The 57671-nt window shown below is 51.3% G+C and carries 59 protein-coding genes (2 of these 59 running past the window's edge); 24 read left to right on the top strand and 35 right to left on the bottom strand.

What is annotated here, in order from left to right:
* From rluB to B2R29_RS05685, 7 genes are all read right to left on the bottom strand, one after another.
* A protein-coding gene (gene rluB / locus B2R29_RS05655) for a 23S rRNA pseudouridine(2605) synthase RluB (protein WP_068439579.1) crosses the window boundary here: on the bottom strand, positions 1-164 show its 5' end (the start). The gene continues 670 nt to the left of window position 1, outside the view; the window shows 164 of its 834 coding nt (coding positions 1-164); it begins with the start codon at positions 162-164; its stop codon lies beyond the left edge, outside the window.
* Entirely contained in the window at positions 157-1050 is an 894-nt protein-coding gene (gene scpB, locus B2R29_RS05660) for an SMC-Scp complex subunit ScpB (protein WP_301180165.1), read from the bottom strand. Before scpB ends, rluB begins: the two co-directional genes overlap by 8 nt.
* Positions 1031-1873 (bottom strand): segregation and condensation protein A, encoded by an 843-nt coding sequence (locus tag B2R29_RS05665; RefSeq protein ID WP_301180166.1) that lies wholly within the window; start codon positions 1871-1873, stop codon positions 1031-1033. Before B2R29_RS05665 ends, scpB begins: the two co-directional genes overlap by 20 nt.
* Positions 1874-1880: 7 nt before the next feature.
* Positions 1881-3098, bottom strand: a complete 1218-nt coding sequence (locus B2R29_RS05670; protein ID WP_301180167.1) for a tryptophan--tRNA ligase — start codon at positions 3096-3098, stop codon at positions 1881-1883.
* 91 nt (positions 3099-3189) lie between these two features.
* Positions 3190-4206, bottom strand: a complete 1017-nt coding sequence (locus B2R29_RS05675) for a tryptophan--tRNA ligase (protein WP_068439571.1) — start codon at positions 4204-4206, stop codon at positions 3190-3192.
* A 98-nt stretch (positions 4207-4304) separates the two neighbouring features.
* Positions 4305-4928 carry an L-threonylcarbamoyladenylate synthase gene (locus B2R29_RS05680; RefSeq protein ID WP_301180168.1) on the bottom strand — a complete coding sequence of 208 codons (624 nt, stop codon included), beginning with the start codon at positions 4926-4928 and terminating at the stop codon, positions 4305-4307.
* A 38-nt stretch (positions 4929-4966) separates the two neighbouring features.
* Positions 4967-5803: a PHP domain-containing protein gene (locus B2R29_RS05685; protein WP_301180169.1), complete on the bottom strand. Its 837-nt coding sequence runs from the start codon at positions 5801-5803 to the stop codon at positions 4967-4969.
* 164 nt (positions 5804-5967) lie between these two features.
* Between B2R29_RS05685 and B2R29_RS05690 the strand changes: the two genes are divergently transcribed.
* The 3 genes from B2R29_RS05690 to B2R29_RS05700 are packed head-to-tail and all read left to right on the top strand — an operon-like array spanning position 5968 to position 7611.
* Positions 5968-6267 (top strand): YciI family protein, encoded by a 300-nt coding sequence (locus B2R29_RS05690; RefSeq protein WP_301180170.1) that lies wholly within the window; start codon positions 5968-5970, stop codon positions 6265-6267.
* A gap of 52 nt (positions 6268-6319) precedes the next feature.
* On the top strand, positions 6320-6982 hold the full coding sequence (locus B2R29_RS05695; RefSeq protein ID WP_301180171.1) for a TIGR04211 family SH3 domain-containing protein: 663 nt from the start codon (positions 6320-6322) through the stop codon (positions 6980-6982).
* A 32-nt stretch (positions 6983-7014) separates the two neighbouring features.
* Positions 7015-7611 carry a peptidylprolyl isomerase gene (locus B2R29_RS05700; RefSeq protein WP_414716603.1) on the top strand — a complete coding sequence of 199 codons (597 nt, stop codon included), beginning with the start codon at positions 7015-7017 and terminating at the stop codon, positions 7609-7611.
* A 45-nt stretch (positions 7612-7656) separates the two neighbouring features.
* Here the strand turns inward: B2R29_RS05700 and B2R29_RS05705 are convergent, their stop codons facing one another.
* On the bottom strand, positions 7657-8538 hold the full coding sequence (locus B2R29_RS05705; protein ID WP_301180172.1) for an AEC family transporter: 882 nt from the start codon (positions 8536-8538) through the stop codon (positions 7657-7659).
* Between the two features lie 70 nt (positions 8539-8608).
* Here B2R29_RS05705 and mnmC point away from each other — a divergent pair, with 70 nt between their 5' ends.
* Complete coding sequence (mnmC, locus tag B2R29_RS05710) at positions 8609-10600, top strand: bifunctional tRNA (5-methylaminomethyl-2-thiouridine)(34)-methyltransferase MnmD/FAD-dependent 5-carboxymethylaminomethyl-2-thiouridine(34) oxidoreductase MnmC (protein ID WP_301180173.1); 1992 nt, start codon at positions 8609-8611, stop codon at positions 10598-10600.
* 10 nt (positions 10601-10610) lie between these two features.
* Here the strand turns inward: mnmC and B2R29_RS05715 are convergent, their stop codons facing one another.
* The 14 genes from B2R29_RS05715 to B2R29_RS05780 all read right to left on the bottom strand — a co-directional run bounded on the left by B2R29_RS05715 (position 10611) and on the right by B2R29_RS05780 (position 23440).
* Positions 10611-10886 (bottom strand): YheU family protein, encoded by a 276-nt coding sequence (locus B2R29_RS05715; protein WP_301180174.1) that lies wholly within the window; start codon positions 10884-10886, stop codon positions 10611-10613.
* The gene (locus tag B2R29_RS05720; protein WP_301180175.1) at positions 10876-11319 is read right to left on the bottom strand and encodes a hypothetical protein; all 444 of its coding nucleotides are present in this window, start codon (positions 11317-11319) and stop codon (positions 10876-10878) included. Before B2R29_RS05720 ends, B2R29_RS05715 begins: the two co-directional genes overlap by 11 nt.
* A 98-nt stretch (positions 11320-11417) precedes the next feature.
* The gene (gene phaC, locus B2R29_RS05725) at positions 11418-13229 is read right to left on the bottom strand and encodes a class I poly(R)-hydroxyalkanoic acid synthase (protein ID WP_301180176.1); all 1812 of its coding nucleotides are present in this window, start codon (positions 13227-13229) and stop codon (positions 11418-11420) included.
* 102 nt (positions 13230-13331) lie between these two features.
* On the bottom strand, positions 13332-13724 hold the full coding sequence (locus B2R29_RS05730; RefSeq protein ID WP_068436212.1) for a phasin family protein: 393 nt from the start codon (positions 13722-13724) through the stop codon (positions 13332-13334).
* Positions 13725-13910: 186 nt separating this feature from the next.
* Positions 13911-14153: a DUF6489 family protein gene (locus tag B2R29_RS05735; RefSeq protein ID WP_301180177.1), complete on the bottom strand. Its 243-nt coding sequence runs from the start codon at positions 14151-14153 to the stop codon at positions 13911-13913.
* Positions 14154-14172: 19 nt separating this feature from the next.
* Positions 14173-15354 (bottom strand): MFS transporter, encoded by a 1182-nt coding sequence (locus tag B2R29_RS05740; RefSeq protein ID WP_301180178.1) that lies wholly within the window; start codon positions 15352-15354, stop codon positions 14173-14175.
* Positions 15355-15421: 67 nt separating this feature from the next.
* Positions 15422-16522 (bottom strand): chorismate synthase, encoded by a 1101-nt coding sequence (gene aroC, locus B2R29_RS05745; protein WP_301180179.1) that lies wholly within the window; start codon positions 16520-16522, stop codon positions 15422-15424.
* 19 nt (positions 16523-16541) lie between these two features.
* The gene (gene prmB, locus B2R29_RS05750; RefSeq protein WP_301180180.1) at positions 16542-17477 is read right to left on the bottom strand and encodes a 50S ribosomal protein L3 N(5)-glutamine methyltransferase; all 936 of its coding nucleotides are present in this window, start codon (positions 17475-17477) and stop codon (positions 16542-16544) included.
* Between the two features lie 39 nt (positions 17478-17516).
* Positions 17517-18449, bottom strand: a complete 933-nt coding sequence (locus B2R29_RS05755; RefSeq protein ID WP_301180181.1) for a patatin-like phospholipase family protein — start codon at positions 18447-18449, stop codon at positions 17517-17519.
* 48 nt (positions 18450-18497) lie between these two features.
* Positions 18498-19379: a DUF4892 domain-containing protein gene (locus tag B2R29_RS05760; protein WP_301180182.1), complete on the bottom strand. Its 882-nt coding sequence runs from the start codon at positions 19377-19379 to the stop codon at positions 18498-18500.
* 34 nt (positions 19380-19413) lie between these two features.
* Positions 19414-20250, bottom strand: coding sequence for a hypothetical protein (locus tag B2R29_RS05765; RefSeq protein ID WP_301180183.1), 837 nt, complete (start codon positions 20248-20250; stop codon positions 19414-19416).
* Entirely contained in the window at positions 20231-20662 is a 432-nt protein-coding gene (locus B2R29_RS05770) for a hypothetical protein (RefSeq protein ID WP_301180184.1), read from the bottom strand. The genes B2R29_RS05765 and B2R29_RS05770 overlap by 20 nt, the downstream gene beginning before the upstream one ends.
* A gap of 118 nt (positions 20663-20780) precedes the next feature.
* Positions 20781-22160, bottom strand: coding sequence for a DUF3422 family protein (locus B2R29_RS05775; protein ID WP_301180185.1), 1380 nt, complete (start codon positions 22158-22160; stop codon positions 20781-20783).
* 74 nt (positions 22161-22234) lie between these two features.
* The gene (locus tag B2R29_RS05780) at positions 22235-23440 is read right to left on the bottom strand and encodes a YihY family inner membrane protein (RefSeq protein ID WP_301180186.1); all 1206 of its coding nucleotides are present in this window, start codon (positions 23438-23440) and stop codon (positions 22235-22237) included.
* Between the two features lie 69 nt (positions 23441-23509).
* On the opposite strand from B2R29_RS05780, the gene arsC reads away from it, so the two are divergent.
* From arsC to B2R29_RS05795, 3 genes are read left to right on the top strand one after another with little or no spacing between them, the layout of a single operon-like run.
* A complete protein-coding gene (gene arsC, locus B2R29_RS05785; RefSeq protein WP_301180187.1) occupies positions 23510-23860 on the top strand; it encodes an arsenate reductase (glutaredoxin) in 351 nt (116 codons plus the stop codon).
* On the top strand, positions 23860-24465 hold the full coding sequence (gene wrbA / locus B2R29_RS05790) for an NAD(P)H:quinone oxidoreductase (RefSeq protein WP_301180188.1): 606 nt from the start codon (positions 23860-23862) through the stop codon (positions 24463-24465). Before arsC ends, wrbA begins: the two co-directional genes overlap by 1 nt.
* Complete coding sequence (locus B2R29_RS05795) at positions 24462-24821, top strand: DUF2069 domain-containing protein (protein WP_301180189.1); 360 nt, start codon at positions 24462-24464, stop codon at positions 24819-24821. Before wrbA ends, B2R29_RS05795 begins: the two co-directional genes overlap by 4 nt.
* A 39-nt stretch (positions 24822-24860) precedes the next feature.
* Here B2R29_RS05795 and B2R29_RS05800 read toward each other — a convergent pair whose 3' ends face one another.
* A complete protein-coding gene (locus B2R29_RS05800) occupies positions 24861-25091 on the bottom strand; it encodes a hypothetical protein (protein ID WP_301180190.1) in 231 nt (76 codons plus the stop codon).
* A gap of 131 nt (positions 25092-25222) precedes the next feature.
* Between B2R29_RS05800 and B2R29_RS05805 the strand changes: the two genes are divergently transcribed.
* The 3 genes from B2R29_RS05805 (at position 25223) to B2R29_RS05815 (ending at position 30772) form a co-directional block, all read left to right on the top strand.
* A complete protein-coding gene (locus B2R29_RS05805; protein ID WP_301180191.1) occupies positions 25223-27538 on the top strand; it encodes a methyl-accepting chemotaxis protein in 2316 nt (771 codons plus the stop codon).
* 156 nt (positions 27539-27694) lie between these two features.
* Positions 27695-28366, top strand: coding sequence for a glutathione S-transferase (locus B2R29_RS05810; RefSeq protein ID WP_301180192.1), 672 nt, complete (start codon positions 27695-27697; stop codon positions 28364-28366).
* 15 nt (positions 28367-28381) lie between these two features.
* Positions 28382-30772: a fatty acid cis/trans isomerase gene (locus tag B2R29_RS05815; protein ID WP_301180193.1), complete on the top strand. Its 2391-nt coding sequence runs from the start codon at positions 28382-28384 to the stop codon at positions 30770-30772.
* A gap of 116 nt (positions 30773-30888) precedes the next feature.
* On the opposite strand, the gene B2R29_RS05820 is transcribed toward B2R29_RS05815, so the two are convergent.
* Both B2R29_RS05820 and B2R29_RS05825 read right to left on the bottom strand, forming a co-directional pair.
* A complete protein-coding gene (locus tag B2R29_RS05820; RefSeq protein ID WP_076515971.1) occupies positions 30889-31047 on the bottom strand; it encodes a YqaE/Pmp3 family membrane protein in 159 nt (52 codons plus the stop codon).
* Between the two features lie 67 nt (positions 31048-31114).
* Entirely contained in the window at positions 31115-31693 is a 579-nt protein-coding gene (locus tag B2R29_RS05825; protein ID WP_301180194.1) for a glutathione peroxidase, read from the bottom strand.
* Between the two features lie 133 nt (positions 31694-31826).
* Between B2R29_RS05825 and B2R29_RS05830 the strand changes: the two genes are divergently transcribed.
* Positions 31827-32942: a nucleoid-associated protein gene (locus tag B2R29_RS05830; protein ID WP_301180195.1), complete on the top strand. Its 1116-nt coding sequence runs from the start codon at positions 31827-31829 to the stop codon at positions 32940-32942.
* A gap of 51 nt (positions 32943-32993) precedes the next feature.
* Here the strand turns inward: B2R29_RS05830 and B2R29_RS05835 are convergent, their stop codons facing one another.
* Both B2R29_RS05835 and B2R29_RS05840 read right to left on the bottom strand, forming a co-directional pair.
* Positions 32994-34037, bottom strand: coding sequence for a hypothetical protein (locus B2R29_RS05835; protein ID WP_301180196.1), 1044 nt, complete (start codon positions 34035-34037; stop codon positions 32994-32996).
* A 142-nt stretch (positions 34038-34179) separates the two neighbouring features.
* On the bottom strand, positions 34180-35448 hold the full coding sequence (locus B2R29_RS05840; RefSeq protein WP_301180197.1) for a hypothetical protein: 1269 nt from the start codon (positions 35446-35448) through the stop codon (positions 34180-34182).
* A gap of 213 nt (positions 35449-35661) precedes the next feature.
* Between B2R29_RS05840 and B2R29_RS05845 the strand changes: the two genes are divergently transcribed.
* Positions 35662-37635 carry a RecQ family ATP-dependent DNA helicase gene (locus B2R29_RS05845; protein WP_308791092.1) on the top strand — a complete coding sequence of 658 codons (1974 nt, stop codon included), beginning with the start codon at positions 35662-35664 and terminating at the stop codon, positions 37633-37635.
* A 10-nt stretch (positions 37636-37645) separates the two neighbouring features.
* Here B2R29_RS05845 and tcdA read toward each other — a convergent pair whose 3' ends face one another.
* From tcdA to B2R29_RS05860, 3 genes are all read right to left on the bottom strand, one after another.
* Positions 37646-38452, bottom strand: coding sequence for a tRNA cyclic N6-threonylcarbamoyladenosine(37) synthase TcdA (gene tcdA / locus B2R29_RS05850; protein WP_301180198.1), 807 nt, complete (start codon positions 38450-38452; stop codon positions 37646-37648).
* 117 nt (positions 38453-38569) lie between these two features.
* Positions 38570-39856 (bottom strand): GGDEF domain-containing protein, encoded by a 1287-nt coding sequence (locus tag B2R29_RS05855; protein WP_301180199.1) that lies wholly within the window; start codon positions 39854-39856, stop codon positions 38570-38572.
* Between the two features lie 141 nt (positions 39857-39997).
* Entirely contained in the window at positions 39998-40465 is a 468-nt protein-coding gene (locus tag B2R29_RS05860) for an SUF system Fe-S cluster assembly regulator (protein WP_301180200.1), read from the bottom strand.
* Between the two features lie 207 nt (positions 40466-40672).
* On the opposite strand from B2R29_RS05860, the gene sufB reads away from it, so the two are divergent.
* The 5 genes from sufB to B2R29_RS05885 all read left to right on the top strand — a co-directional run bounded on the left by sufB (position 40673) and on the right by B2R29_RS05885 (position 46018).
* On the top strand, positions 40673-42118 hold the full coding sequence (gene sufB, locus B2R29_RS05865; protein WP_301180201.1) for a Fe-S cluster assembly protein SufB: 1446 nt from the start codon (positions 40673-40675) through the stop codon (positions 42116-42118).
* A gap of 210 nt (positions 42119-42328) precedes the next feature.
* Positions 42329-43090, top strand: coding sequence for a Fe-S cluster assembly ATPase SufC (gene sufC, locus B2R29_RS05870; protein WP_301180202.1), 762 nt, complete (start codon positions 42329-42331; stop codon positions 43088-43090).
* Between the two features lies 1 nt (position 43091).
* The gene (gene sufD / locus B2R29_RS05875) at positions 43092-44420 is read left to right on the top strand and encodes a Fe-S cluster assembly protein SufD (RefSeq protein ID WP_301180203.1); all 1329 of its coding nucleotides are present in this window, start codon (positions 43092-43094) and stop codon (positions 44418-44420) included.
* Between the two features lie 2 nt (positions 44421-44422).
* Positions 44423-45646: a cysteine desulfurase gene (locus tag B2R29_RS05880; protein WP_301180204.1), complete on the top strand. Its 1224-nt coding sequence runs from the start codon at positions 44423-44425 to the stop codon at positions 45644-45646.
* A 12-nt stretch (positions 45647-45658) separates the two neighbouring features.
* The gene (locus B2R29_RS05885; RefSeq protein ID WP_301180205.1) at positions 45659-46018 is read left to right on the top strand and encodes a HesB/IscA family protein; all 360 of its coding nucleotides are present in this window, start codon (positions 45659-45661) and stop codon (positions 46016-46018) included.
* Between the two features lie 20 nt (positions 46019-46038).
* Here B2R29_RS05885 and B2R29_RS05890 read toward each other — a convergent pair whose 3' ends face one another.
* The 3 genes from B2R29_RS05890 to B2R29_RS05900 all read right to left on the bottom strand — a co-directional run bounded on the left by B2R29_RS05890 (position 46039) and on the right by B2R29_RS05900 (position 49537).
* On the bottom strand, positions 46039-46608 hold the full coding sequence (locus B2R29_RS05890) for a hypothetical protein (RefSeq protein ID WP_301180206.1): 570 nt from the start codon (positions 46606-46608) through the stop codon (positions 46039-46041).
* Positions 46609-46747: 139 nt separating this feature from the next.
* Positions 46748-48106: a hypothetical protein gene (locus tag B2R29_RS05895; protein ID WP_301180207.1), complete on the bottom strand. Its 1359-nt coding sequence runs from the start codon at positions 48104-48106 to the stop codon at positions 46748-46750.
* Entirely contained in the window at positions 48107-49537 is a 1431-nt protein-coding gene (locus tag B2R29_RS05900) for a rhomboid family intramembrane serine protease (protein WP_301180208.1), read from the bottom strand. It lies immediately after the preceding gene.
* A 182-nt stretch (positions 49538-49719) separates the two neighbouring features.
* On the opposite strand from B2R29_RS05900, the gene sufT reads away from it, so the two are divergent.
* Together sufT and B2R29_RS05910 are read left to right on the top strand one after the other, a co-directional pair.
* Positions 49720-50253 carry a putative Fe-S cluster assembly protein SufT gene (gene sufT, locus B2R29_RS05905; protein ID WP_301180209.1) on the top strand — a complete coding sequence of 178 codons (534 nt, stop codon included), beginning with the start codon at positions 49720-49722 and terminating at the stop codon, positions 50251-50253.
* A 142-nt stretch (positions 50254-50395) separates the two neighbouring features.
* Positions 50396-51655, top strand: coding sequence for an alanine racemase (locus B2R29_RS05910; protein WP_301180210.1), 1260 nt, complete (start codon positions 50396-50398; stop codon positions 51653-51655).
* Here B2R29_RS05910 and B2R29_RS05915 read toward each other — a convergent pair.
* On the bottom strand, positions 51650-53641 hold the full coding sequence (locus tag B2R29_RS05915) for a methyl-accepting chemotaxis protein (RefSeq protein ID WP_301180211.1): 1992 nt from the start codon (positions 53639-53641) through the stop codon (positions 51650-51652). The two genes, B2R29_RS05910 and B2R29_RS05915, sit on opposite strands and share 6 nt — an antisense overlap.
* 170 nt (positions 53642-53811) lie before the next feature.
* Here B2R29_RS05915 and B2R29_RS05920 point away from each other — a divergent pair, with 170 nt between their 5' ends.
* Both B2R29_RS05920 and dapD read left to right on the top strand, forming a co-directional pair.
* Complete coding sequence (locus B2R29_RS05920) at positions 53812-54174, top strand: ArsC family reductase (protein ID WP_301180212.1); 363 nt, start codon at positions 53812-53814, stop codon at positions 54172-54174.
* 31 nt (positions 54175-54205) lie between these two features.
* Positions 54206-55234 (top strand): 2,3,4,5-tetrahydropyridine-2,6-dicarboxylate N-succinyltransferase, encoded by a 1029-nt coding sequence (gene dapD / locus B2R29_RS05925; protein ID WP_301180213.1) that lies wholly within the window; start codon positions 54206-54208, stop codon positions 55232-55234.
* A gap of 98 nt (positions 55235-55332) precedes the next feature.
* On the opposite strand, the gene B2R29_RS05930 is transcribed toward dapD, so the two are convergent.
* Complete coding sequence (locus B2R29_RS05930) at positions 55333-55614, bottom strand: hypothetical protein (RefSeq protein WP_301180214.1); 282 nt, start codon at positions 55612-55614, stop codon at positions 55333-55335.
* A 25-nt stretch (positions 55615-55639) separates the two neighbouring features.
* Here B2R29_RS05930 and nth point away from each other — a divergent pair, with 25 nt between their 5' ends.
* The 3 genes from nth to B2R29_RS05945 all read left to right on the top strand — a co-directional run.
* Positions 55640-56275 (top strand): endonuclease III, encoded by a 636-nt coding sequence (gene nth, locus B2R29_RS05935; protein WP_301180215.1) that lies wholly within the window; start codon positions 55640-55642, stop codon positions 56273-56275.
* Positions 56276-56329: 54 nt separating this feature from the next.
* Positions 56330-56734 carry a lactoylglutathione lyase gene (gloA, locus tag B2R29_RS05940; RefSeq protein WP_301180216.1) on the top strand — a complete coding sequence of 135 codons (405 nt, stop codon included), beginning with the start codon at positions 56330-56332 and terminating at the stop codon, positions 56732-56734.
* Between the two features lie 112 nt (positions 56735-56846).
* Positions 56847-57671, top strand: the 5' end (the start) of a protein-coding gene (locus B2R29_RS05945) for a methyl-accepting chemotaxis protein (protein ID WP_301180217.1). 1035 nt of this gene lie beyond the right edge of the window; the window shows 825 of its 1860 coding nt (coding positions 1-825); it begins with the start codon at positions 56847-56849; the stop codon falls past the right edge of the window.

Raw genomic sequence — 57671 nt, forward strand, 5'->3', positions numbered from 1 at the left:
ACCGCACGCCCATCAACGCGGATATCATCATTACGCCCCGCTCTGTCTCCGAGCTTGGCCCGCTCACCATTCACTGTAACGCGACCATCTGCTATCCAGCGCTCGGCTTCCCGACGAGAAGCGACCCCCGTCAGTGACAGTAATTTCTGAATACGCTCATTCATTGTCAGATTCTTTTTCCTGTGCAGTAGCGTCATCATGTTCGCCACTGCGTTGTGTTTCACCATGATCTACCGCGGTTTCCTCCGCAGTAGAATGTTGTTCTTCGAGTCGCTGCAATATCTGCCCCAGATCACGGACCTTACGCGGTTCGCCTTTACCGGCCTTGCCTTCAACCGGTTCGAATACGTTGTCTTCTACTTTATCGACCAGGGCCGACGCGGCTGCCAGATCATCTTCCGTCTGACTGAGCACTTCTGCACCGCGCTCTTCGCGCTCTTCGTCACTGGTAAAATCGTAACGATCAGGCGTTGGCCGTCGCGCCTCAGCATCATCGCCTAACTCAAGTCGGCGGCTGGTGTCTTCCAGTTCGCGAATCTCCATTAAAGATGGCAGATCCTCCAGCGACTGAAGGCCAAAATAGTCTAAAAACTCTTTCGTAGTAGCATACATGGCCGGACGGCCAGGCACATCTCGGTGCCCGACAACACGAACCCAATCACGCTCCAGCAGTGTACGAATTGTCGAACTGCTGACCACCACCCCACGGACATCTTCAATGTCGCCGCGAGTAACCGGCTGACGGTACGCGATCAAGGCCAGTGTCTCAAGCAAAGCCCGCGTATATCGCTGAGGTTTCTCCTCCCACAAACGAGCAACAAATGGAGCCGCGTCGCTACGAACCTGTAAACGAAAGCCAGAAGCGACCTCTGACACCTCGATTCCACGTCCGAGAAGGTCTTTGCGCAATTCAACTATCGCATCAAGAAGCTCAGACGATGTCGGCTCCATACCCTCCGCAAACAGGGTTTTCATCCGCTCAACAGACAATGGGGCACCGGCGGCCATCATGGCTGCTTCAAGTATGTTCTTAAGCGGTGGCGTGCTCATCCGTCCCCCTCAACTTTACATGTATCACGCCGAGCACCTCATGCTGAACGAGGTCAAGTAAGCGCTCTTTGATCAGCTCCAGTATCGCCAGAAAGCTGACCACAACGCCCAGCTTACCCTCCTCCGGTGCAAACAGCTGACTGAAAGGAACAAAATGCCCCCCTTTCAGTTTTTCGAGAATATCAGCCATTCGCTCACGGGTTGAGAGCTGCTCGCGCTCAATCTCATGATGTTCAAAGCGCTCTGCCCGCCGCATAACCGCAGCCATAGCCAGCATGATTTCACGCATATCAACATCCGGGTGAATACGTTCCTGAATTCTGTCAGGGGCATCAACATCGGCAACAAAGATGTCGCGTTCAAGTCGGGGAAGCTCATCAATCTGCTCCGCCGCTGTGCGGAAGCGCTCGTATTCCTGCAGGCGACGAATCAGCTCTGCTCTCGGGTCTTCTTCCTCACCATCCTCACCCTCTGCTTTATGCCTGGGTAGCAGCATACGACTTTTTATCTCGGCCAGCATGGCCGCCATCACCATGTACTCAGCAGCCAGCTCAAGTTGCAACGCCTGCATCATATTGATGTATTGCATGTACTGCTCGACGATATCCGCGACATGCACTTCAAGGATATCGAGATTCTGCTTACGGATCAGATAGAGCAGCAGGTCCAGCGGCCCTTCAAACTGTTCGAGGATAATTTCCAGAGCGTCAGGTGGAATATACAGATCGAGTGGCAGTTGCGTCATTGGCTGCCCCTGCACGAGTGCAAACGGCATTTCGCTCTGACGGGCTTTACTCGTTTTCTCTGATCCGTTTTCTTCCATAGTGATCTCAGCGATAGGCTAAGTCCATCGCATCACGCACCTCTTCTAGCGTTGCCCGGGCAGCATCCCGCGCACGCTCTGTACCTTCAGCGATGATGCTATGCACCAGGTCAATATTCTCTTCGAAGTCCCGGCCCCGTTGTCTGATTGGTGCTTGCTGAGCAATGATCTTGTCAGCAACGCATTGTTTACATTCAATACAGCCCCAGCCAGCACTGCTGCACTTATCGTGCACTTCAATAAGTTCAGCCCCTTCGGTGTACACCTGATGAAACTGCCAGACAGCACAGGCTTCTGGCGTACCAGGGTCCGCAAGCCTTACCCGGTTAGGGTCTGTCGGCATGTTACGGAGTGCCTTCTCTACCACCTCGGGTTCTGCTCTCAGAGGAATAATATTATCGTGGGTATTCGACATTTTACGACCATCCAACCCTGGCATCTTCGCAGCCTGGTCTGCCAGCACATGCTGAGGTTCCGGAAGGATGGCAACACTGTCTCCTTCAAGATACCCAAGCAGTCGCTCTTTATCTGACAGCGTCAGCTTATTCTGCTCACGAATCAATGCCTGAGCGGTGGCCAAAGCGTCTGTGTCACCGTGACGTGTATGTGCAAGACGCAGCTCGGTATAAAGCTTTCCGGTCTTCTTGCCCAATTTCCTGATTGCCGCCTCTGCATTGGCAGCAAAATCTTCTTCTGAGCCGTACAAGTGATTAAACCGACGTGCTATTTCGCGGGCCAGTTCGACATGAGGCGTCTGATCTGCCCCCACCGGTACCAGACCAGCGCGATACGCGAGCACATCCGCACTTTGCAGCAGCGGATAACCCAGTACACCGTAGCTGGCTTTGTCCTGCTCACGATTCGACTCGATAAACTCTTTATAGGCGGGTGCCCTTTCTAACCATGCGAGCGGCGTGATCATCGACAGGAGAAGGTGCAACTCCGCCTGCTCTGGTACTCGGCTTTGGATAAACATATGACTGGCGCCTGGGTTAACACCGGCGGCCAGCCAATCAACCACCATTTCCCAGGTGCTCGATGCAATGTCTTCAGGCGAAGAGTACCCAGTCGTCAGGGCGTGCCAGTCGGCAACAAAGAAAAAGCAATCGTACTCGTGTTGCAACTTAACCCAGTTTTTCAGAACACCATGATAGTGCCCCAGATGCACAGGGCCAGTCGGGCGCATTCCAGAAACCACCCGCCTCTGCGGATCCACTGTACTCAAGCCTGCTTCCTCTCTTTGCTTCGTATAGATGTGTTTTTACGCTGACTCGACAACGATGTCACGCTCTGGCAACCATCACTGTCTATCAAGATTACTTAAGACCAGAAATACCGATGGCTTCGCGTACTTGTGCCAGCATGGGTTTGCTGACTGCACGCGCTTTCTCCGCACCCTTTTGGAGCTCAGCCTCAATGTCCGCTGGGCGCGCAAGCAAGTCTTCATAGCGCTCGCGAGCCTCGGCGATTTCTTCATTGATCAGTGCAAAGAGTTTCTTCTTAGCGTCACCCCAGCCAATTCCCTCTTCAAAAGCACGGCGCATTTCAGCCGTCTGCTCTTGAGTCGCAAATGCTTTCCAGATCTGGAACACGGCCGATGTATCCGGGTCTTTTGGCTCACCCGGCTCAAGCAGGTTGGTCTTAATCTTATTGATATGCTTTTGCAGTTTCTTCTCGGGCAGAAACAGAGGGATGGTATTGCCGTAGCTTTTACTCATCTTACGACCATCCAACCCTTGAAGAATGGCACTGTCTTCGTCCACCTGATAGTCGGGCAAAGTGAGCAATGGTTCTTTCTTGCAGTAGATATGGTTAAAACGCTGCGCCATATCACGGGCCATTTCAACGTGCTGAATCTGATCCTTACCGACAGGTACCTTATTTGAACCGAACATCAGGATATCCGCCGCCATCAGAACAGGGTAACTGAACAGCCCCATGGTAATGGCTTTATCAGCGTCCTCACCCTCTTCAACATTGGCATCAACAGCAGCTTTATATGCGTGAGCACGGTTCATGAGCCCTTTCGCACAGACGCAGTTAAGCACCCAGGTCAGTTCCGGAATCTCAGGGATGTCAGACTGACGATAGAAAACCGCATTATCGGTGTCGAGACCAAGAGCCAACCAAGTAGCGGCAATCTCTTTCGTCGACTGATGAACGGCTGCTGGGTCCTGGCACTTAATCAACGCATGGAAATCAGCCAGAAAGTAGAAGGACTCATTATTTGTATCACGGCTGGCTTCAATCGCCGGACGAATCGCACCGACATAATTACCCAGGTGGGGAGTCCCGGTGGTTGTGATACCGGTTAAAACACGCTGTTTGCTCATTGGTAGAACCCGTTACATCCGTTCAATCGTAAAGGGCGCAATGATAGCGGTTTTAACCGGTGAGTCACAGGGCTGGAAACTGAGGTGCTCTAACTCAATTACTCGGCGAATGCACTGGCATCGCCAACGCCCTGACGTGCAACCTCAGGAACGTCGCCCGTCATGTCGACGACGGTTGTTGCTTCGAAACCACAGAAGCCACCGTCAATCACGACATCAAGCTGATGCTCCAGCGTTGCGCGTATGTCGTAAGGGTCAGAAAGAGGTAATTCATCACCTGGCATAATAAGCGAACTGGTCATCAGAGGCTCTCCGATTTCTTCCAGTAACGCCATCGCAATCGCGTTGTCCGGCACGCGAATACCAATCGTCCGCTTTTTAGGATGCATTAACAGACGAGGTACATCTCGTGTGGCTGGCAGAATAAAAGTAAACGCTCCGGGCGTGTGCGATTTGAGTAATCGATACTCCGTGTTATCAACCTTAGCAAAAGTCGATAACTCAGAAAGGTCCCGGCACAGAAGAGTGAAATTATGCTTAGAACCCAACTGACGCAAGCGCATTACCCGCTCGGTCGCGGCCTTGTCACCCAAGCGACAGGCCAGCGCATAGGCACAGTCGGTTGGAATAACCGCCAGCCCGCCCTCACGGATTATATCCGCCGCTTGCTTAACAAGGCGTGCCTGAGGGTTCTCTGGGTGAATCTGAAAAAACTGGCTCAAAATAAGTCCTTCAATAGTTCAATACGACTAATTGTTGTTCATTGCCACAGAGACCAGACCGGCGTGACGTCCTTAGGGAACGCTGGCATGACACCCAGGTCGAGACCAAAACGATTAGGCCCATGAAAATCACTACCACATGAGCCCATCAGGTCCATTTCTTTAGCAAGCGTCGTCATCTGACCACGCTGATTGTTGTCCATCTGCCCGTAAGCGACCTCCAGCGCACAGCCACCAGCCTCTTTAAAGTCTGACATGCATGCACGAAGCTTAGTTCGGGTCATTTTATAAAGATGCGCATGCGCCATCACAGCCACGCCGCCACCATCAACAATCCAACGAACGACCTGATCTAGCTCAGGCCAGCTGGTCTTTACATCACCGACCTTCCCGGAGCCAAGATACTTCGTAAACGCTGCCTGCATCGACGGTACCCACCCCTGATCGACCAGGTAACGGGCAAAATGGGGACGACCCACAATATCACTGCCCGCATACTCACGAACCGAGTCCATACAGATATCCTGCTTCAGCTTTTTGCCGACTCGCTGAGCAATTAACTCACAGCGCTCATTGCGCGCCTTCAACTGAAACGCCTCGGCTTCCTTAATTGCCGCAGAATCTACATCCATATCCAGCCCGACAATATGAATAGTAGCCCCGCCCCAGACACAGGAGAGCTCGATTCCCGAAATCAGACGGAGATTCTTTTTTTCAGCCATCTCACGCCCCTGACGGAACCCTTCCAGGGTGTCATGGTCTGTGATGGCCAACGTTTGGATACCGCGATCTGACGCCCGTTCCACCAGCTCGGCTGGGCTCAGGCTGCCATCGGAAGCAGTAGTATGGCAGTGAAGGTCTATCACGGAGTTCACGATTGGACGCTCTGGGTGGCTTACGACATAATGCAGACCATTGTAAATGCACAGCCGCCACATAGCGAATAAGCGATTTTGAGCCGTATTTTCTCTTGTGAACGAGAAAACCTGTGCATACCTTCCGAACAACAGAATAAGTGATACAACGAGGAAACCGTAATATGTGGTACGCCATTATCAGTCAGGACATAGAAAACAGCTTGCCACTGCGGAAACAAGCCCGCCCAGCCCACCTTGAACGACTCGAAGCGCTGAAAAACGAAGGTCGACTCCTGATTGCAGGCCCACACCCTGCCATTGATAGTGACGACCCAGGTGAAGCTGGCTTCACTGGCAGCCTGGTCGTTGCTGAATTTGACTCACTTGATGCGGCACAGGCATGGGCAGATGCCGACCCTTACGTTGCAGCTGGCGTATACGCAAACGTCGTCGTCAAACCGTTCAAAAAAGTATTACCTTAAACAGTACCCACTGAAGCTAAGAAGACTAACAAGATCAGTGATGGAGGACTCAATGAAGTACATGATCAGCCTGCTACTCGGACTCATGCTTGCCAGCCAGGCAGCACAAGCTGTCGAAAAGCGCTATGTAACCGATAAACTGTATATCCAGCTACGCTCTGGCCCATCTAATGAGTACCGGATTCTGAAAGTCGTTCAGAGTGGCGAGCACCTTATCTACCTTGGCGAAGAAGGTGACTTCACTCATGTGAAAACGACAAAAGGCGTTGAAGGCTACGTTCGCACTCAGTACCTCGTTAACGAGCCTGTCGCCAAAGAGAACCTGATTCTTGCAAATCGTGAACTCGACAATATCAAAGCCGAACTGACTACAGCCCGGAACCAGGTTAAAGAACTGACTCAAGAACTCGAAACGGCTAAGTCTGAACGCGCAGATGCCAGCCGCTCCAGTACAGAATTAGAACGCGAGCTGGAGCGCATCCGCTCTATTTCTGAAAATGCCGTCGCACTTGACGAAAAAGCACGAAAGCTGACGCGAAAAACGCAGGAGCTGGAACTTCAGGTCAGTACACTGTCAGCGGAAAATCAGGAATTGCGTGGCGACAGAAGTCTCTCCTATCTGATCTACGGCGGCGGTCTGATTGTCGTCGGTATTATCGGTGGACTTATTCTACCGGGTCTTCGCGGCCGTCGTAGTAACAGCGGCTGGGCATAAAGCAGATACATTTAATAAAAAAGGAAAATTTCATGCGTAAGTTTCTAATGCTGGCACTCCTGGCGCTTCCTGTATTTAGCGCCAATGCAGCAGACAAAAATGCAGAAGAGAGTATCCATATCGGGCTCAATACCAGTGAAGGTTACATTGAACTGGCGCTCGACAAAGAAAAAGCTCCAATCTCTGTGGAAAACTTCGTGACCTATGTGGAAGAAGGTCACTACGACGGCACCATCTTTCACCGTGTCATCAAGAACTTCATGATACAAGGCGGTGGCTTCGATGCCTCAATGAACCGCAAGCCGACCCGTGCAGCGATCAAAAACGAGGCCAAAAATGGCCTCAAAAATAAACGCGGTACAGTAGCAATGGCTCGCACCGCAAGCGTTGACAGTGCCACAAGCCAATTCTTTATCAATGTCAAAGACAACAGCTTCCTTGACCATGGCGTTCGCGACTATGGCTACGCGGTATTTGGTGAAGTGGTCAAAGGCATGGACGTGGTCGATAAAATCGCAGAAACTCGGGTTGGGCGCCGCGACCAGCCAGCCAACGACATCGTGATTAACAGCGCTGTCGTCGTTGAAAAAGAGGCGAAAGAAGCCGCGGCGCCGTTAATTGAAAACTAAAAGTGCCAGCGAATGGTCGACCCGTGATCATTGAACCTGTCCCTGTCACAGCAAAAGTGCCAGGAGAACCGGCAGAAACGCAAACGACATAAAGGTCGATACAACAACTAACCCGGCCACTGCGCCGGGTTCTTTGTTATAGCGAACCGCAAAAAGATAGTTAAATACCGCAACCGGCATAGAACTCTGTATCAATACCACACCTCGAGCGACACCCTCGAGTTCCATAAACCAGCAAACCAGTAGCCCTGCGGACAACCCACCCAGTATGCGTATCAGGCTATATAACAATGCCTTGTTCCACCCACTCACCTTCAGGCCGTATAGCGACACCCCGAGGGTAATCAACATAAGGGGAATGGTCATACCTCCAATTAACCCAACTGCGTTATTCAGAAACTCGGGCAAGCGCGCGCCGGTTATGACCAGAATCACAGACAGTAGGATCGCATACATAATAGGCATGCGCGCAACACCGCCCAGCCCGCCAGCGTCTTTGCCTCCTGCAAGCAAAATTCCCACGGGGAAATGCGCAACAGACAGCATCATAAAAAAGGCCAGAGCCAGTGCCAGCCCCTGCTCTCCAAAAGCCAACATGCAAACGGGAAGCCCCATATTGCCGACATTAGGAAAAAGAAAGGACGGTAAATACGTACGAACACTGTCCCCCAACAGGCGCGGCACCAGGATGCCCGGAAGCGTCATCAATATCATTACCAGCACGCAAGCTAAGGCTGTCTGACCAAAGACCTGTGGATCAATATCGACCTGCCCCAATACCGACAACATCAGACAAGGCGCACCTATATTCAGCACCAGGCGGGAAACAAAATCACTGTCGTAGCCAGTGCGGGTGTGTGCCCATATTGCGCCCACTAAAGCACAGAGCACGACAGGAAAGAGTACGGTTGCTATTTCAATCATCATGACCGGGAGTATACCGCTCCTTCGTCAGCTTTATTACAATACGCACCGAGAAACCGGACGGGTGAGAAATTTGAGCATCAAAGAAACAACCACGGGTGATACCGATACGGTCCTGAAGCATCCAGACCTCACCTGGAACGAGCAAGGGCTCCCGGTGGCTGATGATTTCGACGACCCATACTTTTCAGTTGAGAACGGCTTAGAGGAAACCCGCTACGTTTTTCTGAAACAGAATGGCCTCCCGCAGCGCTGGCAGTCGCACCAGGCGCCCTTCCGCATTATTGAGACCGGCTTTGGCACCGGGCTCAATTTTCTTGCTACCTGGCAGGCATTCCAATCCACTCCTGGCAAGAATAACTGGCTGCACTTTACCAGCATCGAAAAATTCCCGTTAAGCCGTGAACAACTGCAGAAAGCACTGGCCCTGTGGCCGGAGCTTAGTGAATTATCAGAAAAGCTTATTGAAGCTTACCCCCCGGCATTAAGAGGGTTCCATACTCTCAAATGGCCGGATGAGCGGGTCTCTTTGACGCTGATTTTTGATGACGTACACCAGGCTCTCCCGGAGTTAAACGGCCCGGTAGACGCCTGGTTTCTTGATGGCTTTGCCCCAGCGAAAAACCCTGCGATGTGGTCTGACGCACTGTTTTCTGAGATTCGGCGCATTAGCAGAAACCCTCGCGCAGATCGAATACCGACGGTGGCGACCTTTACTGCAGCAGGCATAGTCAGGCGGGGTTTAAAAGGCGCCGGTTTTAACATCTCAAAAGTACCGGGCTTCGGCCGCAAACGAGAGATGCTCGCAGGTAGGTATGCAGCAACTGCTGGCCCAGAGAAAAGCCGGTTGCACAACCATCTCCCATGGCAGCTGTTCCCTGCACCACTTGAAAACGCCAGTAAGGTGATCGTTGCAGGTGCCGGTCTGGCAGGCTGCACCACCGCGCGCGCGCTGGCAGAGCGTGGTTTCCGGGTCACGCTGTGCGACCCACAAGGTATCGCCAATGGGGCCTCAGGGAATCCACAGGGCGGACTTTACATAAAGCTGGCCGCAGACGACCAGGCAACCCATTCTGATTTTTATCGTCAGGCCTACCTGCTCGCTCTCAAAGAAGTCGAGCGTATACTGGGAGCTCCAGCAGAGAACAATAAAACCTGGAATGCCTGTGGTGTACTACAGCTCGCTTACAGCGCTAAAGAAGAAGTGCGTCAGCAACGCTTTATTGAGCGGCACCAACCACCCGCTGAGTTCGTAGCGTACGATAGCGAAAAGAAGGGGCTGATCTTCCCAGCGGCCGGCTGGGTGTCTCCGGCTGATTTTTGCAGAGCCCTCGTCAATCACTCCAATATTCAGTTGATCACCACGACAATAACGAATATCACTGGCGAGCAGAATGCACTGACCATTACTACTGATTCTGGTGACCTTGATGCCTCTGCGATCGTCATAGCAACAGCTCACCAAGCGAATGAACTTGCTGGTGATAATAGCTACCTGCCAACCAAAAAAATTCGTGGGCAGCTTACCTATCTTAATGCTGATGCATTACCAACGGCTGATACCGTCCTCTGCGCGCGAAGCTACATGGCACCGCCAGTCAACGGACGCCTCGTACTCGGTGCTACCTATAACTTAAAAGATGAAGAAACAGAGCTTCGGGACTCGGATCATCAAACCAACCTGAGCCATCTCTGTGATTTTGGTTCTGAATGGGAAGCGGCTGCGAACTCCGCTGAAATTATTGGAGGGCGTGTGGGCTTTCGCTGTACAACACCAGACTATCTGCCGATGGCAGGGCCTCTGGTGAAAAAAGACGCCTTTATAGAATGCTTCCGCCCGATGACGAAAAACGCGAAGCGTATCCCTCGTGAGCCTATGCCCTGGATGAGCGGAGTCTGGTTGAATATTGGCCACGGCTCGCGAGGACTGGCGTCCTCTTCTTTATGCGCAGAGCTCATCGCCGAGCAGATGACAGGCGATGCCGTCAGTACCAGTCAAACCGTCGTCGATGCTTTGTCGCCAAACCGGTTTCTGTTGCGTGATTTAATCCGGAATAAGTTATAAATTCGAGTGTTCAAATCCCCGGCGGTAACTGATTTGCTAGCGCCAGCTGGCAGGTTTCTCCGACGGGGTCAAACAGGATCACAACCAGTCCACGACGAATCTGTTCGCGAACCTGTTCTTTTTTGTCGTCAAAGGAATAGTTGTAGTCGCCGTAATCGGTGCCCTCACGGCTGATAAACTCTTCGATGATGCCATCAAGGGCATCTGCAGACAGGCGGTCATAGGGAACGCGGATGACACCCTCTTCTGGCGCCTGTCCATCGCCAGAGTGAAAGTCAGATGGCAAATGCGCCCTCCCGCTCCCACTCACAGCTCATACGCAGTTCAGCGTCCGACGGTGTATGACCGTGCTCGGCCTGCCAATTGAAGGTGTGCTTTCCTGACAACTCAGTCTCAAGGTGCACCGTCGCGGAAACCCAATGCATCGCTTTCAGCAGGCTTTCAAACTGACGCAACCAGTTTTCCCATTCATACTCGACAGCACGGTATGAGGCGGCAAAGTGAATGATCTGAGTCTGGTAAGCGCCACTGAAAATATCATCGCCTGAAATTGAAAACATCTCTCGCTTAAGTAGGGAGAAGTCATCATCCAAACCGACAGGTAAGGTCTGGATCGCCCCCCAGTTGGTGCGGCGCTCGCGACGGGCTGCGAGATCTTCTGTGGAAGGAATATGGCGAATCACGCCGTAGACGATCGATTCCTGATCAAACTGAGACACGAGCTTCTCTCAATGCTGACTAAGGTTTTGATGATACCCAAAAGTTGCTCCGACAGAAACTGCCTGAGCAACTATGAGTGGAATCATACAAACACCATTCAACGCCCAACAACGTCTTGAATACGCATACGAACATAGCTACCGGGGGCATCTTCTATGGCCGCCAGCGGGCCGTCTCCCGGTTCCCGGGCGGGTACACGCTCTGCACCACCCTGCTCCTGAATCCACGCTTCCCAGTCCGGCCACCACGAGCCTCGATGGCTCTCAGCTCCCTGGAACCATTCATCACTGTCGTCAGGCAAAGCATCGTTAGTCCAGTAATTGTATTTGTCAGCCGCTGGCGGGTTGATAACACCTGCAATATGGCCTGAGCCACCCAGGACAAAGCGTGGTTTACCTCCCAGCACTTTGGCACCTTCATAAGAGGCCTTCCAGAGTGCAATGTGATCCTGCGAGGTCGAAAGAAAATACGTTGGAACTTTAACGGCGGACAGATCGATTTTCACGCCATCGACCTCCAGTGCATTCTTCTCTCGCAGCCGATTATTCAGGTACATATTGCGCAGATAATAGGAGTGCATCCGCGCCGGCAGGTTGGTGCTGTCTGTGTTCCAGTACAGTAAATCAAACGCTGCCGGACGCTCGCCTTTCAGGTAATTATTCACAAAGAAAGACCAGAACAAATCGTTCTCTCGCAGCGTGTTAAAGCTGAATGACATCTGGCGACCATCATAGTAGCCAAGCATGTCCATTTGCTTTTCTAGTCCTGCAATGGTCGTTTCGTTAATAAATACGCCAATTTCACCAGGCATAGAAAAGTCGATCAGTGTTGCCAGAAAAGTCGCTGACTTAATACGCTCTTTGCGCTTTTTCTTCAAGTAAGAAAGGGTTGCTGACAGCAGGGTTCCGCCAAGGCAATAGCCGATAGCGTTAACGTCTTTCTCACCGGTAATCTGCTCGATCACGTTCAACGCTTCGACCGGCCCTTCCAGCAGATAATTATCAAACCCTTTATCGCGCAATGACGGACCGGGGTTAACCCACGAGATGACAAACACCGTGTGTCCCTGACCCACCAGCCAACGAAGCAGCGAGTTATTCTCGCGCAGGTCCATGATGTAATATTTATTAATAAATGGCGGGACAACCAGAAGCGGTCGTTTGAACACTTCTTCTGTCGTTGGTGAATACTGAATCAGTTGCATCAATTCATTCTGATACACTATTTTTCCGGGCGTAGTGGCTACATTAACGCCGACCTGAAATGCTGAGGTATCCGTCATCGCAACATTCAGTGCACCATTTGCACTGGCTTCCAGATCTTCCGTTAATTGCTCGATGCCATGAGCAAGATTAGCGCCACCGGTTTCAAGTGTTTTGTTGATCACATCAGGATTGAGACCGGCGAAATTAGAAGGAGCCATCGCGTTTGTATACTGACGAATCAGATACTCGACTTTACGTCGGGCGTTATCGCTCAGGCCGTCTGTATCATCAATCATCTTTTTCAGGGTATTCCCCTGAATAAGGTAAAGCTGCTTTAGGTAATCAAAGAATGGATTGGCTTCCCATTCCGCATTTTTGAATCGTTTATCGCCTTTTTCTGGCTCAACGACGGGCTCAACCTCTTTGCCCATCAAGCGAAGCACAGTGTACTGAAATAACGCCTGCTGCTGTTTAAGCAGATCCATCTGGTCATCGATAAGTTTATCCGGGTGCTCCATCATGGCTTCACCCAGCTCTTTAAGGGCTTCTGAGAAATCGTTCAATACACACGCTGCCGGGTCTTCTGCTGAGGTCGGCTGCTTTATGAATTTTTCCCAAACTTTGCCGGTATGCTCCGCCGCCTGTATAGCCATATCATAATAATCGCTAACTGCAGCCGTCAGCTGCTCAGACACATCACTCATCGACGTTCAATCTCCATGCAATTAATAAACAACTCAGTTAGTAAGACGTCCAATCAAAAAAGGCCACCGCAAAGGGTGGCCTTATCTACTGCAGCCGCCAGATTAAGCCGCTTTGGCTTTCGACGCTGCAGTTTTAGCTGTTGTTTTCGCAGTCTCTGCCGCAGTGTTACGCATCTCTTCCATGATGCCTTCCATCTGGGTTTTGAACTCCATAGTCATGTCAGACAGTGTTTTAACGTCTTCCATGATTTTCTTGTTCATGCCAGATGCAACTTCAGCCTGAGACGACGCGAACGTACGCATTGATTCCAGGTCCTGTACATCAGCCGCAGATTTCATCTGGCTCAGTCCCATTTCAGCGTAGCTCTTAACCGCGTTGATCTGATACTCAGTCAGCTTCTCCATGTTTTCAACGAACAGACTGTTGAACTTCGACATAGGCGCGTACATCGTTTTTGCCTGTTCAGCGAATGCATTAAGAATATTCTCTTGCATGGTCTTGCTCCTTCAATGGTTGGTAAGAACAACTGTCACTTCCACATGCTGCAGAAGTAACATTACACTTGGGTGACAGCCGTACGATTAAAGTAGCAGTCACAGCGGTGATTGCACCCCTTGAACCGCACCGGAATGAGCAAAGCTTACATTGCCCGTCACTGTGTCCGAATTTATCCAATTAAGTCAGTCTTTGGACTGTCCAGCCATCATCATAGACATCAGATTCTGCTGAAAATTGGTCATTGCACTCATGCCTTTTTCCATCATTGGCTGGTAGATACTCATAGGATCGTATCCCTCTTCTCCCGCCTTCATTTTTTCCATCATTTGTTCAAACACATCTGTCTGAAATTGCTGAACGTCGGGTAAACCAAGCAGACGACGGAATTCTTCTGGCGTCATATCGAATGTGACATTCACTTTCATTTCGTGTTCCTTTTTGTGGTTATTGGCGGCTCTGTCGCTGCTCGTCAGGGGACAAACTAAGCCAGGCTACGACCGCACCGGCCACAGATGCGCCCCCTGCAAGCACAAATACCAGCGTGCCACCCAGCGGCTCCCAGAGCAAGCCACTGACCCAGGCACCAACTGCACCTCCTAAGCCAAAACTGACACTGCTGTACAATGCCTGTGCGCGACCCTGAAGATGATCAGGGAAAAGTGCCTGAACGTAACGCATGGATACGGCATGCATCACGCCAAAACTGAACGCGTGTAAGATTTGCAACAGCAGAAGCACCCAGAGAGATCCGATAAGGTATCCGGTCAACGTCCATCTAACGGCCGTCAGGGCCAGACTCAGAACAATCCACGCCCTCCAACTGAGAAGATGCATGATGCGTCCGAACTGCCAGAACAGAATGACTTCGGCAATTACCCCGACTCCCCATATCACACCGGTCAGACTGGCACTGTAGCCGGCCTCCTCCAGGTAGATACTGAAAAAGGTGTAATAAGGGCCGAAAGAAAGCTGAAGCAGGACATTAAGAAGAATAAAGCCGGCCACAGGGCCCTGAAGCAATCGTCGCCAGAACTGCTGGTCCGTCGGACTATCAGGTTTGACCGGATGGTTAACGTGTGGCATCAGCCAGGCATTACCGACGATGCAAAACATGAGTGCCCACATCACCGCAGGTAGCACTGAGATACTCAACGCCTGAAGCACCGCACCCAGCAATACGACACTGACGATAAAGCCAACCGACCCCCACATGCGCACACGACTATAACGATCAACTTGATTCGACAAAGACTGCATACAGAGCACTTCGTACTGCGGCAGCATGGCTGCCCAGAAAAAGCCGTACGCGATCATAACCGCAGCCACACCGAAGTAGCTCTGCGTCATGTAAATCAAAGAAAAGCATATCAGAGTCAGAAGCCCAGCCATTCGCACCATCTGAACCGGGCCACGGAACCGTCGGCTTTGAGCCGCCCACATATTGGGTGCAAGAATTCTCACAACACCAAACAAGGCCATGAGGCTACCGATCTCAACAGCTGTAAACGACAGGTGCTTCAGGTAAAGCCCCCAGAACGGAGCAATACACCCCAGGAGGGCGAAATACAGCGCGTAAAACAGCGCAAAGCGTGATGGAGAAACTGGCATCAGCGGACGACCAGACATGTATGATAACTGGAGTTACCAGCGGCCAGGCGCTGCCCGCTGGTATTAAGAGAGTGTAGCCCGGTGTCTATTCTGGTGCCTGGCCTGGAATGACTGGCGTGGTACATACCACATCCGCATTCTGACCACGATCACGCATCAGGTGATCAAGCAGAACAATCGCCATCATAGCTTCAGCAATCGGTGTTGCACGAATGCCCACACACGGATCGTGACGCCCCTTCGTGATTACCTCAATCGAATTACCGTCGGTATCCACTGAGCGGCCCGGCAGAGCCATGCTCGAGGTTGGCTTAAGCGCGATATGCGCAATGATATCCTGCCCCGTTGAAATTCCACCAAGTACGCCCCCTGCATGATTACTCAAGAAGCCTTCAGGTGACATTTCGTCACGGTGCTCAGTACCTTTCTGTTCGACAACGTCGAAACCGTCGCCAATTTCTACGCCCTTCACTGCGTTGATACTCATGAGTGCATGAGCGAGATCAGCATCGAGGCGATCAAAGATCGGCTCACCGAGCCCCGGCTTTACGCCTGTCGCTACGACGCTGATGCGGGCACCGATAGAGTTACACTCTTTGCGCAGCTTATCCATGTACTCTTCCATTTCTGGCACTTTGCTCGCGTCAGGACAGAAGAAAGGATTGTTGTGCACCTCATTCCAGTCAAAGGCTTCAGCCTTGATCGGGCCTAATTGTGAAAGATAGCCGCGAACTTCGATGCCCTGTCCGGCCAGAACTTTCTTGGCAATCGCGCCGGCAGCAACGCGCATCGCAGTTTCGCGTGCAGATGAACGACCACCGCCGCGATAATCACGGAAGCCATACTTCTGCGTATAGGCGTAATCGGCATGTGCAGGGCGGAAGGTTTTGGCAATGTTCGAATAGTCTTTAGAACGCTGATCTGTATTTTCGATGATCAGACCAATAGGAGTACCCGTAGTCTTGCCTTCGAACACACCAGACAGAATCTTCACCTGATCAGGCTCGCGACGCTGAGTTGTGTGACGCGAGGTTCCCGGCTTACGACGATCCAGATCGGCCTGCAGATCTTCTTCAGTCAGTGGAATACCCGGTGGGCAACCATCAACAATAGCCCCAAGGGCCAGTCCGTGACTCTCACCGAACGAGGTGACTGTGAATAATTTTCCGAAACTGTTACCAGACATAAAATTTCCGTCGCAGCGCTCAAGCGCCTGTTGTTAATTCTTCAGTTAATACATCAAGATCTGACGCTCTCAGAACACAGACGCCGTGCCCGCCATGTTCAAACTCAAGCCACTCGAAAGCCAACTGGGGGTAAGCTGCCTGCAAAGCTGGGAAGCTGTTACCGACCTCAAGGATAAATATACCGTCGTCGGTCAGGTACTCCCGGGCTTCAGCCAGCATAATTCTGACCAGATCCAGACCGTCTTCTCCTGCTGCCAAAGCCAGTTCAGGCTCATGGCGATACTCTTTCGGCAACTCAGCCATATCGTCGGCATCGACATAAGGAGGATTCGACACAATGATGTCGTAACGTCCACTCGCTGCAGAAAACAAATCCGACTGCAACGCAAAGACGCGATCGTCAACGACGTGCAGGCCAATATTTGCCTCAGCGACTTCTAAGGCCTCAAACGAAATATCGAGCAGCTCCACCTGAGCATCGCCGAACTCGTGCGCACAAGCGATGCCGATACAGCCAGAACCTGTGCAAAGATCCAGAATACGCGCAGGCTCTGCACCTTCAGGGAGCCAGGGCGAAAAACGCGCCTGGATAAGCTCGCCAATCGGCGACCGCGGCACCAGCACCCGCTCATCCACCAGATAGGGTTTGCCACAGAACCAGGCTTCGCCAGTGAGATAAGGCGTTGGTACTTTTTCGTGTATACGTTGACCGAGCAGGTCGATAACACGTTCCCGCTCGGACCGGGTCAGCTTCGAAGACCGCCAGTTGTCCGCCAGCTGCCATGGTAAGTTTAGTGCGTGCGCAACCAGATACAGCGCTTCATCCCACGGATTATCGGCGCCATGACCATGGTAAACCTCATGTTCCGCCATGCGACTGACTGCCCAGCGCACAAAATCCTGCAACGTAGACAGTTCGTTGATGGCTTCCTGAGCAAGTTGGTCGAATTTCATCAGGTCTGGCCCGTGTAAAAAGGCAATATTGTATCAGGATCAGCAGCGCCGCTCACCATAGAGACTACTATGGCCATGCTCGAAAGCATCCAGAGCGTCATTCGCAATCTGGTAACCCAGATCCACCATCTCTTGGGCACGATAGAATTCGTACATCTCGCAGCTCTCGGTGGGAATGCGGATCAACAGATCAGGTGGATATCCTGCGGTCTTAAACCGGCTAAGCGAGGACTGCATGACCTCAAACATCCGGGTGAGAGTCTCTAATTTACCGAGATTCTCATCTGCTTCTTTTCGAGCTTCGTTGGTACGTTTACCAAGCCATTCAGAAGCACGATCCATAACGGTATTAAGCCAGGCTTTCTTTTCGCTCTCTGATTCAGCGACATCACGAACGAGATTCTGAGGGGTGGGAACATCAGCATTAATATCGACCGCCATAATCAGATCCGCGTGAGCAGATACACACGGAGTAATAGGCAGAGGATTAAGCACCGCACCATCTACCAGCATCATGCCATCGGTGATGACTGGCTCAAGGATCGTAGGAATCGCCGCCGATGCGCGCATCGCCTCAACCAATGACCCACGCTGGAACCATATTTCCTTATCATGCTTCAGATCGGTCGCCACCGATGTATAGGGAATATTAAGATCTTCGATATTAATCTCGCCGAGCAACTCGCCCATCACCCCGTACACCTTCTCAAGCTTGATAGCACCACCCGATAGCAAGCTGAAATCGACCAGTTTCAAAACATCGATGTAGCCGAGACTCGTTACCCAGTCACGATATTGAGGAAGCTTGCCGGCAGCGTAGAAGCCACCAACAATGGCGCCCATTGAGCAGCCAGAAATCTTAACAATGTCATAGCCGCGCTCTTCAAGCGCCTGAATGACTCCAATGTGGGCGTAACCGCGCGCACCGCCACTGCCCAACGCGAGCGCGACGGTTTTTTTCTCGTGATTCATCGGGTTGTCTGTTCCTATCCTCAGGCAGCTGCCTGACAGTGATCTGATTTAACGGCCCGGCCAGAACGTAAACCGCACAGCCGGACGGCGGTCAGCCGAAGGAGCAGGAGTTAAGGCACCATGCGCTCGGACATCAATGCCCGGTAACGCCTTGCGCACCTGCTCGGCCAATCTTTCAGAGCATTCTAATGTGTCCTTGATATGGGCACCATCATAACAGTGCACCATTAAGTGCAGACGAGATCTAAGACCAACCGATAGTCCCTGAACCGCGTCAAAAAGTATCTGACTCTCGGTGATATTCACACCGCGGCTGTCAGCGACAAAGCCTGGCAACCACCCCGAAGTAACAGATAACGAAGCGAGCACCTCGTCTTGAGTGACCTGCCCTATTTTGAGTGGCGTCCGGGTAACCACCTGATCAATCAGAACTTTGGGCTGGCGACCACCGCGCATTGAGATATACACCATGGTCAACTTCTGAGTATCGGCATAGGGCTCAATGGTGACGAAATACGCCTGGTCCTTGTCTCTACTGACCAGACTGGAAACATCAAACACGTCGTTCGCCCAGAAATTACTGCTGCCACAATCAATGCCGATACATTCATAGAGAACTCTCTGGCCATCGGTCTGGCGTCGAAAGTACACGCGGACTTCTTCAAGACTGACACCGTCGGGCAAGTTGTAAAGGGAACGCAGGCGCTCACCAGACACACGCATCTCTCGCTCGCCAAAAGTATCCGCGCGTTGATGTTTCAGTTCTGAAAGAACCAGCCGGTAACGGGAAACGTCTTCTTCGGAACGATCAATTAATTCACTGTCGGGGAATGGTGGCGGCGCTGCCGATGCCGCGAATGGCACCAAGAAGACAATCAATACCGCCAGATGATAGAAACTAACTTGGGTGTAGCGGGCAAAGTGAAGCATAAGCAACCTGTTATCTGACACTCTGCCCAATGTATCAGAATCTCAGGCTGGCACCCAGCTGCCAATACCCGTTTTCAGCCGGGTCTGCACTGACCTCGACTCCGGTACTGTCTGTAGCTCTGATCGTACGATTTCGTAGTTGACCCACTTCGGCATTTAACCAGACGCCATTGCGCCAGCGGAACTCTGCACCGACGCCCATTCGCCAGTTGGTGTAAGAAATGGTAGTGACTTTCGCTGGCGTCAGTCCATCCACTTCTTCCTTCCAGTAGCCACCGTCCGGATAGAAACGGGCGTACGTTGAAAACTCCTGACTCCAACGCGTCTGTATATTTGATTTTGGAAAGCCCAACCACATCTCAGTATCTGATGTCAGCTTGGTAGCCAACGCCAGTAAAGGGCGTGGCTTGCGGTCGCCAAACTTACGGTCTACGAGGATACCGTACTGCCAGAAGGTTGTTCGACCAGTATAAGTTCGCCCACTGATTTCGACATTCAGATTCAGATTTTCCGTGCCAACGGCATCGAGATCAGTCATAACACCGGGCTCAGCCATCAGATGAAATTCTGTGCTGCCAGTGCGCTTCTGACGATATTTGATGGGTACCGATAACCAGATGTACTCACCTTCGGCAGCATTAGCGCCTTCCCAGCGAAACTCCGTGAGCTCCAGTGACACATCCGAAGTGAGAGATTCTGTTCCTCTGTCGGCCCGCTCTAGAGGCAGAGAGATAGCAACGGTACTGGTCGCAAACCGAGTGCCAACGCCAGTATCGGGCGCCCCTGAAATCTCCTGCCCCCATTGAAAGGTAGAGGCTTCTGCCTGAAGCACCGCCGCTGATAGCAGCAGGCTAGTCGTTATTTTTCGCATACACATTTCCGATAATCTCTTCAACACGGGCAAAACTGCAGAGTTGCCCCGAGGCTGCTTCCTGTTTACGGGCAATGTCGGTTGCTGCAAGAACATCCGCGACCAACTTAAGATCAGAAAGAGCCTGCCCGCGTATTCCAGCCTCTGCCTGGCTTTCAGTGTAGTCGGCTATAAAGTCATATGCGTCAGATTCGGCACGTCGACGGAGTATGTCGGTCGGTTTGCTCAGCCCGTTGAGCACGTCGCGTACTCCAGCCAGTGCAAACGCGCTCTCGTGATCACCCGCAAGAAGTGCATCGCGGATAAGAAGTGCAAGCACATCCGCTGAACGGCGGACGAGAGAATGAGGAGTGCCGGTTGTCGGTATCGACGCTACCGGCTTCTGTATATGTTCAGGTAACCAATTCAGCATACTGCACCCTCCACTGAAGATGTGGAGGATTCAGCAATTAACAAGCCAAAACCCAAATTCCCTTTAAAATCAGGCAAGTAAAGAAGGGAGCGGTCATTCCTTACCGCACAGTGTCAGATTACTGCCGGTTGCTCTTTCCGCCCGGAGTATCCGCTGTCCGGTTACGGCGCGTGATATGTGTACGTACACTGCGCACACCCAGCAGTACCAGAAGCAGTACGACGGGCATGGCTATTCCCTTCGCCAGGCTGACGTCAATAGGGACACCGACCGCTTTAACGCCATTGAATGCTATCTCCAACAACGACAGCAGATAGTAGCCAATTGCCACGACAGATAGCCCTTCCACCGTCTGCTGCAACCTCAGCTGTAACTGGCTACGACGGTTCATAGAGGACAGCAGGTGTTGATTCTGCTCCTGAATCGACAGATCAACTCGCGTCCTGAGAAGACTTGTGGTCCTGTGAATACGACGGGAAAGATCCTCAAGGCGGTCTCTGACAGAGTTACATGTTTTGATGCCGGGCGTGAGTCGACGCTCAAGGAATTCCTGCAAACTCTGAACACCATCCATCGGAACTTCCTGGAGTTGTTTGATCCTGTCACGAACCAGATCGTGATAGGCCACGGACGCAGAAAATCGGAAGTTTGTATCAGAGCGATGACGCTCAACCTCAGCAGCAAGATGCGACAATTCCTGTAGAAGCTCCCTCTCATCTTTCTCTTTATCGATTTCTGAAATACTCAGGTTCAGTGTCGCCAGATTATCTTCAATGCGCGAAAGCTCAGCGCCCATTTCGCGGGCGACCGGCAGAGCCAGCAGAGACATTAAGCGATAGGTTTCAAGCTCACACAGACGTTGTACCATTCGCCCAGCCTGATACGCATTAAGGTCCCGGTTCCAGGCCACTATTCGCCCAAAACCATCACTATGTAGTTTGAAAGCCGTCCAGACCTGAGCCTTGTTTTCGGCAACTTCAGAACCAGAAACCCGCTGCCCTTCAAACCAACGTTTCAGATCCACTTCGCTGGGTTCTGACTCAACCATCACCAGATTGACGGCAACCACAAGTTCGCCCGGCATGCTGGCCAACCAGTCTTTTGGGATAAACGCCAATGCATCATCCGAAAACGGCGCGGCATCTTTACTGATAAAGGTAAAGTTCGCGAACTCAAGGTGCCTCTCCCAGCGCAATTCAAAGCCACCAAAATCCTGATACAGACAACTTGAGCCAGTGCCAGGCACTGGCACACTGTAGCGCCGACACAGGTCGTTTACATGCTCAAGAATCTCTTCACGATTGTTGTCGAGCATCACGGTAAAATGAGTGACCTGACAGCCTCCATCAATAATGGGCGATGGACGGTTATGCAACTCTTCATAGAGCGAAGATCGTTGCGGATGCACGCGCAACGAGACCGCTGGAGCGCTGATCTCTGGCGTACCTGCCCCACTCGGTACTTCCTCACTCGCTACGTCCTGTATCGCATGTTTCATTCCGGTCTCCTGGTATATCTGCTCATCGTTCCACTGGCCAGGCGGCAGGCCTGATCAGGCGCTGAATAACGGCCTCAGTCAAGTAATTCACTGAGTGGTACATCAAAGCGCTCTTCGAACTCTGAGCTAAAGTCGTTTTGCCATTGGCGCAATTTCACCAGCTTTTTGGCGTCTCCGGCATTGGCCTTGCACAGCTCTTTCAATGTCTGTCCGGCAAAGAACTCAGACGTTTTAATCGTCTCTGGGGCACGAACCCATGCCCAACGGCCCTCTTCGGTGAACACCACCCAGCCTGACCGGCGGAATTCATTAAGCATATTGGTAACACGCCCGGCATCCACGTCGCCCAACTGACGGCGAATATCCAGTTCGCGGTTAAGTGTCTCGCCACTGCGTGCCTTGATAAGAATCTGGGCCAGACGCAGGCGCTCATTCACCGGAAAACGTCCTGCACCGGGACGGCGATAGTGGCTCAAGCCATAACTCAACTCAGCGCCCAACAGTAAAAGCATCCAGGATACGTAGATCCACAACAGAAACAGCGGCACAGCAGCAAACGCGCCGTAAATCAGTTTGTAAGAAGGGAACAATCCCAAAGCACCACTGAACAGGAACTTACCCAGTTCGAATGTCGAAGCTACAATGACAGCAGCAATCAACGCGTGTGGCACAGGCACCTTACAGTTGGGGACCATCAGATAAACCACAGTCACTGCGGCGATGGTCAGAATCCATGGAATAAGCCGCGCCAGAATGGTGAGCGGCCCTCCCGGAGAGCTCTCCCAGAGCGGCATCGACGCCAGAACCGACGATGTGGCCACCCCGGCACCAAACAGCAGTGGCCCCAGGCTCAATACCGCCCAGTAGCGGAAAAATGTCTGAATTTTCGAACGAGAACTTTCAACGTTCCAGATACGATTAAACTGCCCTTCGATGGTCTGCAAAAGAAAAATGCAGGTGACAAATAAGGCTGCAATACCAATCCAGGTCAACTGTCTCGCCTGCTCACTGAACTGGCGCAGGTAATCCGTAATCACTTCACTGCCTTGCGGCAAAACATAACTAAGCAGTTGCTGGTTCGCATCCTGCCCCCATTCCTGCAGCGTCGGTATTGCGCTCAGAATGGAGTAGCTGACAGTGATCACAGGCACCAGAGCGAACAGCGTTGTATAAGTCAGAGCCGCCGCCTCTTTACGACGCTCCATACTTTCGAAACGCTTCAGTGTCTGCCATAACACGCGACCCACATGGGCTGGCTCAGGGATAAAACTCGGCTTCATAGGTATCCTTAACGGGTATCCTTGTTACAATGGCGACCAAATAACTGTCTACCGGAATTCAGAAAAAGCATGAGCGATATTACCATTTATCACAATCCCCGTTGCTCCAAGTCCCGCCAGACACTGGCGCTTTTGCAGGAAAATGGCGTCGAGCCTTTGGTGGTCGAGTATCTGAAAGACACGCCCGATGCGGCGACCCTGAAAGCGGTTATTGATAAGCTCGGTATCACACCTCGTGACCTTTTGCGTACCAAAGAAGCCGAATACAAAGAACACGGCCTGAGTGATAAGAGCATTAATGACGATGCCATCATTCAAGCAATGATCGAATCTCCTAAGTTAATAGAGCGCCCGATTGTGATCAAAGGCAATCAAGCCCGTATCGGCCGTCCGCCAGAACAGGTACTGGAGATTCTCTAATGGCTACGCCTTATGTTCTGGTGCTGTATTACAGCCGCCATGGTAAAACCGCCGAGATGGCAAAGCTGATCGCACGTGGTATTGAATCCGCGGGGCTGGAAGCGCGTTTACGAACAGTGCCAGAAGTCAGCCCGGTTTCTGAAGCAACGGCAGCTGCCGTGCCCGACGACGGCGCCGTCTACTGCACGCTCGACGACCTCAAACACTGCTCCGGTCTGGTGCTGGGTAGCCCGACCCGCTTTGGCAATATGGCGGCCCCGTTGAAGTATTTCCTCGATACCACCAGCAACCTCTGGCTGACTGGCGCGCTGATAGATAAGCCCGCCAGCGTCCTCACCTCAACCTCGTCTTTGCACGGCGGCCAGGAGACCACGCTAACCTCCATGATGACACCACTGATGCATCACGGCATGGTCATCGCAGGCTTGCCATACAGCGAAGCGGGTCTTTCAACGACCTCCTCAGGAGGTACGCCCTACGGCGCTACCCACTGGGCAGGCTCTAATGGTGATCACGATCTGAGTAAAGAAGAAATCGGACTTTGCAAGGCTCAGGGCGCACGCATGGCCACACTGGCGAAACGACTGTCAGGAGCAGAAGCATGAAGTCGAACCGGGCTTGGTGGGCGATGTTGCTCTGCTACGTGAGTCTTTTTGGGCTTCTACTGACAGGTACCTACGCCAGCGCGCCAGAGCATGTAAAAGGTGACGAAGATATTCTCGGAGCCACACTGGTATTCTGGTTACTCAAGTGCATTCCCTTGCTACTTTTCATTCCAGGCATCATCAAGAAATCGCACTATGCCGCCTCGTGGCTTTCCTACATGGCAATGTTCTACTTTGTAGTCATCATTGCGACAGGCGCCGGCATCTGGATGTGGCTTCAAGTACTGACCATAGCGCTGATGTTTATCGCAGCACTCATGTTTACCCGTTGGAAAAAAGCAGAAGAACAGGCTTAATTCTGCGACCAAGACCTGCTCGCTAAGGATGGGATGACGTTACTCGTCGTCCCATTCACCGTCAGTATCGTCGTCAGCAATCTCCGTGGTCACCGTACTGCCGCACTTCACACACTTACCGTCGATGTAAACCACACCATCAAGCTCGTATTCAACCGGATCTTTCATCCCCAGATCCACTTCCATACAGTTATTGCACCAGGTTTGCGTCAGAAATGCTTCCTGATCAGCTTTATCCCGCGCGTAAAAATCCCGCTCTGTCCGTTCCATTATCAACTACACTCTTTTTAGCCAATCAGGCCACACTGTTAACCGGGGGGTAGTGTCAAGTATGACACCTCCTCTCGCACTCAGCCCGGTATTCTATTCCTAATTAGGCAGATCGTTAAACGGAAACTCCCATGAGAATTCAACAGCAAATCACACTGAGCGTTATCGCCTGTACTGTCGCCGCCGTTCTGGTCACGACCCTGGTTACGGTAACAACCTCTATCAACGCCTCATCGGAGCATGCAGAGCGCCTGATCAACGACAATCTGACAGCTCAGAGAGAGCAGAAGAAAGCCCAGATCGAGAATTACTTCAGTGACACTGACAAGCAGCTGCGCCTGCTGGCAAAAAGCCCCTTCATTCGTGAATCCCTGACTGAGTTGATTGCCGGTTTCGATGCCTATGCGACAGAAGTTAACTATCAGTCCGCGAATGAACTGACGGCTTATTACAGCGAAGAATTTAATTCACGCTATAAAGACATCACTGGGTCCGGAGCCGACATTGGCGGCCTCACGCAGAACCTGAGTAACAATACGCTGGCATTGCAGAACAACTATATCGCCCGCAATCCAAATCCGCTGGGCGAGAAAGAGAAAATGACCCGCGCGGCAACCTACGCTTACTACGACTCCCTACACGAAATGGTTCACCCATTTCTGCGCGAATATTTACAGAGTGAAGGCCTCTACGATGTGTTTCTGGTGTCTGAACGTGGCGATATTGTCTACAGCGTCTACAAAGAGCTGGATTACGCGACATCTCTGGTCAGCGGGCCTTATCGCGACAGCGGTATCGCAGACGCTTTCCGCGCAGCCCAGCAGCTGAGCGAAGGGGAATCTGCATTTGTCGACTTCCGTCCATACACACCGTCTTATGAAGCTGCGGCTGCTTTCCTATCAACCCCAGTCCACGTCGGAGAAACCCGCATTGGGGTCATGATCATACAGCTGCCTATTGATACGATTTCGGGAATTATGAGTAACGGTAGCCAATGGCGGGACATGGGCCTGGGCGAAACCGGTGATAACTTCCTTGTTGGCGGTGATCATCTGCTTCGGTCTGAAATGCGCGGCTTTCTTGAGACTCCGGATTCGTTCCTTAGCTCACTACCTTCCAGCGCCGTTCCCGCGGGTGCTATGGAAGCGATACGCCAGCGCGATTCACTCGTTGGCTACCTGAAACTAAAAACCGATGTAATTAACAATGCCAGCACTGGCACTAGTGGAACAGCACGCCAGATAGACGTCACTGGCACACCGGTTCTCAGCTCGTATACGCCCGTTTCCGTGTTCGACAAAACCTGGGTGCTGATCAGTCAAATGAGTGAGAACGAAGCCTTCGCCAGCGTCTCAAAAACCAAATCAGACCTGATCCTTTATAGCCTGATAGCCTCTCTTTTAGTTGCCGGTACCGGAGCGCTACTGGCCACGATACTTGGCCGATCTCTGACCCGGCCTATCGTCAGCTTCATTCGTCAAATACGCACCAGTGCCAGCAATAAAGACCTGAGCATCCGCTTCAATGAACAAGGCGCACAGGAAATCAGCAGTCTGGCCAGGTCTCTCAATGAGCTGATGTCTGATCTCGACAACTTCATGAGTAAAGTGAATTCGACATCGACGTCTCTCAATGAACATGCCCGAACACTGGAAGACGTCACGTTGTCGACCAGCACGAAGGTAAATCGCCAGAATGAAGAAGTAAATGCGGCCGCGAATGCAACCCGGGAGGTCAGTGAGTCTGTCGGCGAAGTAGCGGTTCACGCAGATAACGCAGCGAATCATGTACGCGATACTCGCGGGCGAATAATCAATGGCCATAAGTTGTCTGCCGAAGCACGTAAATCGATACGTCATCTGCGCGAGAATATGAAGCGCTCAATGACCTCCATTGAAACGCTCGAAACCGAAAGCGAAAGCATCGGTGCCGTACTTGATGTTATTCAGACAATTGCCGAGCAGACTAACCTGCTCGCCCTCAATGCTGCCATTGAAGCAGCCCGAGCTGGCGAACAAGGTCGCGGGTTTGCGGTAGTCGCGGACGAAGTAAGAACCCTGGCAAGTCGTACAGGCGAAAGCACCGATGACATCAGGAATAGAATTCAGGCGCTGCGCAACCAGGTTCAAAATGTGCGGGAGGCTATTTCAGCCTCAGAACAAGATACACGTGAATCACTGGATGGCATCGAAAAAACCGTCGAAGAAATGGACGAAGTTGCCTCCAGCGTCGATGGCATAGAGCAGATGAGCATGCAGATTGCGGCATCAGCAGAAGAGCAAAGCCAGGTGACATCCGTGATCGAGAAGAACGTCGCGCACGTGCGAGACCTCTCTGATGAGGTTCTCAGTTCAACGGCTGTTATAAGTACCAGCAGCAAAGAACTCGGGGAGCTGGCGGCCGTGATGAAGTCACACCTCGCCCAGTATCAATTCGGAAATCACTGAACCTGACCGTTAACTTATCAAGCGGAACACTCTGTTCCGCCATTACTTCACCTTGGCTACCCACAATCTGCCACCCTCTCTGATAAGGCACTTTCAATCCGAATGCGTGTCCGTTATAACGTTGGATAAATTTTAGTTCTAAACGGTCCTCTAATTATGGTCACGCTTCATCACCTTGAAAATTCCCGTTCTCAGCGCATTCTATGGTTACTCGAAGAACTCGGCATCGAGTATGAAATCAAACTTTATAAGCGCGACCCCAAGACTAACCTTGCGCCTGACGAGTTAAAGGCAATCCACCCCCTGGGCAAATCTCCGTTGATTACTGACGGTGGCAAAGTCATTGCTGAGTCTGCTGTCATCGTTAATTACCTGATTCGCAACTACGACAAAGACGGACGATTTACCACCGCGCCGGACTCAGAAGCGGCTCAACAGAACGAATACTGGCTGCATTTCGCTGAAGGATCATTGATGCCCTATCTGGTTATGAGCCTGGTATTTACCAAAGTAAAAACAGCGCCGATGCCCTTCTTCGTACGCCCTGTCGCGAAAGGTATTGCCGACCAGGTAATGAAGAGCTTTATCAGCCCGAACGTTGAAAACTCTTTGCGCTTTATCGAAGACCACCTGAGCAAGAATATGTGGTTCGCCGGCGAAAATATGAGCGCTTCTGATTTTCAAATGATCTTCCCGCTGGAAGCCGCTATGACCCGCTCAGGTATTGCCTCGAAGCTTCCAGCCATCAATGCCTGGGTGAAAAAAGTGCACGCCCTTCCTGCGTACCAGAACGCCCTCAAAAAAGGTGGACCATACGATTACGCCTGATCGTAAATCCTGACTATGAAACATTTTTTCAAAAAAACCTGGCTCGTCTGGATAATCGTCCTGACGGGCTGCGCGACTGCAGGCCTGCAGTCATTCGATACTGAAGAGTTATTCGGTAAATCCCTGTTGGTAGAACGAAGAGCAGACTTCAACACTGACGAAGCTGCCTGGTTCAGAGAAGAGGTAAAGCCTGTTCTGGATCAACGCTGCGTTGTCTGCCACGCCTGTAACGATGCACCATGTCAGTTAAAGCTTACATCTGCCGAAGGCATTATGCGGGGCGCCAATCCACAGAAGGTCTATCACGGCACACGACTGACGGCTGCAGAGCCTACACGTCTGGGCATTGATGCCGACTCTACTGCTGAGTGGCGGCAAATGGGCTTCCACCCGGTTTTAAATGAGCGTACTCAAAGCCCGGAAGTTAACCTTGCCAACTCTATGATTTATCAGATGCTGGCGCTGAAAAAGAACGCACCCGCTCCCGAAGATGCCCTGCTGAGCGACGACTATAATCTGGCGCTTAATCGCTCGCAGTCGTGCCCGACACGGGAAGAATTCAATGAGTACGCTGAAGAACACCCAGAATGGGGGATGCCCTACGGCCTGCCCGAAATCAGCGACAGCGAATACAACACACTGGTGCAATGGCTGAGGGCTGGATCACCCATGTCACAGCCTGAACCTCTTTCCGCGGAAACGAAAAGCACCATCAAAGCGTGGGAAGATTACCTGAACGACGATAGCCTGAAGCAACAGCTGGCCAGTCGGTATATGTATGAACACCTGTTTCTGGCCAGCCTCTACTTTTCAGATGAGCCATTATTCCGGGGCATAGATCCGAAACAGCGCCCAGAGAATTTCTTCCGTCTGGTGCGTTCGTACACCCCGCCCGGCCTGCCCATTAAGGTTGTTGCCACGCGCCGCCCTTACGATAACCCAGGCGTTCAGCGTATCTATTATCGACTAGAGCGTATAAAAGAGACAATCGTCGCCAAAACTCACATGCCATATCGCCTTAACGATGAGCGCATGGAATGGATGAAGTCACTGTTCAACGAGCCCGACTATCAGATTTCCAGCTTGCCTGGATATGAAGTAGAAATTGCATCCAATCCCTTTATCGCATTCCACGATTTGCCAGTGACATCCCGGTATCGATTTATGCTTGAGGAGTCCGAATACATTATTCGCGGATTTATTAAAGGGCCTGTTTGCCGTGGGCAAGTAGCACTCAACGTAATCGACGATCACTTCTGGGCTGTATTTGTCGATCCTGATGCGATTGATTCTGGTGAACTCGCTGATTTCCTGAGCGAGCAAAGTAATAATCTTCGTCTACCGGGTGAGGCAGAAAGTGACGCCGGTATTTTAACCAACTGGTTGAAGTACTCCGACCTGCAAAAAGATTACCTTGAAGCCAAGAACCAGAAAATGATTGAGCACTTTCCTGAAGGGAAAGAACTTAACCTGGATCTCATCTGGGATGGTGACGGCCACAACCCAAATGCAGCACTCACAATCATGCGCCATTTTGACAGCTCATCAGTCGAGCAAGGCTTTATCGGGCAACCGACCAAAACAGCCTGGGTCGTGGATTACACCCTGCTTGAGCGCATCCACTACCTGTTGGTCGCTGAATTCGATGTTTATGGAAACGTCGGCCACCAGCTGATGACCCGCCTCTATATGGACTTTCTCAGAATGGAAGGCGAACACAACTTCCTCACCTTCCTGCCGCAGAAGAAGCGCATTGAACTGGCCAATTACTGGTATCGGGATGCCAGCGATGAAGTCGATGAATATCTGGTCAACTACGAAGACTCGGTTATTACCGATCCGGGGATTGAATATCAGACTCGGGAACAGAAGATCGAACTGTATGGCCTGCTGAAGAATCACCTGAAAGGTGCCACTTCGATGCGCTACGAGTTGTCAGGTGCTGTCACTCCTGAGCGACTTTCAGCACTCTTGCCGGTCAATGATGTTACCGGCAAACAAGCCACATTAATGCCTGAGATTTCATTCGTTATGATTGATCAGGTAATGGGTAAGCCACAGGTATTTACCCTACTGAGAGCAAGTGGGCACAGTAACCTGACCGGCCTGTTGTATGAGGAGAATAATCGCCTTACTGAGGAAGATTACCTGACGATCGTACCCGGGCTTCTTGGTACTTATCCAGCGGCTATTTACCGTGTACCTGAGTACAAGCTAGGTGCCTTTATCTCCGACATTAAGGCATTGGAATCTGAAGACGACTATAAAGCGCTGGCAAGCCAGTTTGCTGTTCGTCGCACCTCACCAGACTTCTGGCAAAAGAGTGACGAATTGCATAGCTGGTTCCGCAAGGACAGTCCGCTGAACTACGGCGTGCTCGATTATGCTCGCCTCGAAAACAGATAATAAATCTGGGGGCAAGGATGCCTCGAATACCAGTGCCATATCAGTACAGGTCATCAGCAACAAAAAAGCCGCATAGAATGCGGCTTCTTTGTTTTTTCACAGACTGGATGATGTATCTATCGACGCGCGATAACCCAGACCGCGTGGATAATACCTGGCAGATAACCCAACAGCGTCAGTAAAATGTTCAGCCAGAAGGCCCCACCAATACCAACCTGAAGAAATACACCCAGTGGCGGTACCAGCACTGATAGTAAAATCCGGATAAGATCCATGTCCTACTCTCCATCATAATGAACGTAAGGATATAGATGGCTTATCCGGTCTGAAGTTCAAACTGTTTTACAGACCAGCACTGCTCAGCAGATTTTCGATCACTTCTTCATCCGGAATCCGGAAGCTTGAATTAGAGTGCACAACCTTACCTTCGGCATTAATCATATACTTGTAAAAGTTCCAACGCGGGTACTGATCCTGACGTGCGACTTCTTTGAACAGAGGGTGCGCATCGTCCCCTTTCACAGGTACGGTTGATAGCATTGTGAAGCTGACGCCAAAGTTTTTGAAACAGACTTCAGCGGCTTCTGCTTCATCTTTGGCTTCCTGATTGAAAGAGTCAGATGAAACACCCAACACCACCAGGCCACGATCTTTGTACCTTTCATGGATTGCCTCAAGGTCACCGAACTGGTCTGTAAAGCCACAGTGACTCGCCGTATTAACGAGCAATACTGGCTTACCATCAGTCACTTCACACAGATTCAGCATATTGCTGCTGTGAAGCTGTTTCATCGTGTGGTGATAAATCTCAGGGCAGGATTCGGGGTAGCTGCCTTCGCTTTCTTCAGCCTGAACGCCAGCACTCGCGAAAGATAGGGACATTGCCCCGAGAAACAAGGACTGCTTGAGTGAACTACGCATGGTTTTCTCCTCAATGTGGTTATTAAGGATAGCAAAAACGCTGGCAAGTAAGGAACAGGCCCTTCTATCGCTGACATGATATTATCCGGCCACACTTCATACGCGCCCGTCAGGCGTGATGTCAGGAGATAGTATGGCGCTCAAGCACTTCATCACTCACAAAATAGCTAAGCTGGAAAAAGAGCCAGCAGCCACTGTGACCTACAGCGACCTCGAGGGCGAAGTAGGTGAAGATACTCTGTCGGGTTACTACCAGCGTTGTGCCTCCCAGCTAAAGGGCATTCTGTTGCAGCGCAGCGGCAAACGTTACGGTGTATTCAACCCGGAGTCGCCAGCATTCAGTGCGCTGATCCGCAACTGGCAGAAAGACGCAATGCCGTTTTCAAGCTGGGCTCGCAAGGCCGTCGCGCACATCAGTGCCAGCCTTGATAGCACCGACCTGCTCGTCGATGGCTACCTCGCTGCATTCCACGAAGAGTTAGCAGACGCAGACAAGCTGTACATCTTTCATCTGCGCTACAAAGATAGCGTTACCGTCGACGCCAACCTGAACCTGTCTGAAACCCGCTACCTCGACTTCTCAAACACAGGGTTTGGTGTTTGCGTCAACCTCACGGACTGGGCCCAGGATGAAGACGCAAAGTACATCACCTTCTCTTTCGGACGAGGTGACCGACCTCTGCAAAATGCCATTCTGGATGCCATCGGCTTTACCGACACTCTGAACACCACGGCAGAAACTGAAGAATTCCTCGAAATTGTCGATTCCTACAGCCGTACCTTGCCTGAAGAGCAAGCCTTTGAGTACAAGTCGAAGGTTGTGGATTACTGTATTGAACAAGACCTGCGCGGCGAGCCCGTGGTATTCGAAGAACTCGAGAACCACCTCGCCAGTGAGACAAATACCAAACCCGCCGAGGCTTTCTCACATTATGTGATCGAAAAGAAAAAAGAGCGCCGCAAGCAGCCTCTTCCGGCTAACGCCACACCAGAAGAACTGATTGCCGCTGGAGCGCCAACCGCAGACGTTGCCGACGCGGTTAAGGCTGAGCTGATTCCCGACAGAAAAAAACTAAAGGGATTCATCCGCTTCAGCGGAAAAAACAAAGACCTGAGCCTGAGTTTTTCCGCGGCGCTACTTGGTAAAGACATTGAATTCAACCCGGCAAACAAGTCTCTGCTGATTCACAAGGTTCCGGAGAGCTTACTGAAACAACTGTCGGCCAAATCTTCCGACAGCGACGACTAAGCATAAAAAAACCCGGCACTGGCCGGGCTTCTTTTCTTCATCGAACAATCATCAATCTTCGTACTGCTGGTAGCTATCAATGGTGACGGCTACCTGCGCATGCATAAAGTCGCCGTCATGCGGCCATAAAAATGCAGTCCATGGAGTAAGTGCTAACGGATTAATGACATAGGTGTTGTCTATGACTTCGTAGTTAATATCGAAGCTCACACCGGCGATCGAGTTTGACGATGTTTCTGTCCACTCAGCAGCGGCGCTACAGGCTGTTTCGCCATTACCGCAAGCGTTTACGTAAAGGGTAAAGACCTCTTCGGTGTTAATAATCGCACCCAGCGACTCTGTCACCGTATCGCCGCTGTTCTGGTAGAAACGATAATACTGAGTCTGACGATCACTCTCGTCATAAAAGGTATAAATATTTTCGGTGTAAATAAAGTCATCACCGCCCTGCTCAGTCACCTGCTCACCGTATTCAATACCAATACAGTTAGCCACCGCACTATCAACGACACCAGCATTGCCCAGGTTGGTATAATCCAGACCATAGCTTGAGGTCAGTTCCGGAGCCTCTTCAAAACTGGTGCTGTCACTGACTTTTACACCCTCCAGAGTCAGTGTCGTACTCTCACCTACTGGTGTCGTAACCCGGCTCCCCTCAGCCGACAACGAGCGATTATTGCTGGCAAAGGTTACGGTTAAATCCGTCAGGGTCATGGCAGTAACACCGGATTCGTCCATCTCGCCCGTCTCGGTCAGTGATGCTTCGTAACCGGTTTCGGTCGCCGTCACTTCATAGTCTTTACGCCACTCGCTGTCACAACGAGTGAGTTCGTAAACACCCTGCTCATTGGCAGTCACCTTCACAAACTCCCGCGTCATACCGGTGTATGAATAGGGATTCATGCTGTCTTCAGTATTAGGGATACTTGAGTTTTCTTCCGTGACAATCATCCAGATACCCTCTGGTGATTCCGAGCTCAAACTACGATCTACTAATGGCAGGCCTGTAAACCCCTGAGGAAAACAACCCGCTAATGAAAGCGAAACACCAGCAACAATGGCAGGCGCCAGTGCAGGTTTAATAAGCTTGAGCATGGGTAACTCCATTTGATTTGTTATTCGAATCGGACAACAGAATACCTGATAAACGTCTGTCTATTATCTCAAAAGGTGCAAAGTGGCCTTATCTGCCCCAAACCAGCAAGACCAAGTGCGCCATCCATCAGGTATAGGTGGTTCAGAGTCCGTCTGTTATCAGAGTTACAGCGAGTTGAGTACGCATAAAGTCGCCATCATGTGGCCGCAAAAAAGCGGTGAAAGGCGTCAAAGCCAATGGGTTAACGACATAAGCGTTATCGACCACCTCGAAGTTGATGTCAAAGCTAACCCCCTCAGCAGAAGCGGAACTGGTTTCGGTCCACTCGGCTCCCGCCTCACATTCCGTCTCTTCATCTGAGCCAACAGAGCAGGCATGCACGTACATAGTCACCGCACCCGGCTCTGACTCAGTACCGCTCACATCTATTACTGCGCCCAGTGAGCGGGTTAACTCACCTTCAGTGTTCTGATTCAGCTCATAGTACTGAATCTGATCAGAAGGGCCGCTCCGCGGCGTATTAAGAATGACCGTGAAATAACGCTGATCGAGTTGCCACTCATCCGTTGTTGATTCAGTTGTCTTCTGCCCAACAGATGAGCCGACACAGTGAACAGGCAAATCGCTGTAGGTTCGAGGCGCCCCTTCAGGTTCGGCATCAGCGTTACCGAGTTCGACATAAACGAGCTGAGCAGAGGCAGTAAACTCATCAGCAGCATAAAAGTCAGGGGCGTCACTGACTTTTACCCCCTCGACGGAGAGAGTCAGGTCTTCTCCGGCTGGTTGCGTAGTTTTGCTTCCAGAAACGGCTAATGTCTGGTTATTTTCGCCGTAAACGACACTGAACTGGGTTGTAGTCGTGTACTCGACGCCACCCTCGTCCGCGCCAGACGTTTCAGAATACGTTGCGTCGTAGCCTGTCTCAGTTGCGGTAAGTTCATACTCATCCCGCCAGCTGCCATCACAGCGGGTAAGAACATAGATGCCCTCGGCGTTTTCCGTAACAGAAACAAACTCCCGGTTCGTTTTCTCAAATAAGAAAGGATTCATAGAATCTTCTGCATTGGGGATTTCAGAAAACTCTTCAGCCACCAACATCCAGATCCCCACCGGGGACTCCGTGGTCAGGTTATTATTTACGTCAGGTAATGTGGTCGAGAATACCGGGTTGCCGGTACCACCATCGCCCTGGTCACTGCTTTCGCCGGCCCCAGAGTCTTCTTCTGGAGCTTCCTCTGCTACCCCATTGAGAGAAGTATCATCTGAACTATCAGCCACGTCATCGCTGTTGGTAGCGCCACCAGATGAAGATCCATCATCGGCTCCGCATCCATGCATTAATGTGCTGAACGTAATCACAAGGAGGAGTGGAAAAAGAGCACGCCACCGTACTGTTTCTGAGTTCTGCATTGTTGTTATCCTTATCATATTGAAGAGACCTTCCAGCTCGGATGGATCTGTATAAAGAAGAGTTCCGTGCTGGTCTCCAATTTCTCAACGAAAGCGTATCAATTCCAGGCCCAAATACGACAGTGCAGGTTACGCCATTATCCTGTGGCCTGATCCGTCTGTGTTCGTTATTGTAGGCTGTTAATCCACCACAAACTCTGCAAGGATGCAGCTATGAACATGATCCCAGACTGGCAAGCGCCACTAAAAAGCACCTTTGGTTTTGAACAGCTTCGCGAAGGCCAGCAACCTGTTGTTGAGGCCATACTGGCCGGGCGCTCAGCCGCCGCGATCTTCCCGACGGGCTCTGGCAAGTCATTGTGCTATCAGCTTCCTGCACTGCTGTTGCCTCATCTGACCTTAGTGGTCTCGCCGCTACTGGCGCTAATGCAGGATCAGGTCGCCTTTTTACGCAGCAAAGGGGTTGCCGCTGCCAGTCTGGATTCCACGCTAAGCCGCGACGAACTCACCGCCACACAGCAAGGTGTACGCTCGGGCGAGATTAAAATTCTGTTTATCTCGGTAGAGCGTTTAAAGAACGAACGCTTCCGGGAGTTTATCCGAGGTGTGGCGATTTCGTTGTTAGTCGTTGACGAAGCCCACTGCATATCAGAATGGGGGCATAACTTCCGCCCGGATTACCTCAAGCTGCCCCACTGGCGCCGGGAATTTAACATTCCACAATCTTTACTGCTGACAGCGACGGCGACAAAACCCGTGGTTGAGGATATGCGCCGCCACTTTGATATCGCAGAAGCCGATGTTATCAGTACCGGTTTCTATCGGCCCAACCTCCGACTATTAGTTCAGCCTACGCCGGTACACGAGCGTTTAAACAAATGTGCTCAATGGTTAAATCACCGCATCAAAAAAGGCGAGCCATTTGGCAGCATTATTTACGTCACCCAGCAAAACACCGCGGATGAAGTTGCAAGCCATTTAAATAACCTGGTGAATGTTCCGGTCGAGTCGTATCACGCGGGTTTACCCAGCGAAACGCGTCAGGACATTCAGCAACGCTTTATGGCAGGCACAACGCCCTGCATAGTAGCCACCATCGCGTTTGGTATGGGCATCGATAAAAGTAATATCCGACAGGTGCTGCACTACGATTTACCTAAATCAATAGAAAACTACAGTCAGGAAATTGGCCGCGCCGGGCGAGATCGCAATGCATCCGATTGTGTGCTTCTTGCCGATTTAAGCGGCTTAACGGTGCTCGAAAACTTTACCTACGGTGATACGCCCACACTCGGGGCAATTAAGCGTTTGCTGACCACCATCAATACAGACACCAGCGTCGGAAGCACCGGTACAGGCCGTTGGGAAACCATGATGCAGCCGCTGTCGAATCAGACCGACATTCGACCACTACCGCTAAAAACCTTACTAGTGCATCTGGAGATGGCCGGACGCATCACACCACTCTACAGCTACTACGCAGAATATCGCTTTAAGCCAGAATCCGAGAGTGCCCTGCTTTCGCAGTTTACTGGCGAACGTCAGCAGTTTATTCAGACCCTGTTAAATCACAGTAAAAAAGGCCGCACCTGGTACAGTCTGGATATGGATGCATTAATTCAGAACCTTGGACCGGATGCGCGCTCGCGTGCAGTGAAAGCCTTAGAGTATTGTGCTGAGCAGCAATGGTTAACGCTCGAAATAAAGCAGATGACCGAGGTTTATGAGGTAAAGCCTTGGCAAGTATCCGAAACCGACGCCATTGCCGATGAACTGCACCAGAGCTTTATGGCTCATCAGAACAGTGATATTCAGCGCCTGCACAATATGGTGAGCCTGTTTCAGTCACAGCAGTGTTTAAGCCGCCAGCTCGCTGTGTATTTTAATGATCATTCGATGACTCAGGACTGCGGGCACTGTTCCGTATGCATGGGTAAGTGGCAGCCCTGGCCGCAGAACAGTGTCGCTACTGCACCAGAGCCTTCTGTTATTGAGGGGATGCTGTCTGAGTTTGATCAGGCGTATCAAACGATGTTTAACCAGATGCCTGAGCCTGAAACTCAGACCCGGTTTTTAAGTGGTATGACGAGCCCGTGGCTGACCAAAGTAAAAGCCAGAAAACTTGCGAATTATGCAGCACTCGAGCAAGTACCGTATGCTGCCGTGCTGAATGCGTTACAGAGCTAACGCTCGGACATTAAGATTTTTTACCGGCGTTATCCGCAATCCGGCGGATAACCCGCGACGCTGCCACAAAGCCAAACGTGCCCGTGACCATAGTGGCGGAGCCAAAGCCACTGTTGCAGTCGAGGCGCGTACTTTCGCCCGCGAAGGCTTTCGTCTGACATACCGTGCCATCACTGCCCGGGTACACCAGCTGCTCGGTCGAGAACACACAAGGAATCGAATAATTACGCGACGCATTGCGTGAAAACCCATACTCACGGCGCAACAGCGAACGTACTTTACGCGCGAGCGGATCATTGAAGGTTTTATTCAGATCACCGATCTGAATCTGCGTCGGGTCCGTCTGACCACCAGCCGCCCCCGTGGTAACGATACGAATCTTGCGACGCTTACAAAAAGCAATCAGCGCGGCTTTGTTCTTCACGCTGTCGATGCAATCAATCACGTAATCCATATCCGGCGTGATCTGCTCTTCGAGGTTCGATGCCGTGACAAACGCCATGCGTGCATCGACGTCGATCTCTGGGTTAATGTCTTTCAACCGTTCGGCCACCGCTTCGCTCTTCAACTTACCAACCGAGCTGGTCATGGCGTGAATCTGACGATTTGTGTTGGTTACGCAGATGTCATCCATATCAATCAGCGTGATCTTACCCACACCGGTACGCGCCAACGCCTCCGCCGCCCAGCTACCGACACCACCAATACCAATCACGCACACATGCGCATCGTGCAGGCGCTGAAGGCCTTCGGCTCCGTATAAGCGGCCAATACCGCCAAAGCGGTCGAGGTAGGATGGAGTCATCGAAGAAGACATGGTGCAACTCAGAGATCAAAAAACGTCGGTGGATTATATCAGCTTAACTGCTGACTCTCTTCTTTGCGAAGCGTCAGCATCTCGGCAAGGCGACCGAGATGCGTTACCTGAAGTGCTTCACGCACTACGCTCATAACCGTTCTTGCCACCTTTCTTTACCCGATACATGGCGGCATCTGCGGCTTTCAGTAGTGACTCAAGATCGTCTCCATCGTCTGGGAAACGAGCAATGCCGATACTGGCGGTGACGCGAACTTGCTCACCCTCAACGGGAACCGGCTCTTGAACGCGGTCCAGAATACGCTGGGCCAGGGCTGTAGCTTCTTCGTGGGTGCTAGCATGAGACAGCAGTACATATTCATCGCCGCCAATACGAGCCAGGAGGTCTTTCTCAGGTATAACCGCTTGCAGGCGTCTGGCGACTTCACACAACACCTCGTCACCAGCGCTGTGACTGAAGTTATCGTTAATGAATTTAAACCCGTCCAGGTCAATAAACATCACTGAAAGAGCCTGTTGATGAACTGCCGCATGTGTCAGTTCAGTGGTTGCTGCTTCTTGCATATAGTGCAAGCTATGCACGCCCGTGAGTGCATCTTTCATTGCGATATCATGCAGCTTGGCGCGTGCGGTTTCGACCTCTTCCAGCGCCTCATGCAATTCAGTGAAATCGTACTCCACGACCAAGAACAAAAAGTCTCCGTTCAGCGGGTGGCGAGTACGCCGAATATCCAGGCTGTGCCGCCGCGGGCCGTCTAAAGTTTGCATGATGAAATCCCAGCGCCCTTCTTCTCCTGCCTTTACTCGCTCAAGACACGCGCGCCCTTCGGCAGGGTCGGTAAAGCGGGCAACAAAAGGGCAAATGTCCTTTGAGACTGGCTGGTTATGAATATAGTTGTAGGCATCAGTCGCGGCGGGGTTTTCGACCACTGGATCGCCATTCAGCGTAAAGGTGGTTGCTGGAACCCGCGTATAGCGCATCGCTTCCATCAAGAGCAGATTTTCGGGCTGTTCGCCCATATTCACCTGCTCATTGATATAAGCAATGATGCCACGATGCTTGCCTGGCCCCAGCAGCACCGCTCTGTGCATCATCAATAGCGTTTTAGGTTTGCCGTTCGGGTAGGTTGTCCAGGGGTCAACCGTCAGGCCTTCGCGTACAGCGAGTTCAAAGGTTTGCAGCGTACGATCACGTGCCCCCTGAGTATCCCCCGACAGATCCTTGTCGATCAGCGATTGCAGGGAATCCAGCCCCCAGAAATCTATCGCTGCCGGGTTGCCCCACCACCAACCGTGCTTATCAATATCAAACACCCAAACAACGTTGGGTATCAGCTCATAGAGCTTCAACTCCTCAATGGTCTGGATATGAACCAGGTGACCATACTGACTGAGATTTGCCACAGTTGACCAACGACCTCGGCGATGCAGGAAGATATTTACGGTATTCGTTCAGACTCACAAGCTCGCCAGTCAGGTAGCATGTAGGTAACGATCACATTCAACTATAGCAGGAGCCTGCCAGACTGACAGTTGATCTCACCCCTACAAATTCACCAGATTGATCTTCGGCCCTTCATCCAGCATCTGCCGGAATAGTTTATCGACGATCTTAGGATTACGGACGTCTTCGAGCGATATACGCCCCATCATCTGCATAATGAGTTGGTTGATGCCGCCCCACCCGTCAGACAGTGTGCAGGTGTCAGTAATGTCACAGACGTTGTCGTTCTGGGAGCATTCGGTCAGGGCAATCGGCCCTTCGAACGCTTCAACGACGTCCCGAAGGCTGATCTGTCGCGGAGAGCGGGCAATGCGGTAGCCGCCTTTGGCACCGCGTCGGGCGATTACCAGACCGCTGTCGACCAGCGACTTCATGACTTTGCGGATGGTCGGGGCGTTGAGTGCCGTCGCAGCGGCGAGGTCGTCCACTGATTGCTGAACCGCCCCCTGCGCTGCGAGGTGATTGAGCACCAGTATGCCGTAGTCGGTCAGTTTTCCAATTCTTAACATCTACTGTCCTGTTGAGAATCATTGTCGATTCGTCAGCATTCATGGGCTTTGATACAATCCTGACACAAAGCATACCAACTTGGTATTCTTTCTGTACAGACAGAGAGTACCTGAGTAAAATACTCAGTTATTGGCGCCAGTTCTGGTAAACTGCGCGCGATAACGACGTACCCGATGCACCTATGATGCGATGCGAGAGAAGTAGCTATGGCCACCAACGCTGAAATTGAAAGCCAGATCAAAGCCCGTGAATACAAAGCCGGCTTCGTCACTAACATTGAATCCGAGACCCTTCCGCCGGGGCTGGACGAAGATGTGGTGCGCTTTATTTCAGCTAAAAAAGGTGAGCCCGAGTGGCTGACTGAATGGCGCCTGAAGGCCTACCGCGAGTGGCTGACGATGACTGAGCCCGACTGGGCGCACATCGGGTATCCGAAAATCGACTACCAGGACATCTCTTACTACTCTGCACCAAAGAGTATGGACGACAAGCCTAAGTCGCTTGATGAAGTCGATCCTGAGCTGCTTGCTGTCTATGACAAGCTGGGCATTCCTCTGCACGAGCAGATGGCCCTGGCAGGCGTGGCTGTCGATGCGGTATTTGACTCTGTATCCGTGGCAACGACCTTCCGCGATAAGCTCGAAGAGGCCGGCGTCATTTTTATGCCTATTTCAGAAGCCGTTCACGAGTATCCAGAGCTGATTAAAAAGTACATGGGTTCGGTAGTCCCACAGCGCGATAACTATTTTGCGGCACTGAACAGCGCCGTTTTCTCGGACGGGTCGTTTGTATACATCCCTAAAGGTGTGCGCTGCCCTATGGAGCTGTCTACGTACTTCCGTATTAACGAAGCCATGACCGGCCAGTTCGAGCGTACTCTGATTGTTGCCGACGAAGGCTCGTACGTGAGTTACCTCGAAGGCTGTACTGCACCAATGCGTGATGAAAACCAGCTGCACGCGGCCGTGGTTGAACTGGTTGCTCTTGATGGTGCTGAAATCAAATACAGTACCGTACAGAACTGGTACCCCGGCGATGAGAACGGCAAAGGCGGTATCTACAACTTTGTGACCAAGCGCGCGGTTGCTCATACCAATGCCAAAGTGAGCTGGACTCAGGTTGAAACCGGCTCTGCTGTCACCTGGAAATACCCAAGCTGCGTATTAAAAGGCGATAACAGCATCGGCGAATTCTATTCCGTCGCCCTGACCAACAATTATCAGCAAGCCGATACCGGCACCAAGATGATTCATATGGGCAAAAACACCAAGTCGACCATTATTTCGAAAGGTATTTCTGCCGGTAAAAGTCAGAATGCTTATCGCGGTCTGGTTCGCATGGGGCCAATGGCAGAAGGCGCGCGCAACTTCACTCAGTGCGACTCGTTATTGCTGGGTGATAAGTGTGGTGCGCACACATTCCCATATATTGAGAGCAAACACCCAAGTGCCGTGGTTGAACACGAAGCGACCACATCGACCGTAAGCGACGACCAGTTATTCCTGTGTCAGCAGCGCGGTATCGACACCGAAAAAGCGGTGTCCATGATTGTTAACGGGTTCTGCAAAGAAGTATTTAAAGAGTTGCCGATGGAATTTGCCGTTGAGGCAGGGAAGCTGCTCGAGATTTCTTTAGAAGGCTCCGTAGGCTAAATCTGCTGTTGCGCTCGGCCGGGCATTGTTAAAAATTTTTGCCTCCCCCGGCCTTCGCTCACGACGCAGATTGTTTTACTCAAAAGCGCATGAATTAAGGGAGATCGGAATAAGTTGAGGCTTGGCCGATCTTCTTCCGGTTTCCCGAAAGAAATCAAAAATAGAAATTTGAACACTAACCGTCTGCCACCAGACAAAAAGGTTACAGAAATGATCGAGATTAAAGACCTCAAGGCCAGCGTTGAAGAAAAAGACATTCTTAAAGGCCTGAACCTGAACATCGGCCCGGGTGAAGTTCACGCCATCATGGGCCCGAACGGTGCTGGTAAGAGTACTCTGGGTAATGTACTGGCAGGTCGTGAAGGCTACGAAGTGACTGGCGGTTCAGCCACGCTGAACGGCAAAGACATTCTTGATCTTGATCCGGAAGAGCGCGCTCGCGAAGGTCTGTTTCTGGCATTCCAGTATCCAGTAGAGATTCCAGGCGTTTCTAACCTTGAATTCCTGAAAGCGTCGGTCGATGCCGTACGTGAACAGCAAGGAAAACCTGCTCTGGACTCGGTTCAGTTTTTAAAACTGGCGCGTGAAAAGTGCAAAGCCGTTAACCTCGATCAGAGCTTCCTCAAGCGGGGCGTTAATGAAGGCTTTTCTGGTGGTGAGAAAAAGCGTAACGAGCTGATGCAGATGATGCTGCTCGAGCCAAGCCTGTGCATTCTCGATGAAACTGACTCAGGTCTGGATATTGATGCTCTGCAGGTGGTTGCCGAAGGCGTCAACGCCATGCGCGATGCGAACCGAAGCTTCATAGTCGTCACCCACTATCAACGTCTGCTCGACTACATCGTACCTGACTACGTTCACGTTCTGGCGAACGGCCGTATCGTAAAATCCGGTGGTAAAGAGCTGGCACTCGAGCTGGAAGAAAAAGGTTACGGCTGGCTGGAAAACGGTAACGACAACGGAGCTGAGTGATATGGCCGCTGAATTTATTGCACAGCAGCTTACGCTTGCTAAAAACATCAGCCCCCTCGCCTGGCTAACCTCGACTAACGAACGCGGCCAGCAGGCTTTTTCGCAAGCAGAGTTGCCGACGAAAAAACACGAAGACTGGAAGTACACCTCGCTGTACAACCTGTCTCAGGCAGGCTTTGCAGCGACTGCACCAGAAGCTCAGGCCCATGCGCCGGTCATTCCCGGGCTGAGCGCACATCGTATTGTGATTGCTAATGGCGAAATAGATACCAATGCGTCAGACGCGGCAGCACTCGAACTGGTCGTTCGCTTCCGCGACGCTCGTCCGGAACAACAGGAAATTATTCGCGGTTTATTAGGCGAAGTTAAAGCCGACCGTGGACACCTGTTTGCTGATCTGAACGACGCCAGCATTAATGATGGTCTTTTCCTGCTCGTTGAAAAGAATCAGCGCCTGGAACACCCGCTGCATATTGTTTATGCCAACAGCTGCTCCAGTACTGCGGGCGATGAAGCATTTACAGTAAACACCCGTTTGCTGGTAGCACTTGAACAGGGTGCAGAAGCCACCGTCATCGAGCACTACGCCGGTGATGATACCGTCGATGGCGTGCAGAATAATTTTACCAATGCCGTGACTGAAATCCGCATTGGCGACAACGCTAAACTGACTCACTACCGTCTGCAGCTGATGTCAGAGTCGGCGTTCCATATCGGCGGAACCTTTATTGATCTGCAACGCGATGCCCGCTATGAAGGCTTTCATTTGGGTCTTGGTACAGCACTTACCCGTAACGACATTATCGTGAATCATAATGTCGGCGGTTCGCATTGCGAAATGAACGGGGTTTATGTTCCGCAGAATAAGCAGGTCATTGATTTCCATACCTGTGTTGAACATAAGGTGGCGCACTGCACGACCAATGAAGTGTTCCGCGGCATTATGAATAATAAGGCCAAAGCGACGTTTAATGGCCGCATTCATATTCACCCGGATGCGCAGAAAACACTGGCAGAACTCAGTAATAAAAACCTGCTTCTGACCAACACCGCCGAGATCAATACCAAGCCTGAGCTTGAGATCTATGCGGATGATGTTCAGTGCGCGCACGGTGCAACCGTCGCACAACTTGAAGAGAAAGCGCGTTTCTACCTGCAAAGCCGTGGCATCAGTAAAGAAGACGCTGAAATCATGCTCAGCTTTGGTTTTATTAACGAACTGCTGAATGGCCTTAATCACGAAGAGATCGGTTTGTGGCTGCGTCCACAACTGGCACAGCGTTTTGGCCGCAGCGATGATCTATCCGCGCAATTGACCGGAGAACTGTAAGAATGACTCAGGCGTTGATTAACCACATCCGTGCACAATTTCCGGCACTCCATCAGGATGTGAACGGCAAGCCTCTGGTATATCTGGATAATGGTGCAACAACGCAGAAACCACAGTGCGTAATTGATGCCTTGAGTGAGTATTACCGCCTGAATAACTCGAACGTTCACCGCGGTGCGCACACGCTGAGTGACCGTGCGACGCAGCAATTTGAAGATGCCCGCAAAACATTACAGGCTTTCTTGAACGCCGCCAAAGCGAAAGAAATTGTCTGGACCCGAGGTACCACAGAGTCGATCAATATCGTCGCAGCCACCTGGGGTCGTCAGAACATTAAAGCCGGTGACGAAATTCTGGTCACCGGGATGGAGCACCATTCCAATATTGTGCCCTGGCAGATGCTCTGTGAGCACACCGGTGCAACGTTGCGCCCTATTCCGGTCAAAGACAACGGCGAGCTGGACATGAACGCTTACGCTGACATGCTCAGTGATAAAGTTAAACTGGTTTCAGTGGTTCACGTATCGAATGCACTGGGCACCATCAACCCGGTCGCAGAGATCATTAAGCAAGCCCATGCGGTTGGTGCGAAAGTGATGGTCGATGGCGCTCAGGCCGTGTCGCACTGGAACGTTGATGTGCAGACACTCGATGTCGATTTTTATGCTTTCTCTGGCCATAAATTATTCGGCCCAACAGGTATCGGCGTCTTGTATGGCAAGGAAGACTTATTGAACTCTATGCCGCCTTATCAAGGCGGTGGCGAAATGATTGAGCACTGCTCGTTTGATAAAACCACCTACAATGTTCTGCCCTACAAGTTTGAAGCCGGTACGCCGAACATTGCAGGTGCCATTGGTCTCGCCGCCGCGATCAACTACCTTAACGGGCTTGACCGCGTCCTGCTGGAACAGCACGAGAGCAACCTGCTGGAGCGAGCGAACGAACTTGCCGATAAGCTCGGTGGTCTGCGTAAAATAGGCACCGCATCAAACAAAGCCAGCGTATTCAGTTTTCTGCTCGACGGCGCGCACCCAGCAGACGTCGGTACTTTGCTCGACCAGCAAGGCATTGCCGTGCGCACAGGGCACCACTGTGCGATGCCCATCATGGAGCAATTCAATGTTCCGGGCACGGTGCGAGCGTCATTCAGTTTTTACAATACAATGGATGATGTTGAACGCCTGTTTGCTGGCCTTGAAAAAGCCAAAATGTTTTTACTCTGAGGTGATCCGCTTATGAATATTGAGACTTATGATCCAAATGCTAAAGCAGAAGTCTCCATGACGGAGGCAGCGATTGCACACGTGCGTAAGCAACTGAGCAAAAACCTGGACATGAAAGGCATTCGCCTGGCGGTCAAGAAAAGCGGTTGCTCGGGTTTTAAATACGACGTGGAGTTTGTCGACGAGGAAAAGTCAGAGGACGATGCGATTCAAGTCGCCGACGACGTCACCCTGTACGTGGCCGCCGATGCCCGCGCCTACGTGCGCGGCACCGTAATCGACTTCACCAAAGAAGGTCTTAACAGCACGATTACGTTTAACAATCCGAACGCCAAAGACCTCTGTGGTTGTGGTGAGAGTTTCAGCGTCTGAAACCCTGTAAGAAGCACCGCTTACAGCGGTGTGATCTTTTTTCTCATTCCAGTGCTATCCCCGTTGTATTCACTCGAGTTTATAAAGTGAAGATAGTCTTCTTTCTTTAAAGCTCTCCATGAAGATTTATAGCTTCCATCATTATTCAGGAGCCCATTGAACCGTGCGGGCTGATTGTAAGCTTTAAAAATTATCTCGTATTGATGAAGATTGATTGTGGCACCATCAATCATTCGCTGAAAAGCGGCTTCTACCACTTTAGAACGAGCAGCCTCTGACGTTGCTGCGACGACGGTACTGAGTGACTGATTCATATTGGTTGAAGTACCTCCTCCATGCCGAAGGTCCACTTTCAACATTTCAATACCTTTGGAGCTGGACAAGGTAACGTGATTGTAATCAGTGAGATCAACTCTGCCCCCGCCAATATCGTATGCGACCAAACAAAAATTCGGAGCTCTGAAGTAGTATCGCTTATTGTCCTCGAAAACTACTTCCGTCTCTCCATTTGTATCTGCGTTATCCTGGTCCGACTGACGAAATTCGATGAGGAATTTACGGTATTTACTCTTCGTAAGTATCAGATCCATAGTGGCCTCCTTTTCAGATCAGGTAATGAATATACGCTGATCTTGATTTGAGTCACCCCGATCAATGGCATTTTTAACCCATCTGAGCAATGGAGACAGACGAGCTACGCTAATAGTTCAAGGCTGGCAGACTTAGTCTCTATATGCTTCCTACTGACACATTGCGCTTTAATCGAATCAAATACTGATCACAGGAGCGTACCATGCTGTCCCGCCCAAGAGCCTCAAGAGCTTCCCTCAGTAAGGTATAAGCGTCAACAAGCAGCTGGTTGTCTGAGCATTCCTGATGCATTCCATTGATAAGTCGAACAACAGCTGGGTAATCTCCAAACGAAGCGTAATCCTTTGCTAATGTAAATCGCACTTCGCTGCCTGTCGGTTTAAAGTCAGTAATAACACTACGAACCTGATTATAGATTCGCTTAAGTTGTACCTGCTGCCCTTTGTGGAGCTTATAACTCATGTACTCATCGGCGAACTCAAGAAGACTTTCTTTATTACCGGTAGCCATTAAGAACTCAAAGTATTCATCGTTCAGCGACATGTCCTGCCCATTACGATCGAGCGTCTTCTGATAGAGCCGGTTAACGGCTTCGTAATCACCTTCTTTGACCAGCACGCTGATTTTAGCCCGGCTACGCTCTACTTCACTGCGATAAACTGGCGCATCACCTGTCTGTGCCCGTGCGTAGAAACCAAGCTTTTCCTGATACTGAAAAACCACGTAACCGAGCAGATGAAAGATCACCACCATATAGAAATTGGAGATAACCGACTGCAAAATCATGCTGGCCCACTCAAAGCCCGAGAAAACCATATAGGAAAGCAGGCCAACGGAAGAGCTCATCAGCAGAAGCAGGCCTATCAGAATACCGTACGGCAAGCCGACAGCACCGACGATACGTAATATATTCTGCGGAGCAAACGAAGCCAGTACCCGATCAGTTAATGCAAAGTTAATCAGAAATGCCGGAATACTCAGCACCACAAACGCCCCAAGAAGCCCGGTAATACCGGCTCCCAGATAATGGTATGAGCCAACTCCCCCGGCAGTAATCAGAATGATGAGCCCGATCATTTTAAAGATAATAATGATGCCTCCAGAGAAGGCTTCACTCAGGCCGGGGGGAGACATGTTTCCAGAAGCCGTTTCTTCCAGGCATTGAAAACTGTACTTAGTAAGAATACCCGCAGAAATCAGACCTGCCACCGCACCAACGATTGGCATAAAGAACAGAACGCCACTGATCGCAGACAGGATAATGATCAGAGTCATTACCGGCACGGTCAGTGGATAGCGGAAGGTCTCAGAAAGACGTTCCCAGAACGGTTCAGCGGTATAGGCAGACCCTAATGACTCAAGTGTCGCACCACATTTACAGCAATAACGATCGTCACCTCTTTCAGATTCCTGCGTACAGGTATCACATACCTGACAATCACAATGCGTGCAGTACCAGGTAGCGGCTTCAGTCGGATGATATTTGCAGTATTTCATTTATGCCCCCAGCGCCAGTTGCTCAGCGACATTGATATAGTATTTCTGTTTATCTGCGCGGTTCTGCCGACTGTGTGCTTTGGCCAGGCTGGTAGCCACACGGCTTAATTCAGATGGCTTTGCGTTGCGCTTTTTCAGTAAAGAAAATATCTCCTCGGAGAAACTGAGATCCTCTAAGTGAGAGAAATTGGAGCCGCATACCGCCAATGTTTCAGAATCAATATGCTTCAGGTATGGGCGCACATCTGCCCATATATCCCGCTGGCGGATTAACTCGTCATCAGAGGTACTTTCATAACTCAGTACTTTCTTGAGGCTGGCCAACCAGGTTTTATTTTTGCGCAGTTTCAGCAGGTTGTATTGCAGTAACAGCAGCTCGAACTCCTCACCATAAGTCGCGATCGCTTGCTCTATACGATGTTGAGCGGTATCGAACCGATACTTTTCAATGGCGGCATATATCTCAGCAAGCTGTTGACGATAAGGTTCTGTGTCGTCTTCAGGTGTTTCTATGTATTCAAACTTAAGCAGTTCGGGACGCACAAAGGCTAACGCGCCAACCGACAATGCACCAGCAACAAACCCACCAGCGTGCGCCATAAATGCCACATTACTATCTGGGTCTGTGTAGAAGCTGATGAGTTCCTTGCCTATATATACAGGCAGTAAAATCATCGCTGGTGCTCGGAAATAACCGACAATCAGATAGAACCAGTAAAAGAAGCGAATGCTCTGCCATCGATAGATGATCAAATACATTGCCATGACCGCTGACAATGAACCCGAGGCGCCCACCAAAGGCTGCTCTGAACTGAAATCTACAGCCGCGTGCGACAACCCGGCAACAATTCCGCCAAGCAGGTACAGCCCGAGAAAAGGCAGGTGCCCGAGTACGGCCTCAACAACAAAACCACAGATCATAAGAAACATCATATTCCCCATGAGGTGCATAAAATCACCGTGGAGGAACTGATACATAAACAGATCAATCACTGACAGGTCATTTGGTTTTACACCGAAACGCACACTACTGATGCTATCTATCTGATCATTAATCTCGGAGCGCCGATCAACCCATTCATAATAGAAGCTCGGATAAAACAACGAAGGGCCATTTGCCTCAAGGTAACGATAGAAACCGCGATCTGTCACCACCGCTGTCGCTACCGGAAAGATCATGTCATCGTCGTGGTACGTACGCAGCTCTTCGAGCTGCTCTATCTCGCCCAGCTCTTCGAGATAGGTCTGATAGTGCGGCCATTCGTCTTCAAAATAACCCGACTCGTTATAGGCAGTCAGAGCTTTGATATAGCGCTCTGTATCACCACTCTGATACAGAAAGAACAAGAGGATGTTGAATAATATGATGCCTATCAGAACGACTGGCGGATGGTTCCAGTTCAGGCGTCGCTCAACAGGAAGGATAATCATGTGATAGCAGTCCTTGTCGCTTATGGAGGGTTTCCAGCCCACCAACGTTAAACTCCGTCAGCTTAAACTGCTTCCCGACGCCGGACAACTATGCGGCGACAGATTCTGAGCGGTGAGAAGGTGAATAAACTGGCGCTAATCCTGTTAGAATACGCGCTTTCTTCACATCACAGGTTGAGTCCATGTCTATTGAACGTCGAATGGTGGTTGCCAACGATAATTGTCCTGCTCGCATGGTGCCGTCTGGCACGCCGACGACAATCAGCGCAGGCACCTTCGTCACCATCAATCAGGCGCTGGGTGGCAACTATACCGTCACTGTTAACGGCAACATGATGCGCGTTGATGGCACGGATGCAGCGGCATTGGGCCTTGAGTCAGAAACCATCGCCTTTGATGATCCTGGTGACGGCAAGGTGCACAAAGAACAGATCGAACAGGCGCTGCGCACTATCTTTGACCCCGAGATTCCGATCAACCTTCTGGACCTGGGACTGATCTACGGCGTCGATATCAACGACAATGCGGTTCACATTCGTATGACTCTGACGGCACCTACGTGTGGCATGGGCCCGGTTCTGATTTCTGACGTGAAATACCGTGTCGCGAAAGTCCCTAATGTCACTTCTGTCGAAGTTGAACTGGTTTTCGATCCCCCATGGAGCCGCGACATGATGACCGAAGAAGCACAGCTTGAGGCAGGATTGTTCTTCTGATTCTCTGACCAGTCGTTCGCAGTAAACTGGCTATTTCAGCAGTGGCCGGATATGATGTTACCTGATTGGCAACATTGCCAATGCATCAGTAATAATAAAAATAAAGTGATAGTAATAAGCGGCCGTCCGGCCCAGGCGAATAATGAACGACTTGTATTTTACGGCGCTGACCGAGGCCCTACATGAGGCCGAGATCTGCACACCGACTCTGGTGCTGGATAAGGAACGTCTGGATCGAAACATTGACCACCTTATCGACGTACTGAATAAAGGGTTCGACTATCGCCTTGTCACCAAGTCATTGCCGTCGATTCCGCTGCTCCAGTACATCATGCGGCGCACCGGCAGTCAGCGCCTGATGTGCTTTCACTTGCCATTTCTGTTGCAGATTGTGAATCAGATTCCGTCCGCAGACATCCTGATGGGCAAGCCGCTTCCTATCCGTGCCGCTCGCCATTTTTATAACTGGCATGAGAAACAAACAAGCAGCATGTGCTTCTCGCCAGACCTACAGTTGCAGTGGCTCATCGATAGCCCCCGCCGACTTGCTCAATACGATCAGTTTGCCCGCGACAACAACCTCACTATGAGGGTAAGCCTGGAAATCGACGTCGGTATGCACCGGGGAGGCTTCCGTAACAGTAGCGAGTTCATTGCAGCCTTACAGATTATTCAGAGCTCTGAACACCTGATGCTGACCGGATTGATGGGGTACGAAGCTCATATTCCACATATTCCTGGGATTCTGGGTGGCGCCCGGCGAGCGTTTGCCGACGCCCGGGGCCGATACAGCAATTTCCTTCAGGCTGTAGAAAGTGAGCTGGGCAAAGAGGCACTTGAAGATCTCACGCTAAACACTGGTGGCAGCTCAACCTACGCCATGTACACCGATAATAGTTTTGTATCGGAAATAGCCGCAGGTTCGGCACTGGTCAAACCGAAAAACTACGACGTCGACACACTGGAGCATCATATTGCCGCCGCTTATATTGCTGCCCCAGTACTGAAAAAGGTCGACCGACCAGAAATCCCGTTATCTCCTGCACTGTCAGCGATCCTGCGCTGGACCGGCTTTCTTCCAGCCAAAGGGGCATTTATTTATGGCGGCAACTGGCTTGCTAAGCCCGTTTACCCTCGCGAAACAGAGCAGGTACACCTTCATGGTCGCTCCAGCAATCAAGAACTGTACGGTTTCCCCAAAGATACCATGATTGATGAAGATGACTTTATTTTCTTAAGGCCAACTCAGAGCGAGTCTGTATTCCGCCAGTTTGGTCATATGGCTATCTATGAAAACGGTAAGATTACCGACTGGTGGTCAGTGTTCCAGGAAGAACATAACGAGGGAAATTCGGCCGACTCTCTGCTTGAGTCGGCTCAAAAACGCAGCTACCGCCTATAACGAGAATCTCTCGGCCTGATCCTGTAAGGTGCGCGCCAGTGTGCGCTGCTCTTCTGCGGTTTTGCGCATAAAGTTTCCGGTAGCCGCGGTATGTCGGGAGATATTAAATATATTCTTCGCCCGCATCGATACTTCGCCGTTGGTCTGCACTTGCTCTTCTGCAGCCGCGGCGATCTGATCAGACATATCACGGATACCTGCAACGGCATCCCGTATCAGAGACAATTCCTGACTCAGAGTTCCAGACAGAGAGACAGCGCCGGTAACAACATCTTTCGAGCCCTCAACCGCTTTAAACGCTTCCTGGGTTTGCGACTGAAACTGACTGACAATCTGCTCAATCTCATACGTTGATTCCTGCGTTCTCTGAGCCAGGCTGCGAACCTCATCTGCCACCACAGCAAAGCCACGCCCCTGCTCACCAGCGCGCGCGGCTTCAATAGCAGCGTTAAGCGCCAACAGGTTGGTTTGCTCGGCGATCGCCTTGATTACACTGAGCACGCTACCGATCGACTCGCTACGACCATGCAATTCCCGAATCACGCCAGCAACAGACGTCATGGTTTCATCCAGGCTAGCGATCTTGCCGACACTTTCTTGCACAACACCGACGCTTTTCCCTATCGTCGTATCAGCGGAGTCAGTTTGTTCAGACATGTTATGAATATTGACCGCAATATCCCGCGCGGCTATCTCAAGCTGCCCGACCGATTCAACCACTGAGCCGGTTTCCGTTTGTTGTTGAGCCATTCCTTTCGTGCTGAGCGAAATGGTCGCATGATTCTGAATTGCGATCAGCGTCAGTTGCTTTGAGGTGCTGTCGATAGAGCGGATCATATCTGCAATCTGCGCCTGCATACTATTGAATGCCCGCGCTGCCTCACCGAGTTCATCGTCAGTGTGCACGACGGCTGGTATATCAAGTTGCAGGTTGTCAGAAACCCGTTTCAGACCTTGTACCACTTCTCTGATCTGATTAACCAACATAGCGACAATCAGCCACACCAACAGGATGGATACCGCAATAACAGAAATCGCGATCGTGAGCATACCGAAGAACTCACTCTGAGCCAGTACACCGCCCGTTTTCGCATTGCTAATGAGGGCAGATGACAGGGTGTCTTCAATCTCTTTAAGTTTATTAATACGGGCTGTAGATGCCGCAAACCAGTCAGGCGCCTTGACGCCAAAGCCACCCGTCGTTGATTTGCTGTCAGCGATACGCCGATATTGCTCCACGGCGGCAACCTCTTCCGTTGCGTTAAAACGCTCCCAAAGCGCTGCGCCGGCATCATCGGTAAATGCTGCAAACTCGCGGAAGTGGCTCTCTTGCTCAGACACCAGCCGCACGAACCTTGGATACAGAGCTCCATTAAACTGGTCAGCGCCAAATGCATTACTCAGCACCGCGCGCTCGATACCTGCGCGCTCTTTACCTTGCAGGAATGAATAGTATGCAGACAGACTGAGAGTGGCCTTAGCGTCTTCAGAGTAGTGAGCAGCCTGTGCAGGAACACTCAGAAGGTGGGCAATGGTTCCGGTGTAGAACTTAAGCACTTCGCCGAGCTCAACCGTTTGATCGGTGACCGACTTTCGCACGGAAGTAAGGCGCTCCAAACGTTCTTCAGCCGCAGCAATCTCTTGCTGAACGCCCGGATAATCAACTAATGAGTGCTCACGCAGGTAAGCCTCCCACTCTCCACGACGAGTATCTACCAACTGGCGCTGCTTGATGATCGCCTGAGCAAATGATTTACCCCCACTGCCCAGATAACCTGCAGACATGCCCCGCTCTTTCTGCATTTCATGTGCAAGATTACTATTGAGCTGGGTCAAGGTTACCAGCACTTCGATATGGCTGAAGCTTGTAATACGTGCGCTCATCGACTGCAATAAACGTACGTCGGTGACAACCAGCGCCGCCAGCAGTGGGCCTATCAGTAGCAATAGTTTTGCGCGAATGCTCAGGCTTTTGATTAACGACATGACCCACCTCCTCTTTGGCTTTAAGACTAGCCTCACACCAACGCTCTGCAAGTAAGCCCTGACGCTATAAAAGCACTGTGAACAATTTTGGTAATCAGGTTGGCCCGGCAAAGCACAGCACCTGCTGATCCAGCCTGCCCATTCTGGTATCATCCGCACCGATTCAGAATATGAACAAGGGATACCCCGTGCTGACGATTTACGGCATCAAAAACTGCGACACCATGAAGAAAGCCTTCAAATGGCTCGCTGACGCAGGCATTGAGTACCACTTTCATGACTATAAGAAAGAAGGTGTGCCGGCAGAGAAGCTGGATGCATGGCTGGATGAGCTTGGCTGGGAGGCAGTAATCAACCGTCGTGGCACGACCTGGCGCAAGCTTGACGAAAGCACCCGTGAAGCGATGGACAACGCCACGGCGAGAGCAGTCATCCTCGACAACCCTTCTATCATTAAACGTCCACTGCTGGATACCGGCAGCGAGCGTGTGCTTGGCTTCAATGCTGACGACTACGAAGCTCGCCTGAAATAACAACATTTAAACGACTACTTGAGGAATACTCATGACCACATTCGCAATCGCCATTGGTGTTGGTACTCACAACAGTAAAGGTGAATGGCTGGAGGTTTTTTACCAGAAGCCTCTGCTGAACCCGGCTGACGGTATCGTCGAAGCCGCCCGCTCTGCACTTGGCTACACCGGCGGCAACGAAGCAATTAGCGTGAACTCAGACCAGCTGAGCACCTTTGCTTCTGCCGTTGAAGGCGCCGACAGCGAGCAGGCAAAGCTTGCACGCGCATGTACCGAAAGCAAGCGCCCTGTGGTTGTGACCATTCTGGAATCTGACGACCAGGCGTCATCGACACCTGAGGTCTACCTCAAGCTTCACCTGCTTTCTCATCGTCTGGTTAAGCCTCACGGCGTAAACCTGGCAGGCATCTTCGGTCTGCTGCCAAACGTTGCATGGACTAACAAAGGCGCTATTGACCTGAATGAACTGGCTGATGCTCAGCTGCAGGCGCGTATTGAAGGTGAGCTACTGCCAGTGAACAGCGTTGATAAGTTCCCGCGTATGACGGATTACGTAGTACCTGCTGGCGTACGTATCGCTCACACTGCTCGCGTTCGTCTCGGCGCGTACATCGGTGAAGGCACGACCATCATGCATGAAGGTTTTGTTAACTTTAATGCGGGTACCATGGGTGTTTCTATGGTTGAAGGCCGTATCTCTGCGGGTGTTGTTGTGGGAGATGGCTCTGACCTCGGCGGTGGCTGCTCGACCATGGGCACTCTGTCAGGCGGTGGTAACATCATTATTTCTGTAGGCGAGAAGTGTCTGCTGGGCGCAAATGCAGGTATTGGTATCCCTCTGGGTGACCGCTGCACCGTCGAAGCGGGTCTTTACGTGACTGCGGGCACTAAAATCCAGGTGCTTGATGATCAGAAAAACATCGTTGAGACTGTAAAAGGTCGTGACCTGGCAGGTAAATCAGACCTGCTCTTCCGTCGTGATTCGATCACCGGCGCGGTTCAGTGCGTTACCAACAAGAGCGCTATTGCTCTGAATGAAGAGCTTCACGCGAACAACTGATTCCGCGAGCTTGCTCTACTGTCCGGCCGGGCTCGGCCCGTCCGGATAATCTCTCTTTTTTCGCTTAGTCCCTGTTTTCAGCCCTAACGTAACCAGTGTTACTGCACTGTAATCACTGAACGTATATTTTGTGTATTTGCACAAAATCGCCTTTCGTTACCCATTTTACTGACTAACCTATAAATACCGGCCAGCGAGACACTATTCCAAAACGCGGTTGGGAACACCACGTCGATAAGATGTAGCGAATAGGCAAAGCTGGCGACAATAAAAATAACAGCCGCTGAATAACGAGAAGTAAGCCTGTCGATCACCACTAAGCCCTGCTCTCTCCCCGGAGGTAGGGCTTTTTCCTTTCTGTTCGTTTCAACTGTTATCATGGTCACACAACCTGATGTGATGACTATGAACAAAGACAAACGTATCGAAATTTTCACCCGGCTCAGAAACGAGAACCCGAATCCCGAAACTGAGCTCGAGTACACCTCTCCGTATGAATTACTTGTCGCTGTCACCCTATCAGCACAGGCAACCGACGTAAGTGTTAATAAGGCGACGCGAAAGCTTTTTCCTGTGGCCAATACCCCCGCTCAGATCCTCGCGCTAGGTGAAGAGGGACTGAAGGACTACATTAAGACCATCGGTCTCTTTAACAGCAAAGCGAAGAACGTGGTCAAAATGGCTGAGCTTCTGCTGGAGCGCCACGGAGGTGAAGTGCCACAAACACGGGACGAACTCGTCGCTCTGCCCGGTGTCGGACGCAAGACAGCCAACGTGGTACTGAACACAGCTTTCCGGCAGCCGGCAATGGCCGTCGACACCCATATATTCCGGGTATCCAACCGAACTAAGATTGCACCGGGTAAAAACGTGGATGAAGTCGAGGCACGACTGATGCGACTGGTTCCGAAAGAATTTCTGATGGATGCCCATCACTGGCTGATTCTACACGGTCGCTACACCTGCATTGCGCGCAAGCCAAAGTGCGGTTCGTGCATCATCGAAGACCTGTGTGAATTCAAACAAAAGACATCTGACTGACAGAAGTAACCTGGCCCGAGACAGCTTGGGGTACCTGGATAAAGGAGATAGATAATGAGAATACTGCACACCATGCTGCGAGTTGGCGATCTCGATCGCTCAATAAACTTCTATACAGACGTAATGGGTATGCAGTTGTTGCGTAAAAGCGACAACGAGCAGTACCGCTATACCCTGGCTTTCGTAGGTTACCAACCAGAGAAAGAAGGCGCGGTTCTCGAACTGACATATAACTGGGACGAGTCAGAATATGACTTGGGAACAGGCTACGGCCACATCGCAATTGAAGTCGATGATGCCGCTGATACCTGCGACGCTATACGCAACGCCGGCGGAACAGTCACCCGCGAAGCTGGCCCGGTAAAAGGCGGTAGCACGGTTATTGCTTTTGTTCAGGATCCGGACGGCTACAAAATCGAACTTATCCAGAAAAAGCAGCCAATTCCTATTGAGCTCTGATGCCGAATGGTAATTGACTCAGATACGCGACTGAACTGACACCCCGGTCAAAAAACGAGCAGCCTTTCGGGCCACTGCTACACTGAATGCAAGTCAGTATGAGGTAGTAGCAATGTTCAACCATTTATCGATAAAGGCGAAGCACAACCTGATCGTCGCGGCGACCCTTGCCGGGCTGATTCTGCTTGGCCTGATCACCAGTGTGCAACTCACCTCGATAGAACATCTGGGTGAAGTGCGCCAGGATATCGCTGACGTAGAGAACGGAGTCCTGACGCTCAGACGGCATGAAAAGGATTTTCTGGCGAGACTGGATCCTTCCTACCTTGATAAACATGCCAGTACAGCCGCTACTCTCTCAGACAGCCTTACCAGATTAAGAGCAGATATGAATGCCCTGGATATGGAGACCTCTGCCGTCGACAGCCTCAGGCAATCATTGGATGGCTATATCTCGTCTTTTAACACCCTCGCCGCTCTGCGAACCGAAGCCGGCCTGACGCCTGAGACCGGCCTGTACGGTAGCCTGCGTGATGCAGTGCACCAGGTCGAAGAGTCGTTGAAAACAGGGAATGACTACGAGTTGTTGTACCAGATGCTCATGCTCCGTCGCCATGAAAAAGACCTTATGCTGCGCCTCGATGCTAAGTACATTGATCGTTTTACTAACCGGATCAATGACACAATGCCCATGCTACGAGAGCGTGGTTTTAATGCATCTGTGCCACTCATGGAAAAGTACAAAGCCGATTTTCTGGCACTGTCAGATAAGCTGAAAGCCATTGGCCTGACTGCAGATTCGGGCGTATCAGGTGAAATGCGTCAGTCTGTCAGTGAGTCAGAGGACGGGCTTGAAGTCATGGCAACGGCGGCAAAAAGCGAGACAAGTAGCCTGCTGAGTGCTACCTATCAGGCGCTCTTTATTACGTTTGCTATG

The sequence above is a fragment of the Thalassolituus sp. UBA3500 genome, assembly GCF_002377545.1.
Classification (GTDB): domain Bacteria; phylum Pseudomonadota; class Gammaproteobacteria; order Pseudomonadales; family Oceanobacteraceae; genus Thalassolituus.

Coding starts and splice junctions, on each gene's coding strand:
- B2R29_RS05800 (WP_301180190.1), bottom strand. CDS start 25,091: ATGGAACGGACAGAGCGGGATTTTTACGCGCGGGATAAAGCTGATCAG.
- B2R29_RS05830 (WP_301180195.1), top strand. CDS start 31,827: ATGGCGCTCAAGCACTTCATCACTCACAAAATAGCTAAGCTGGAAAAA.
- B2R29_RS05840 (WP_301180197.1), bottom strand. CDS start 35,448: ATGCAGAACTCAGAAACAGTACGGTGGCGTGCTCTTTTTCCACTCCTC.
- B2R29_RS05920 (WP_301180212.1), top strand. CDS start 53,812: ATGAACAAGGGATACCCCGTGCTGACGATTTACGGCATCAAAAACTGC.
- phaC (WP_301180176.1), bottom strand. CDS start 13,229: ATGAGTGATGTGTCTGAGCAGCTGACGGCTGCAGTTAGCGATTATTAT.
- B2R29_RS05910 (WP_301180210.1), top strand. CDS start 50,396: ATGAACGACTTGTATTTTACGGCGCTGACCGAGGCCCTACATGAGGCC.
- B2R29_RS05880 (WP_301180204.1), top strand. CDS start 44,423: ATGACTCAGGCGTTGATTAACCACATCCGTGCACAATTTCCGGCACTC.
- B2R29_RS05815 (WP_301180193.1), top strand. CDS start 28,382: ATGAAACATTTTTTCAAAAAAACCTGGCTCGTCTGGATAATCGTCCTG.
- B2R29_RS05930 (WP_301180214.1), bottom strand. CDS start 55,614: ATGATAACAGTTGAAACGAACAGAAAGGAAAAAGCCCTACCTCCGGGG.
- B2R29_RS05845 (WP_308791092.1), top strand. CDS start 35,662: ATGAACATGATCCCAGACTGGCAAGCGCCACTAAAAAGCACCTTTGGT.
- B2R29_RS05915 (WP_301180211.1), bottom strand. CDS start 53,641: ATGTCGTTAATCAAAAGCCTGAGCATTCGCGCAAAACTATTGCTACTG.
- B2R29_RS05700 (WP_414716603.1), top strand. CDS start 7,015: ATGCGTAAGTTTCTAATGCTGGCACTCCTGGCGCTTCCTGTATTTAGC.
- B2R29_RS05805 (WP_301180191.1), top strand. CDS start 25,223: ATGAGAATTCAACAGCAAATCACACTGAGCGTTATCGCCTGTACTGTC.
- gloA (WP_301180216.1), top strand. CDS start 56,330: ATGAGAATACTGCACACCATGCTGCGAGTTGGCGATCTCGATCGCTCA.
- B2R29_RS05900 (WP_301180208.1), bottom strand. CDS start 49,537: ATGATTATCCTTCCTGTTGAGCGACGCCTGAACTGGAACCATCCGCCA.
- B2R29_RS05665 (WP_301180166.1), bottom strand. CDS start 1,873: ATGGAAGAAAACGGATCAGAGAAAACGAGTAAAGCCCGTCAGAGCGAA.
- B2R29_RS05820 (WP_076515971.1), bottom strand. CDS start 31,047: ATGGATCTTATCCGGATTTTACTATCAGTGCTGGTACCGCCACTGGGT.
- sufD (WP_301180203.1), top strand. CDS start 43,092: ATGGCCGCTGAATTTATTGCACAGCAGCTTACGCTTGCTAAAAACATC.
- B2R29_RS05740 (WP_301180178.1), bottom strand. CDS start 15,354: ATGTCTGGTCGTCCGCTGATGCCAGTTTCTCCATCACGCTTTGCGCTG.
- aroC (WP_301180179.1), bottom strand. CDS start 16,522: ATGTCTGGTAACAGTTTCGGAAAATTATTCACAGTCACCTCGTTCGGT.
- wrbA (WP_301180188.1), top strand. CDS start 23,860: ATGGCTACGCCTTATGTTCTGGTGCTGTATTACAGCCGCCATGGTAAA.
- B2R29_RS05835 (WP_301180196.1), bottom strand. CDS start 34,037: ATGCTCAAGCTTATTAAACCTGCACTGGCGCCTGCCATTGTTGCTGGT.
- B2R29_RS05770 (WP_301180184.1), bottom strand. CDS start 20,662: ATGCTGAATTGGTTACCTGAACATATACAGAAGCCGGTAGCGTCGATA.
- B2R29_RS05885 (WP_301180205.1), top strand. CDS start 45,659: ATGAATATTGAGACTTATGATCCAAATGCTAAAGCAGAAGTCTCCATG.
- B2R29_RS05695 (WP_301180171.1), top strand. CDS start 6,320: ATGAAGTACATGATCAGCCTGCTACTCGGACTCATGCTTGCCAGCCAG.
- B2R29_RS05775 (WP_301180185.1), bottom strand. CDS start 22,160: ATGAAACATGCGATACAGGACGTAGCGAGTGAGGAAGTACCGAGTGGG.
- B2R29_RS05690 (WP_301180170.1), top strand. CDS start 5,968: ATGTGGTACGCCATTATCAGTCAGGACATAGAAAACAGCTTGCCACTG.
- B2R29_RS05895 (WP_301180207.1), bottom strand. CDS start 48,106: ATGAAATACTGCAAATATCATCCGACTGAAGCCGCTACCTGGTACTGC.
- sufB (WP_301180201.1), top strand. CDS start 40,673: ATGGCCACCAACGCTGAAATTGAAAGCCAGATCAAAGCCCGTGAATAC.
- prmB (WP_301180180.1), bottom strand. CDS start 17,477: ATGAAATTCGACCAACTTGCTCAGGAAGCCATCAACGAACTGTCTACG.
- sufT (WP_301180209.1), top strand. CDS start 49,720: ATGTCTATTGAACGTCGAATGGTGGTTGCCAACGATAATTGTCCTGCT.
- B2R29_RS05730 (WP_068436212.1), bottom strand. CDS start 13,724: ATGCAAGAGAATATTCTTAATGCATTCGCTGAACAGGCAAAAACGATG.
- B2R29_RS05795 (WP_301180189.1), top strand. CDS start 24,462: ATGAAGTCGAACCGGGCTTGGTGGGCGATGTTGCTCTGCTACGTGAGT.
- B2R29_RS05890 (WP_301180206.1), bottom strand. CDS start 46,608: ATGGATCTGATACTTACGAAGAGTAAATACCGTAAATTCCTCATCGAA.
- B2R29_RS05780 (WP_301180186.1), bottom strand. CDS start 23,440: ATGAAGCCGAGTTTTATCCCTGAGCCAGCCCATGTGGGTCGCGTGTTA.
- B2R29_RS05735 (WP_301180177.1), bottom strand. CDS start 14,153: ATGAAAGTGAATGTCACATTCGATATGACGCCAGAAGAATTCCGTCGT.
- B2R29_RS05810 (WP_301180192.1), top strand. CDS start 27,695: ATGGTCACGCTTCATCACCTTGAAAATTCCCGTTCTCAGCGCATTCTA.
- B2R29_RS05755 (WP_301180181.1), bottom strand. CDS start 18,449: ATGAATCACGAGAAAAAAACCGTCGCGCTCGCGTTGGGCAGTGGCGGT.
- dapD (WP_301180213.1), top strand. CDS start 54,206: ATGACCACATTCGCAATCGCCATTGGTGTTGGTACTCACAACAGTAAA.
- B2R29_RS05705 (WP_301180172.1), bottom strand. CDS start 8,538: ATGATGATTGAAATAGCAACCGTACTCTTTCCTGTCGTGCTCTGTGCT.
- tcdA (WP_301180198.1), bottom strand. CDS start 38,452: ATGTCTTCTTCGATGACTCCATCCTACCTCGACCGCTTTGGCGGTATT.
- arsC (WP_301180187.1), top strand. CDS start 23,510: ATGAGCGATATTACCATTTATCACAATCCCCGTTGCTCCAAGTCCCGC.
- B2R29_RS05675 (WP_068439571.1), bottom strand. CDS start 4,206: ATGAGCAAACAGCGTGTTTTAACCGGTATCACAACCACCGGGACTCCC.
- B2R29_RS05860 (WP_301180200.1), bottom strand. CDS start 40,465: ATGTTAAGAATTGGAAAACTGACCGACTACGGCATACTGGTGCTCAAT.
- nth (WP_301180215.1), top strand. CDS start 55,640: ATGAACAAAGACAAACGTATCGAAATTTTCACCCGGCTCAGAAACGAG.
- B2R29_RS05760 (WP_301180182.1), bottom strand. CDS start 19,379: ATGCTTCACTTTGCCCGCTACACCCAAGTTAGTTTCTATCATCTGGCG.
- sufC (WP_301180202.1), top strand. CDS start 42,329: ATGATCGAGATTAAAGACCTCAAGGCCAGCGTTGAAGAAAAAGACATT.
- scpB (WP_301180165.1), bottom strand. CDS start 1,050: ATGAGCACGCCACCGCTTAAGAACATACTTGAAGCAGCCATGATGGCC.
- B2R29_RS05825 (WP_301180194.1), bottom strand. CDS start 31,693: ATGCGTAGTTCACTCAAGCAGTCCTTGTTTCTCGGGGCAATGTCCCTA.
- B2R29_RS05765 (WP_301180183.1), bottom strand. CDS start 20,250: ATGCGAAAAATAACGACTAGCCTGCTGCTATCAGCGGCGGTGCTTCAG.